The 57,671-nt window shown below is 60.3% G+C and carries 45 protein-coding genes, 1 tRNA gene and 2 pseudogenes (1 of these 48 running past the window's edge); 10 read left to right on the top strand and 38 right to left on the bottom strand.

Features of this window, described 5'->3' with window-relative positions; all coding sequences use genetic code 11:
- Positions 1–3,905, top strand: partial view of a PKD domain-containing protein gene (locus EI293_RS19895; RefSeq protein ID WP_125440302.1) — the 3' portion only. The gene continues 553 nt to the left of window position 1, outside the view; only the last 3,905 of its 4,458 coding nucleotides appear in the window; the start codon falls outside the window, past its left edge; it ends in the stop codon at positions 3,903–3,905.
- Positions 3,906–4,110: 205 nt separating this feature from the next.
- On the top strand, positions 4,111–5,826 hold the full coding sequence (locus tag EI293_RS19890; protein ID WP_125440301.1) for an alpha/beta fold hydrolase: 1,716 nt from the start codon (positions 4,111–4,113) through the stop codon (positions 5,824–5,826).
- An 82-nt stretch (positions 5,827–5,908) separates the two neighbouring features.
- Here EI293_RS19890 and EI293_RS19885 read toward each other — a convergent pair whose 3' ends face one another.
- The 7 genes from EI293_RS19885 to holA all read right to left on the bottom strand — a co-directional run bounded on the left by EI293_RS19885 (position 5,909) and on the right by holA (position 13,405).
- Entirely contained in the window at positions 5,909–6,646 is a 738-nt protein-coding gene (locus tag EI293_RS19885) for an ATP-grasp domain-containing protein (RefSeq protein ID WP_125440300.1), read from the bottom strand.
- 136 nt (positions 6,647–6,782) lie between these two features.
- Positions 6,783–7,070 (bottom strand): hypothetical protein, encoded by a 288-nt coding sequence (locus EI293_RS19880; RefSeq protein WP_125440299.1) that lies wholly within the window; start codon positions 7,068–7,070, stop codon positions 6,783–6,785.
- Positions 7,071–7,245: 175 nt separating this feature from the next.
- Complete coding sequence (locus EI293_RS19875) at positions 7,246–10,590, bottom strand: DEAD/DEAH box helicase (RefSeq protein WP_125440298.1); 3,345 nt, start codon at positions 10,588–10,590, stop codon at positions 7,246–7,248.
- 156 nt (positions 10,591–10,746) lie between these two features.
- Complete coding sequence (locus tag EI293_RS19870; RefSeq protein ID WP_125440297.1) at positions 10,747–11,208, bottom strand: RES family NAD+ phosphorylase; 462 nt, start codon at positions 11,206–11,208, stop codon at positions 10,747–10,749.
- 10 nt (positions 11,209–11,218) lie between these two features.
- On the bottom strand, positions 11,219–11,680 hold the full coding sequence (parS, locus tag EI293_RS19865) for a type II RES/Xre toxin-antitoxin system antitoxin (RefSeq protein ID WP_246010749.1): 462 nt from the start codon (positions 11,678–11,680) through the stop codon (positions 11,219–11,221).
- Between the two features lie 93 nt (positions 11,681–11,773).
- A complete protein-coding gene (locus tag EI293_RS19860) occupies positions 11,774–12,283 on the bottom strand; it encodes a GyrI-like domain-containing protein (RefSeq protein WP_125440296.1) in 510 nt (169 codons plus the stop codon).
- A gap of 24 nt (positions 12,284–12,307) precedes the next feature.
- Positions 12,308–13,405: a DNA polymerase III subunit delta gene (gene holA / locus EI293_RS19855; protein WP_246010747.1), complete on the bottom strand. Its 1,098-nt coding sequence runs from the start codon at positions 13,403–13,405 to the stop codon at positions 12,308–12,310.
- A 200-nt stretch (positions 13,406–13,605) separates the two neighbouring features.
- Between holA and tyrS the strand changes: the two genes are divergently transcribed.
- The gene (gene tyrS / locus EI293_RS19850; RefSeq protein ID WP_125440295.1) at positions 13,606–14,904 is read left to right on the top strand and encodes a tyrosine--tRNA ligase; all 1,299 of its coding nucleotides are present in this window, start codon (positions 13,606–13,608) and stop codon (positions 14,902–14,904) included.
- 182 nt (positions 14,905–15,086) lie between these two features.
- On the opposite strand, the pseudogene EI293_RS22600 reads toward tyrS, so the two are convergent.
- Positions 15,087–15,260: pseudogene (locus tag EI293_RS22600) on the bottom strand (histone H1); the annotation flags it as partial.
- 243 nt (positions 15,261–15,503) lie between these two features.
- The gene (locus tag EI293_RS19840; protein WP_125440294.1) at positions 15,504–16,754 is read right to left on the bottom strand and encodes an aminotransferase class I/II-fold pyridoxal phosphate-dependent enzyme; all 1,251 of its coding nucleotides are present in this window, start codon (positions 16,752–16,754) and stop codon (positions 15,504–15,506) included.
- 340 nt (positions 16,755–17,094) lie between these two features.
- Here EI293_RS19840 and accC point away from each other — a divergent pair, with 340 nt between their 5' ends.
- Positions 17,095–18,603 (top strand): acetyl-CoA carboxylase biotin carboxylase subunit, encoded by a 1,509-nt coding sequence (accC, locus tag EI293_RS19835; RefSeq protein WP_125440293.1) that lies wholly within the window; start codon positions 17,095–17,097, stop codon positions 18,601–18,603.
- Positions 18,604–18,677: 74 nt separating this feature from the next.
- Here the strand turns inward: accC and EI293_RS19830 are convergent, their stop codons facing one another.
- Complete coding sequence (locus EI293_RS19830; protein WP_125440292.1) at positions 18,678–19,151, bottom strand: hypothetical protein; 474 nt, start codon at positions 19,149–19,151, stop codon at positions 18,678–18,680.
- A gap of 339 nt (positions 19,152–19,490) precedes the next feature.
- Between EI293_RS19830 and EI293_RS19825 the strand changes: the two genes are divergently transcribed.
- Both EI293_RS19825 and EI293_RS19820 read left to right on the top strand, forming a co-directional pair.
- On the top strand, positions 19,491–20,135 hold the full coding sequence (locus tag EI293_RS19825; RefSeq protein WP_125440291.1) for a hypothetical protein: 645 nt from the start codon (positions 19,491–19,493) through the stop codon (positions 20,133–20,135).
- Positions 20,136–20,499: 364 nt separating this feature from the next.
- A complete protein-coding gene (locus EI293_RS19820; RefSeq protein ID WP_125440290.1) occupies positions 20,500–20,910 on the top strand; it encodes a hypothetical protein in 411 nt (136 codons plus the stop codon).
- Positions 20,911–21,109: 199 nt separating this feature from the next.
- Here EI293_RS19820 and EI293_RS19815 read toward each other — a convergent pair whose 3' ends face one another.
- The 16 genes from EI293_RS19815 to EI293_RS19740 all read right to left on the bottom strand — a co-directional run bounded on the left by EI293_RS19815 (position 21,110) and on the right by EI293_RS19740 (position 37,755).
- The gene (locus EI293_RS19815; protein ID WP_211339624.1) at positions 21,110–22,360 is read right to left on the bottom strand and encodes a 5-(carboxyamino)imidazole ribonucleotide synthase; all 1,251 of its coding nucleotides are present in this window, start codon (positions 22,358–22,360) and stop codon (positions 21,110–21,112) included.
- Entirely contained in the window at positions 22,357–22,869 is a 513-nt protein-coding gene (gene purE / locus EI293_RS19810) for a 5-(carboxyamino)imidazole ribonucleotide mutase (protein ID WP_125440288.1), read from the bottom strand. The genes EI293_RS19815 and purE overlap by 4 nt, the downstream gene beginning before the upstream one ends.
- Before the next feature lie 59 nt (positions 22,870–22,928).
- Positions 22,929–23,396 carry a hypothetical protein gene (locus EI293_RS19805; protein WP_125440287.1) on the bottom strand — a complete coding sequence of 156 codons (468 nt, stop codon included), beginning with the start codon at positions 23,394–23,396 and terminating at the stop codon, positions 22,929–22,931.
- 111 nt (positions 23,397–23,507) lie between these two features.
- Positions 23,508–24,806: a dihydroorotase gene (locus EI293_RS19800; protein WP_125440286.1), complete on the bottom strand. Its 1,299-nt coding sequence runs from the start codon at positions 24,804–24,806 to the stop codon at positions 23,508–23,510.
- Between the two features lie 88 nt (positions 24,807–24,894).
- Positions 24,895–25,875, bottom strand: coding sequence for an aspartate carbamoyltransferase catalytic subunit (locus EI293_RS19795; protein WP_125440285.1), 981 nt, complete (start codon positions 25,873–25,875; stop codon positions 24,895–24,897).
- A gap of 487 nt (positions 25,876–26,362) precedes the next feature.
- Complete coding sequence (locus tag EI293_RS19790; protein WP_125440284.1) at positions 26,363–26,860, bottom strand: hypothetical protein; 498 nt, start codon at positions 26,858–26,860, stop codon at positions 26,363–26,365.
- Positions 26,861–27,062: 202 nt separating this feature from the next.
- Positions 27,063–27,515: a hypothetical protein gene (locus tag EI293_RS19785; protein WP_125440283.1), complete on the bottom strand. Its 453-nt coding sequence runs from the start codon at positions 27,513–27,515 to the stop codon at positions 27,063–27,065.
- Positions 27,516–27,550: 35 nt separating this feature from the next.
- A complete protein-coding gene (locus EI293_RS19780; protein WP_211339623.1) occupies positions 27,551–28,210 on the bottom strand; it encodes a membrane-associated protein in 660 nt (219 codons plus the stop codon).
- A 524-nt stretch (positions 28,211–28,734) separates the two neighbouring features.
- Complete coding sequence (bshB1, locus tag EI293_RS19775; RefSeq protein ID WP_125440281.1) at positions 28,735–29,454, bottom strand: bacillithiol biosynthesis deacetylase BshB1; 720 nt, start codon at positions 29,452–29,454, stop codon at positions 28,735–28,737.
- A 96-nt stretch (positions 29,455–29,550) separates the two neighbouring features.
- Positions 29,551–30,681, bottom strand: coding sequence for a M23 family metallopeptidase (locus EI293_RS19770; protein ID WP_246010745.1), 1,131 nt, complete (start codon positions 30,679–30,681; stop codon positions 29,551–29,553).
- A gap of 135 nt (positions 30,682–30,816) precedes the next feature.
- Positions 30,817–31,764 (bottom strand): thioredoxin-disulfide reductase, encoded by a 948-nt coding sequence (gene trxB / locus EI293_RS19765; RefSeq protein WP_125440280.1) that lies wholly within the window; start codon positions 31,762–31,764, stop codon positions 30,817–30,819.
- A 242-nt stretch (positions 31,765–32,006) separates the two neighbouring features.
- Positions 32,007–32,870: a sigma-70 family RNA polymerase sigma factor gene (locus EI293_RS19760; RefSeq protein ID WP_022823752.1), complete on the bottom strand. Its 864-nt coding sequence runs from the start codon at positions 32,868–32,870 to the stop codon at positions 32,007–32,009.
- Positions 32,871–33,003: 133 nt separating this feature from the next.
- Positions 33,004–35,163 (bottom strand): polyribonucleotide nucleotidyltransferase, encoded by a 2,160-nt coding sequence (pnp, locus tag EI293_RS19755; RefSeq protein ID WP_125440279.1) that lies wholly within the window; start codon positions 35,161–35,163, stop codon positions 33,004–33,006.
- A gap of 198 nt (positions 35,164–35,361) precedes the next feature.
- Positions 35,362–35,637 (bottom strand): 30S ribosomal protein S15, encoded by a 276-nt coding sequence (rpsO, locus tag EI293_RS19750; RefSeq protein WP_044002073.1) that lies wholly within the window; start codon positions 35,635–35,637, stop codon positions 35,362–35,364.
- A gap of 158 nt (positions 35,638–35,795) precedes the next feature.
- Positions 35,796–37,229: an LptF/LptG family permease gene (locus EI293_RS19745; RefSeq protein ID WP_125440278.1), complete on the bottom strand. Its 1,434-nt coding sequence runs from the start codon at positions 37,227–37,229 to the stop codon at positions 35,796–35,798.
- Between the two features lie 112 nt (positions 37,230–37,341).
- On the bottom strand, positions 37,342–37,755 hold the full coding sequence (locus tag EI293_RS19740; RefSeq protein ID WP_044002071.1) for an START-like domain-containing protein: 414 nt from the start codon (positions 37,753–37,755) through the stop codon (positions 37,342–37,344).
- 136 nt (positions 37,756–37,891) lie between these two features.
- Here EI293_RS19740 and EI293_RS19735 point away from each other — a divergent pair.
- The 3 genes from EI293_RS19735 to EI293_RS19725 all read left to right on the top strand — a co-directional run bounded on the left by EI293_RS19735 (position 37,892) and on the right by EI293_RS19725 (position 39,778).
- Positions 37,892–37,965, top strand: a tRNA-Met gene (locus tag EI293_RS19735).
- Positions 37,966–38,810: 845 nt separating this feature from the next.
- The gene (locus EI293_RS22155) at positions 38,811–38,975 is read left to right on the top strand and encodes a hypothetical protein (protein ID WP_170170458.1); all 165 of its coding nucleotides are present in this window, start codon (positions 38,811–38,813) and stop codon (positions 38,973–38,975) included.
- A gap of 383 nt (positions 38,976–39,358) precedes the next feature.
- Positions 39,359–39,778, top strand: coding sequence for a hypothetical protein (locus tag EI293_RS19725; RefSeq protein ID WP_125440276.1), 420 nt, complete (start codon positions 39,359–39,361; stop codon positions 39,776–39,778).
- 172 nt (positions 39,779–39,950) lie between these two features.
- Here the strand turns inward: EI293_RS19725 and rplT are convergent, their stop codons facing one another.
- From rplT to EI293_RS19665, 12 genes and pseudogenes are all read right to left on the bottom strand, one after another.
- Complete coding sequence (gene rplT, locus EI293_RS19720) at positions 39,951–40,295, bottom strand: 50S ribosomal protein L20 (protein ID WP_044002059.1); 345 nt, start codon at positions 40,293–40,295, stop codon at positions 39,951–39,953.
- Between the two features lie 171 nt (positions 40,296–40,466).
- Positions 40,467–40,661: a 50S ribosomal protein L35 gene (gene rpmI / locus EI293_RS19715; RefSeq protein WP_044002057.1), complete on the bottom strand. Its 195-nt coding sequence runs from the start codon at positions 40,659–40,661 to the stop codon at positions 40,467–40,469.
- 185 nt (positions 40,662–40,846) lie between these two features.
- Positions 40,847–41,407: pseudogene (gene infC / locus EI293_RS19710) on the bottom strand (translation initiation factor IF-3); the annotation flags it as partial.
- A 243-nt stretch (positions 41,408–41,650) separates the two neighbouring features.
- Positions 41,651–43,603, bottom strand: coding sequence for a threonine--tRNA ligase (gene thrS / locus EI293_RS19705; protein WP_125440274.1), 1,953 nt, complete (start codon positions 43,601–43,603; stop codon positions 41,651–41,653).
- A gap of 157 nt (positions 43,604–43,760) precedes the next feature.
- Complete coding sequence (locus EI293_RS19700; RefSeq protein ID WP_125440273.1) at positions 43,761–44,849, bottom strand: tetratricopeptide repeat protein; 1,089 nt, start codon at positions 44,847–44,849, stop codon at positions 43,761–43,763.
- Positions 44,850–44,933: 84 nt separating this feature from the next.
- The gene (locus EI293_RS19695) at positions 44,934–45,803 is read right to left on the bottom strand and encodes a tetratricopeptide repeat protein (protein ID WP_125440272.1); all 870 of its coding nucleotides are present in this window, start codon (positions 45,801–45,803) and stop codon (positions 44,934–44,936) included.
- A gap of 146 nt (positions 45,804–45,949) precedes the next feature.
- Entirely contained in the window at positions 45,950–48,727 is a 2,778-nt protein-coding gene (locus EI293_RS19690) for a DNA gyrase/topoisomerase IV subunit A (RefSeq protein ID WP_262706538.1), read from the bottom strand.
- A 640-nt stretch (positions 48,728–49,367) separates the two neighbouring features.
- Positions 49,368–50,540, bottom strand: a complete 1,173-nt coding sequence (locus EI293_RS22280; protein ID WP_211339622.1) for a DUF4357 domain-containing protein — start codon at positions 50,538–50,540, stop codon at positions 49,368–49,370.
- A gap of 99 nt (positions 50,541–50,639) precedes the next feature.
- Positions 50,640–51,053 carry a response regulator gene (locus EI293_RS19680; RefSeq protein ID WP_125440271.1) on the bottom strand — a complete coding sequence of 138 codons (414 nt, stop codon included), beginning with the start codon at positions 51,051–51,053 and terminating at the stop codon, positions 50,640–50,642.
- A gap of 173 nt (positions 51,054–51,226) precedes the next feature.
- Entirely contained in the window at positions 51,227–51,874 is a 648-nt protein-coding gene (locus tag EI293_RS19675) for a response regulator (RefSeq protein WP_125440270.1), read from the bottom strand.
- 74 nt (positions 51,875–51,948) lie between these two features.
- Positions 51,949–53,937: a tetratricopeptide repeat-containing sensor histidine kinase gene (locus EI293_RS19670; RefSeq protein ID WP_125440269.1), complete on the bottom strand. Its 1,989-nt coding sequence runs from the start codon at positions 53,935–53,937 to the stop codon at positions 51,949–51,951.
- A gap of 236 nt (positions 53,938–54,173) precedes the next feature.
- Positions 54,174–56,105, bottom strand: coding sequence for a DNA topoisomerase IV subunit B (locus tag EI293_RS19665; protein ID WP_125440268.1), 1,932 nt, complete (start codon positions 56,103–56,105; stop codon positions 54,174–54,176).
- 194 nt (positions 56,106–56,299) lie between these two features.
- Here EI293_RS19665 and EI293_RS19660 point away from each other — a divergent pair, with 194 nt between their 5' ends.
- Positions 56,300–57,484, top strand: coding sequence for an AI-2E family transporter (locus EI293_RS19660; protein WP_125440267.1), 1,185 nt, complete (start codon positions 56,300–56,302; stop codon positions 57,482–57,484).
- Positions 57,485–57,671 lie beyond the last annotated feature (187 nt).

The raw sequence follows: 57,671 nt of genomic DNA, 5'->3' as shown, positions 1-57,671 counted from the left end.
GGACGCTGCTGGTGGCAACCGGCGACGGAGCCAACGGGGCCGATGCTGACTTTGGCAGTAACCCCGGCACCTACTATACCCAGGCTCTGGCCGATGGCATCATCACCAGCAAGGAAAACGTGGGGGCGTTCCGGGCGCAGATGGTAGACTGCCTCAACGGTAAGATTCTGCGCCTCGACCCCGAAACCGGCGCGGGCGTGCCCAGCAACCCCTTCTACAACGCCGCCGACCCGCAGGCCCCGCGCTCCAAAGTGTGGGCCCTGGGCTTCCGGAACCCTTTCCGAATGACGCTGCGCCCCGGTACCGGCAGTACCTCGGCGGCGGCCGGCAACCCCGGCACGCTCTACATCGGCGACGTGGGCTTTTTCACCTGGGAGGAAGTGGACGTGGTGAGCCGATCGGGCCAGAACCTGGGCTGGCCGCTGTTTGAGGGTCTGGAAGCTAACAGCTCGTTTGTGGCTCAGAAGCGCTACAATTACTACCTACCCAATCCGCAGTACGGCGTGAACGGCTGCACCCAGCAGTATTATTATTTCCAGGATTTGCTAACCCAAGCCACGCCCACCGGCACGGCCTCCTTCCTGAACCCCTGCGGCGGGCAGGCCATTGCGGCCTCGGTGCCCACCTTCGTGCATACCCGCCCGCTTATCGACTGGAAGCACGGCACCGGGCCTGCACGCACGGGCACCTTCAGCGGCAGTACGGCCGCGGTGGCCAACCTTGGGGCGGCCGGCTCGCCGGTGGCGGGGCCGCAGTTTGGGGGCAGCGCCAGCGTGGGCGGCGTATTCTACCCCTACTCCGATTTCCCGGCCCAGTACCGCAACACGTATTTCTTCGGCGACTACTCGGGGGGCTGGCTACGGAACCTGACCGTGGATGCCGGCAACGGGCCTTCAGTGGTACGCGACTTTGTACCGAGCGGAGCCATTGCCGTGGGGCTGGCGGTGCACCCCACTGAGCCGGGATTGTACTACGTGAACTTCCCCGATGAAATCCGCAAAATCACCTACAACACGGCCAATCAGCCGCCCCTGGCGGTAGCGTCGTCGGATAAGAAGTTCGGGCCCAGCCCGCTGGTGGTGCAGTTTACGGGCAGCGCGTCAACCGACCCCGAGGGCCAGCCGCTCAGCTACCAGTGGGATTTCGGCGACGGCACCAGCAGCACGACGGCTAACCCAGCCCACACCTTCACGGCCCCCAGCGCGGCACCGGTGGCGTATGCAGTCAAGCTGACGGTAACCGACAGTCAGGGACTCACCAGCCTGGCATCCCTGCTGATTTCGGCTAACAACACGCCGCCCCAGGTCACCATCACCAGTCCCCTCAACAACGCGCTCTACTCCATCAGCAGCCAGACGACGTTTACCCTGACAGCTACCGTAACGGACCAGGAGCAAGCCGCCGGCCAGCTCAGCTACGTGTGGCAAAGCTACTTACACCACGCCGACCACGAGCACCCCGAGCCCGCCCAGACCACCCCCACCGGCAGCCTCACTACTTCGCCGCTCGGCTGCGGGGCTGAACCCTACTACTACCGGGTAGTGCTGACTGTTACGGATGCCGCCGGCCTGTCTACCAGTCAGGAAATCCGTCTGAATCCGGACTGCAGCACCGCCCCGGCCTACACCTTTTACCGGGCTCTGAACCTGAACGGGCCAGCCCTCACCCTTGATGGCAACGCCTGGAGCGGCACGCCGGCCGCCAACTTCACCACCAACGGCCTGTTCTTCGCCAACAACAACGTGGCCCTGCTGCCCGCCACGGACGCCGCCCGCACGGGCATGATCCGCAGCTCGGCTTACAGTCTGACGAGTTTATCCGCTACCCTAAGCAACGTGCCGGCCGGCAATTACCGCGTGTGGGCCTACGTGTGGGAAGACAACAAGGCCGAAACCTTCTCGCTGGCCCTCAACGGACAAACCGTGCTGACCAACTACAACAGCGGCCCGGCCGGCACTTGGCAAAAGGTCGGGCCCTTCGACGTGAGCGTGTCCACCGGCTCGCTGCAGCTCACCTCCTCCGGCGGCACCTGCAACCTCTCCGGAATCGAAGTCTGGCAGGCCACCGGCACGCCGCCGCCGCCCACCAACCAGCTGCCCACTGCCAACGCCGGTGCCGATGTGGTACTGACCCTGCCGGTCAATTCTACCGCCCTGGCCGGCGCCGGCGCCGACCCCGACGGCACCATCAGCAGCTACGCCTGGAGCCAGCTCAGTGGCCCCAACACGGCCGCATTTTCCTCCCTGAGTACGGCAGCGCCCACCGTGAGCGGGCTGGTAGCCGGCTCCTACGTGTTCAGTTTGGTAGTCAAGGATAACGCCGGGGCCAGCAGCCCCGCCGATCAGGTCACCGTAACCGTGAATCCGCAGACGCCCCCGCCGCCCACCGGCACCTACACCTTCTACCGGGCCCTAAACCTGAACGGGCCGGCCCTAACCCTTGATGGCAATGCCTGGAGCGGCACGCCGGCCGCCAACTTCACCACCAACGGCCTGTTCTTCTCGAATGGAAACGTGCCCTTGCTGCCGGCCACCGACGCCGCCCGCACGGGCATAATCCGCAGCTCGGCTTACAGCTTAACCAGCTTGTCCGCTACCCTAAGTAACATTCCGACCGGTGCTTACCGCGTGTGGGCCTACGTGTGGGAGGACAATAACGCGGAAGTGTTCTCGCTGGCTCTCAACGGGCAGACCGTGCAGGCCAACTACAACAGCGGCCCGGCCGGCACCTGGCGCAAACTCGGGCCCTTCGACATGAGCGTGTCCACCGGCTCGCTGCAGCTCACCTCCTCCGGCGGCACCTGCAACCTCTCCGGCCTGGAAGTCTGGCAGGCAACCGGTACGCCCCCACCGCCTACTAACCAACTGCCCACCGCTACCGCCGGCCCGGATGTGGTGCTGACTTTACCCACCAGTTCCACTACGCTAGCCGGCTCCGGCACTGACCCCGACGGCACCATCAGCAGCTACGCCTGGAGCCAGCTCAGTGGCCCCAACACGGCCGCATTCAGCTCCACCACCGTCGCCGCTCCCACTATTAATGGGCTGGTAGCGGGCTCCTACACGTTTAGCCTGGTGGTGAAAGACAATGCCGGGGCCAGCAGCCCGGCCGACCAGGTGACCGTGACGGTGAATCCAGCCGGTGGCCCGACCTACGCGTTCTACCGGGCCGTGAACCTGAACGGTGGGGGCATGACGCTGGACGGCAACACCTGGAGCGGCACGCCGGCCGCCAACTTCACCACCAACGGCCTGTTCTTCGCCAACAACAACGTGGCCCTGCTGCCCGCCACCGACGCCCCCCGCACAGGCATGATCCGCAACTCGGCTTACAGCCTGACCGGGCTTTCGGCCACGATGAGCAACATTCCGGCCGGTGCTTACCGCGTGTGGGCCTACGTGTGGGAGGACAATAACGCGGAATTGTTCAGCCTTGCCCTCAACGGCCAAACTGTGCTGACCAACTACAACAGCGGCCCGGCCGGCACCTGGCGCAAACTCGGGCCCTTCGACGTGAGCGTGTCCACCGGCTCGCTGCAACTGACCACCTCCGGCGGCACCTGCAACCTCTCCGGAATCGAAGTCTGGCAGGCAACCGGCACGCCGGCGGCCAGGCCGCTGGCAGCGGCCAGTGGCCGGGTACTGGCCCCGGCTTCGGCTATTTATCCCAACCCCTCACCCGATGGGCGCTATACGCTTACGTTCCCTCCCACCATTGGCGGCCTGCTCACCTACACACTGCTCTCGCCGGTGGGCCGGGTGCTGACTCACGGGCAGCTGCGTGTAGCCGTGGGCAGCACCCGGACGGCACTGGATATGGCGGGCCTACCGCTCAGTACCGGCTTCTACTACGTGCAGCTTACCGGTGCCCACGCCTCGCCCATTCAGTACAAGCTGCTGCGCTAGGCTCTGTGGCCGGCAGAAGTTTTAGCAGAATCAGGCTGTCAGTAGCTGTCACCGCGCACCGGGCTGCGGCCGGCTGACTAACTGAAAGTTGCGCTCAATTTTCACCAGCTGACAGTCGGCGCGCCATCAAAAAAAGCCGGAACGTGCGCGGCACACGCAACGATTTGGGTTGGGGGCTACTCCCGGTAGAACACTCTTCCCTCGCATGCGCCCGGTTATTCCCCTGCTATTATTGGTAGTATTCAGCTTTTTTCAGTCCACCACTTTCGCCCAGACCCGCCAGCTGCGCGGTACTGTCCAGGATGCTGTTACCCAAACGCCGGTGCCGTTTGCCTCGGTGGGCGTGGCGGGCAAGCCCTTCGGGACGGTGGCCGACAGCGCCGGCCGGTTCCGGTTTACCCTGCCCGATTCAGTGGCCGGGTCCGTGCTGGTTTCCTGCGTGGGCTACGCTACGCAGCGGGTGCCGGTGGCGGCGTTGCATGCCGGGGGTGCTATCCGTTTGAAGCCGCTGGGTCAGCAGCTTGGCGCCGTAACGGTGAGGCCCGGCAAGGTGCGCACCCGCACGTTCGGGCGCACGGCCGCGTCCTCGTTCATGACGGCCCGCCTCTACACCGAGCCCGGCTTGGTGAGCGACGAACTGGGCAAAGAGCAGGGCACCATCCTTCCGCTGACCGCGGATTGCCACCTGCGCGACGTGAACCTGTTTGTGGCCTTCAACCGGTTCCGGGCCGTTACGTTCCGGCTGCTGCTGTACCGGGTGCGCCAGGGCCAGCCCGCCGAGCCTTTGCCCCAGCCCGATATCCGCTTCACCGTGACCCAGCCCCGGGGCTGGGTAAAAGTGGATTTACTGCCCTATAACCTGTATCTGCAGGGTCTGAAGGAAGTGGCCGTAACCGTACAGTGGCTGCAGAGCGAAGCGCAGGAAGGCAGTCCCAAAGCCTTTGGTATTGCCGCCGTGCCGCTGCCGGGCCACAGCGTGTTCACCCGCGACAAAAGCCAGGCCCGCTGGCAGCAAACTACGCCCGGCTACCTCAGCCTCTACCTTACCGCCGATACCTACCAGGCGGCCGGCAGGCGCGCCGAGCCCGGAGCGGCATCAGCAGTAGAGGATACTCTCGAAAATTACGTGGTGGCCGACAGTCTGAAGCCGTTGTTTTTTAGTGGCCCAACAACTGCCCTGCTTACCAACCCGCACCACTACGGCAGCAACCCGGCCGCCGGCCACTCCCTGCAGGCCCGGGGCGGCAAGCTCTACTATGAGCAATACGGCCAGGGCCCGCCCCTGCTGCTGCTGCATGGCAACGGGCAGTCCATAGCCGATTTTCAGTTGCAGATTCCCGAGCTGGCCCGGCAGTTCACCGTTATTGCCCTCGACACCCGGGGCCAGGGCCGCAGCCAGGATTTTACCACCCAGGACTACAGCTACGAGTTGTTTGCCGACGACGTGCGCCAGCTACTGGACACCCTGCGTCTGCGCCAGGTGAATATCCTGGGCTGGAGCGACGGGGGCAACACCGCCTTGAGCCTAGCCCTGCACCATCCCGAGTACGTGGGCCGGATGGCCATCATGGGTGCCAACCTCTTCCCCACTCCCGAGGCCATTGAGCCGGCCGTGCTGGCCCGGTTTCAGCGGCAGCTCCGACAGGCCCAGGCCCGCAGCAGCACCTCCACCGAAACCCGCCTGCTACGGCTGCTGGTGCAGGAGCCGCATTTCACCCTGCCGCAAATCAGCACGATTCAGGCGCCGGTGCTGGTATTGGCCGGGCAGCACGACGTGATTCGGGAGGCGCACACGCGGGCTATGGCCCGGGCCCTGCCGCATAGCCGGCTGCGGCTGCTGCAAGACGCCACGCATTACGCCCCCCAGGAAGTGCCGGAGGTGTTTAATAAAACCGTCTTGGAATTCCTGCGCCAGCCCTGAGTTAGGACGCGGGGGCCATTACTTGCCGGACTCACGCGTCCCGCAGCCCGCAGCCCGCAGCCCGCAGCCCGCATGATGAAGTTCAGAAATTACAGTAGTCCGGTGAGCCGGTCATCTGGGCCCACCGCGCCGACAGCAGCTTGGCGTAGCTCACCGGGGTGAGGCCGTAAGCGCCCAGGGAATAGCCGTCGTTTACTTCCACCAGCAGCGTGCGGCCGTCGGCCGTCAGGCCCACATCGAGGGAGTAGGCGGCCGGGGCGTTCTGGTAGGCAGCAATAGCCTGCTCGGCTACCCGGGCGTCGAAGTGCACCCGCCAGTCGCCGCGGTAGTGGCGCGCATCCAGCACCTGCCCGTAGCGGACGAAGCAGCGCCACTCGGCCACGAAGTTCACCGGTTCGGCGCACCACACGGGGGTGTCCTCGGCCTGGTCGCCGCAACCGCGCAGGTCCCGCACGTTACGCACGAGGACGCCGGTGAATTTCTTGGCCGAGTACATCGGCTTCACAAATACGGGCCATTGCGCCGGGTCGGCGGCTACGGCGTTGATGGTGCTTTCCCACAGCTGCCGGCCCAGAAAAGGCCGGAGCGGCTCGGGGTAGCCCAACTCGGCGGGTACCGGGCAGCCCAAGTCGTGCAACGCCCGGCGCACCCGGTCAATGTGGCTGACGACCACCTCATCGGGTGCGTGCGCCGGTAGCGGCGCGTCGTCGCCCACAAACGGCACGATTTCCCAGCCCATCTGCCGGAAGCCCTCCAGGGCCGTAAACCCATTCACGTTCAGCCATTCACCGTCGGCTCCCTTCTGAATATAGACTCGCATATCACTCGTTCGGTGTGGATAGCTGGATAGCTGGATAGCTTACTTACGCGTTAAGGCAGATACTACACCTGCGCGTTGCTGCATTGCTTTAGCATCTTGTTGCCCAGGTCGTGAATCGGGCAAGCCGCGCCGGAACTCAAGCCTCCAGCCGGGCCAGCGTCACTTCGTCCCGGGTGAAATCGAACTGCTTTTTATCTACCTGACCCCGGCAGCTGATGACGCGGGGCGGGGCCAGCTTGCCCTTGCGGCCGGCCTCCACCTCTACTTCGCCCGCTACCTCCAGCACAAGCACTGGTTCATCGTTGCGGCGCAGCTCCCAGGAGCCGGCAGTTATGGCCCCGGTCAGGTAGCCCACAATGAACACCTCCTGGGGCGACATCTGAATAATATCAACGACTTGCAGATGGGGCGAGGTCTGGAACATGACGGGCAGGATTTAGCGACGCTGCAAAACTGCGGATTTTATCGGGAAGCGGCTGGACTATCCTTCCAAGCGGGGCGAGGAATCCGGGCTGAATTCCTGGGAAAGTGAATTCTATTTCCTCGCTCTACCTACAGGCGGCTTTACTTTTTCACTGCCTTACTCCCTCCCTTCCCTGTTATTCCACTAGGTCCAGCAATTCCTGGGGCGTGAGGGATTTGAGCAGAGCGGTATCAGTGCGGATGAGGCCCTGAGCCAGCTCCCGCTTGCCGCGTTGCAGGTGCTGGATCTTCTCCTCCACAGTATCGGGGCAGATGAGGCGCACCGCTACCACGGGCTTGGTCTGGCCGATGCGGTAGGCCCGGTCGATGGCCTGATTTTCCACGGCGGGGTTCCACCAGGGGTCCAGCAGGTACACGTAGTCGGCCGCGGTGAGGTTGAGGCCGGTGCCGCCAGCTTTCAGGCTGATGAGGAACACCCGCACCTCGGGGCGCTGCTCAAACGCCTGTACGACGGCCCCGCGCTGCCGGGTCTGGCCGGTGAGGTACTCGTAGGGAATATCGTGGGCGTCCAGCATGGGCCGCACCAGGTTGAGCATGCCCACAAACTGCGAAAACACCAGGATTTTGTGCTCCGGGGCGTGGTTCTGAATTTCCTCCAGCAGCACGGCCAGCTTGGCCGAAGTGGAACCATAGTCCTCCAGATCGGGCAGCAAAGCGGGCGAGTCGCATATCTGGCGCAGGCGCGTGAGGCCCCGCAGCACCGAGGCGTGGCTGCGGGCCGATACATCTTCGCGGCGGCCCAGCAGCAGGTTGCGGAAATCCTGGCGGCAGGCCTCGTACACGCGGCGCTGCTCGGGCGGCATCTCGCAGTAGAGCACCATCTCCGTTTTCTCGGGCAGCTCAGTAGCTACCTGGGCCTTGGTGCGCCGCAGCACGAACGGCCGGATGCGCTGCTGCAACTCCCGGGCCTTCTGCTCATCCCCGAACTTATCAATGCGCGTAGCAAACTGCGCCCGAAACTGCCGCAACGTACCCAGCAGCCCCGGGCAGGCAAACGAGAGCAGGGCAAAAATGTCGTAGGTGTTATTTTCCAGCGGGGTACCCGTGAGTACTACCCGGCCCCGGCTCCGCAACTGGCAGGCGGCCCGGTAGCGCAAGGAAGCCGGGTTCTTGATGGCTTGGGCCTCATCCAGAAACACGTACTCGAACTCCGCCCCTTTCAGCCGGCGCACATCCGACACCAGCGTGCCGTAGGTGGTCAGCACCAGATCATACTTGGCAAAATCCGGCTGGGTGCGCTGGCGGCCCGCGCCGTGCCAGGTCAGCACCCGCAGGCCGGGGGCAAAGCGGGCGGCTTCGCCCTGCCAGTTGAATACCAGGGAGGTGGGCACCACCACCAGGCAGGGGCCAAGGCGGCCGGTGGCGCGCAGGTGCAGCACGAAGGCCAGCACCTGCAGCGTCTTGCCCAGGCCCATATCATCGGCCAGACAGCCGCCAAACCCGAAGGTATCCAGGAAATTCTGCCAGTTGAGGCCCTCCTGCTGGTAGTCGCGCAGGGTGGCGCGCAGGCCGTCGGGAACCGGGACGGGCGTAATGCCGGTGAAATCGGCCACGGCGGCGCGGGTGGCGGCCAGCCGCTGCCGGGCCGAGGGTAGCAGCTCCTCGGCGGCGTACAGCTCCTCCACCGCCGCAAACCGGCTGTGCGGGGTGCGGAGCTGGTCGTCCACCACCTCGGCGGCGGCGAAGTAGCGGGCAAACTTCTCCAGCCACTCCCGGGGCAGCACGCCGTGGCTGCCGTCATCCAGCACCACGTAGCGGCGGCGGTTGCGCAGCGCCTGACTGATTTGCGGCAGGGTGGCGTGCTGCCGGCCAAAGCGCACGGCCAGCCGGGTATCAAACCAGTTGGTTTCGCTGCTCACCTGCACCGCCACCCGGGCGGGGTGCGGGTTGAGGCGGTTGTCCTTGAGCTGCCGGAACCCGAGCACCCGAATGCCCGCCTCCCGCCAGTCGGCCAAAGCCGGCAGCACCCGATCAGCGTCCAGAAACCCGCTGCGGGCCAGGTAAAAGGAATCGGGAGTTTGCTGCCCGATCAGCTCGGGCCAGGGCCGGAGCAGCGCCGCCACCAGCCGGTCTTCGGCCAGGGCGTTGCGGGCGACGGTGAAGGCCCGGCCCCGGGCATCGGTGGCCTGGAGCTGCTGCTTGCTCAGCACCGACACTTCCCGCTCCCCGTAGCGCATCACCGGCAGCAGCTCCACGTGCGGGCCGGCATCGGAAAGGTAGAGCACCGGCTCGGGCGCTTCATCGAAGCCCTCAGCCTGCAACTGCTGGCGGGTGGCGGGGCGCAGGTAGGCGTAGTGAATCTGCAGGCGGTTTTCCAGGTTGACGAGCACCTCCGTCCGGAACTCCGCAAACTGCGACTGGTGAATCAGCAGCGCGTTATTGCGCTGTTTGAAAAACTCCACCACCCGCCACACGTCCAGGTCGTCGAGCAGGTACAAATCGTCGTGCAGGGCCACAAAGTAGTCGTAATGCACGGTGAGCTGGTCCAAAGGCAGGGCATCATCGTGGAGCAGGAGCTGGCCGGTTATCTGGTAGAATTCGTCTTCCTGCGTCACCTCCAGGCGTAGCTGCAGGCGGGCGCTGTGCAGGCGCACCGGCACCAAAGCCGCCGCCGTGAGCTTATCCGACTGCGGGCCGCGGTGGGCATACACCGGCAGCCGGAACGGATTCTGCACCACTGCCCGCAGGGCTTCCACGGCCGCTGGCGTGCGGTCTTCCTCGTAATTGTGCTGGAAGCGGGCCAGGCCGGTGTAGAACTTCAGCTCCGTCGGATTGGTCAGCTGCCAGATACCATCCAACGGGTTCAGCAGCGTGAGCGGGTTCCGGGGCTTGCCCGCTGCCGTATGGCTGGCCTCGGCCAGATGCAGCGTGAGGTGGCCGTAGTAGCGGTGCCGGGCCAGCACCAGTAGCCGCGGCCCGCCCGCCCCCGGCACCACCGGCTCCGGCCTGGCGGGCAACAGCTGCCGCAGCAGCGCCTGCTTGGAAGCCGGCGTCACGGGCAGCAAATCCGCCCGGCGCGGGGTTACGGCCGCGGTGCCATTGGCAAACGTCAGTTGGAAGTGCGCGTCCAGGTCAGGTGCCTGCTCCAACCCGTATTCCCGGGCCGCAGCGCGCAGTTTCTGTTCGCGCAGCTCCGCATCAAAAAACGCCCGCAGCTCCGGCCGGTGCAGCAGGGCTAGCAGCGTCAGGGCCTGGTTTTCGCACAGCTCATCGTCCGTGCCGGCCGTGCAGGTGCAGGTCAGCGTCAGGCCGGTTGCTGTTTGTTTTACGCTCACTTCCGGACCGGTCGTTCCTCCCACTTCCAGCCCCGTTGCAAACTGACCGGCATCCACGGCCAGTTCCATCGGCACCACAGCCCGGTATTGGCGTGTATCCGGCACAAAGCTGCGCGGAGCTTGCTGGAGCATCTGCGGCAGCGTCAGGGCCGGCAGCGACTGGGGTAGATGAGTGGTGTGCGGCACAATGAACTATACTGGAGCAGGTTGGTAATTCAGGCAGGATCTATCGATTGGCGGCCCAGGCGCAGCATCACGCGGCTTGTTACGGCTGATTATACGCAGGTTGTTCCGGCAATCAGACGTGAGGTGTCGCGTCTCTACATTCCATGAATGCACTTACTACGCCACTTCATCAGCCTTGATGCGCGAGTCGAACCGAAATTCTTCCCGACTCACAATCCGGATGCGCTTGAAATCGGGGTGGCGGCTGTGCAGGATGTAGTTGAACTCCTGGGGCACGATGGACGAGGGCACGCGCAGCACGGCCGAGCTGCGGCGGCGGTACCAGGCGTCGCCCAGGGGCTGACAGACGGCGTAACGGCTGGCCCGCTCCCAGTCGGCGGGCAGCTGGTTAGGGCTGATTTCCTCGATGAGCACATCGTCGGGCACCTCAATCACCAGCACCCGAAACTGGTCGGTGAGTCCCTCACCGCTGCGGTGCACCACGTTTTCGAGGCAGGCCAGGGCCCGGGTGGCGGCCGTGTAAATCACGAACTGGTCTTTGAAATTCCAGCGCGCCCGGTAGCCCGAGGCAAACAGGTCGTCGGCGTACTTGGCCAGGCAGATGCGGTATACCAGCATGCGCCTTCGGTTACGACAGGTCGCCGTAGGCGATGCGCGTGAGCTCCTCGGCCACCAGATCAATGCCGCCGCTGGTTTCCAGCAGCCGCAGCGGAATCTCCTGGTCCAAGCCGTGGGCAGGCTTGTCCAGCCAGCGCAGATACGCCGCCGCCTCCCCGAATACTTCCACCCCCAGGTTGTAGAGGCTGATGATTTTGAGCGTTTTCTCGCTACTGGCCGCGCTCAGGTTTTTCTTTTCCTGAGAATACGTGCGCAGGGTTTTGGTGGATAGCTCGTAGATGGCCTCCAACTCCTGGGCCTGCAGCTGGTAGGCCTCCGCCACCTCAAATACCGTGGCCGCGGGCACGCCCTTGCGGGCCTCCATCACCAAGGCGTAGGCATCCTGCCCGGCCCGGCCCCAGGCGGCCCATTTTTTGCGCAAAGCCGCCGGCATGGGGGCCGTAATCTTGGGTTGATGAGCAGGTGTGGCCATGACGAAGTTCCGGTTAACAAATCGAACTTATAGAAATTTTTCTAATAAACGCGGAAATTTTTCCTTTGGTTTTCCTTTCAGCCCGTTTTGCGCTTAATGGCCCGGAGCTTGCCGGGGCCGAACGGGTATCCAGATTTCTTCTTCGGACGTAGGATCGGCATTACGGTAGCCAGCGCCCAGTATTTCCAGGTGCGGGCGGTCATCAAGAGCAAACCCGGAAGCAGGCAGCCACTCGGACAGGATATATTGAAACACCCGGGCATCTAAGCTCGACCCACGATAGTCGAATACAGCGTATAAGCCCGCCGGTATCATCAGCAAAGCCATATTCAAGGGCACCGGCGCGGCGCCAACTGCTGCTACAGCGGCCCACTTGCGAAATTCGGCGTGGCCATCATACACCGCAAAATAGTCGGGCGGATACTCCGTCACCGAAAAAAGGTCGGGGCTGGCAGGAGGCGGTATTTCCCGCCGAAGCGGCATGAACGTGCGCCAAAGCAGTGCCGTTTGGTCTGCCGCCCGCGACATAACCAGGCTGCAACCCAGCAACTGACGGGCCGGAGCTTCCACTAATCGGGGCAGCAAAACGGAAAAAGAACTCATTAGCAACTCCGGAAAATCGGTGCTCTATGCCCCCACCACCGCGTGCAACGGCACCGGGTGGATAATCAGCCAGATCAGTTCCCGCAGGATTTCGCCGTCGGTCATGGAGCCTGAGTCGATGCCTTTGCTTTGGGCGTCGGCGCGGCGAATCAGGTGCACGATGTCGCGGGTACGGTGGAAGTCGAATACCTTCAGGCCGGTCTGATAGTCTTTGCGCTGGATGGGGAAGCGCAAACCCATCTTCAGCCAGTCGGTTTCCGAGGGGTTGGGGTTCTGGTGCAGGGCCAGCAACCGGGAGAAGTAGTTGAACAGCAGCGTCAGGTTCGGGATGAGCGGGTTGTTCTTGGGGTTGGCCTCGAAGTAGAGCAAGATGCGGTTGGCCTTGAGCACGTCGCGGCGCACCAGGGCGCTCTGTAGCTCGAAGATGTTGTACTCCTTGCTGATGCCCACCATGCGCTGCACCAGGTCCTCGTCGATGCTGTGGCCGGGCAGCAGGTTGATGAGCATCTTGTCCACCTCGTTGGTGAGGCGGCCCAGCTCGCCGCCGATGTACTCGGCCAGCATCACGGTGGCCTGGGGCGTGATTTGCTGGTTTTTCGAGCGCACGTAGTTGCTCAGCCAGGGCGCCACCTGGTTGTCGTAGAGCTTCTTGCTGGTCATGAGCACGGTGCCGGCGGGCGCGGGCTCCTTTTTGTCGCCGGAGAGCAGCTTGCCCAGCTTTTTGCGCGCATCCAGGGTTTTGTGCTTGTAGCAGAATACCAGCACGGTGCTTTGCAGCGGGTTGCGCAGATACGCCTCCAGAAACGGCCACGACTTCTCGGCCTCCAGATCGGCAACGGCCTGGGCTTCCTTTACAATCACCACCGAGCGTTCGGCCATCATCGGGAAGCGCTTGGCCTGGCCCAGGATGCCGGCCACGTCGGTATCCTTGCCGTACAGCACCACTTGGTTGAAGCCCTTTTCGTGCTCGGGCAGCACGTGCTTTTCCAGCAAATCGGCCAGCAAGTCGATATAGTACGGCTCCTCCCCCTGCAGAAAGTACACGGGCGCAAACTGCCGCTGCTGGAGCTGCTTCAGGATTTCGTCGGGCGAGAGAGTCAACGTGTAATTAGTAATGAGCAATTAGTAATTAAGAATTGATGCGGGCGCACTGGTGGGCACCTTCCCAATTCTTCCTACCCAAAGGTACGGGCTGCCTCTTACCTTTGCCGAACAGCCTTGGAAGAATTGGGCGGCTGGTACCGGCTGAGGAAAGCACGTCTGCCTCTCTGGATTTCGCCAACTCGATTCTTAATTCCTAATTCTTAATTACTACTTCCACTTTGAACCTCATAGACGAACTGCGCTGGCGGGGCATGTTTCACGACATGATGCCCGGCACCGAGGAGCACCTGCTGAAGAACGCGCCCATCACCGGCTACATCGGCTTCGACCCCACCGCGCCTTCCCTGCACATCGGCAACCTGGCCACCATCATGCTGCTGGTGCACCTGCAGCGCGCCGGCCACCGGCCGCTAGCCCTGGTAGGCGGCGCCACCGGCATGATTGGCGACCCGTCGGGCAAGTCGGCGGAGCGCAACCTGCTCGATGAAGATGCCCTGCGCCGCAACCAGGCCGGCATTCAGGCCCAGCTGGAGAAGTTCCTGGTGTTCGACGACTCGCCCACCGGCGCCCGCGTGGTCAACAACTACGACTGGTTCAAGGACTTCAACTTCCTGCAATTCCTGCGCGAAGTAGGCAAGCACCTCACCGTCAACTACATGATGGCCAAGGACTCGGTGAAGCGCCGCATCGGCGGCAACGAAGAGTCCGGCGCCGACGGCATCAGCTACACCGAGTTCAGCTACCAGCTGCTGCAGGGCTACGACTTCTTCCACCTCTATAAAGAGCTGGGCACCACCCTGCAGATGGGCGCCAGTGACCAGTGGGGCAACATCACCACCGGCACCGAGCTGATCCGGCGCATGTCGGGCGGTGAGGGCAAAGCCTACGCCCTCACCGGTCAGCTCATCACCAAGGCCGACGGCACCAAGTACGGCAAGAGCGAAACCGGCACCGTATGGCTCGATGGCTCCATGACGAGCCCGTACCAGTTCTACCAGTTCTTCCTCAACGCCGCCGACGCCGACGTACCGCGCCTCATCCGGGTGTTCACGCTGCTGCCGCAGGCGGAAATCGAAGCCCTGGAAGCCGAGCACGCCCAGGCCCCCCACCTGCGTACCCTGCAGAAAGCCCTGGCCCAGGACGTGACCACCCGCGTACACGGCCCGGCCGCCTACGAAGCGGCCGTAGCGGCCTCGCAGGTGCTGTTTGGCGGCGGCGAGCTCAGCAGCCTCGATGAGGCCACGCTGCTCGACGTGTTTGCCGGCGTGCCCCACGTAGAAGTGCCCCGCGCCAGCCTCACCGAGCACAACGTCATCAGCCTGCTCAGCGACGCCACCAACGCCGTCATCTTCCCCTCCAAAGGCGAGGCCAAGAAGATGATTCAGGCCGGCGGCGTGAGTTTGAACCGCGCCAAGGCCACGCTGGAGCAGCAGGCCGCCGAGCTGCCGCTATTGCACGACAAGTACGTGGTGGCCCAGAAAGGCAAGAAGACCTACTACCTCATCAAGGTAGTGTAAGTACTCACCCTCCGCAACACAAAGAGGCCCTGTCGATAGTCGACAGGGCCTCTTTTCGTAAGTACCTTGGTCACGCGGGGCGTGACCGGGCATTACTTCTTTTTTGCCGGAGCAGCCTTTTTGGCAGCAGCGGGAGCGGCTTTCTTAGCAGCCGGAGCAGCTTTGGCCGGAGCGGCTTCGCCAGCGGTGTTCTTGGCGTTCTGCACCTCGGTGCGGATGGTCTGGGCCATATTTTTCAGCTCCTGCATGCCCTTGCGCACGCGGGTGCCAGCGGCCGAGTTGCCCTTGTCGTAGAACTTCTCGAAGTCAGCTTCCAGCGACATCACGAGGTCTTTCAGTTGGCTAAAGTTGCTCATTTTGGGAGGGGTTATTTGGTGTGGAAAAAAGTGTTTAACCGGCCCTAATATACAGGGATTTCAAATACAAGCAAGTCGGCGAGTTTTTTTCTCAATCCCCTTTTTCAGCCACATAGGGCCCTTTTTACCCTCAAACCGACTCAACCCACCCCTCCTCATGACCGGACAATACCCGGAATAGTACTAAAGCAAAAAGCCAGCCCCCGGGATGGAAGCTGACTTTTGCACTTAGCAAAGCCGTAGTTAGTCCTGGAGGCCGGCAGGCACTTCAGCTTTGGAATATAGTCCTTTCGAGAGCTTCTCCTGCACCGCCTCGAAGGCTTTGATGGTCACGGCCACATCATCGAGCGAGTGGCTGGCCGTGGGGATAAGGCGCAGCATGATAACGCCCTTCGGCACCACCGGGTACACCACGATGGAACAGAAAATGCCGTGATTCTCACGTAGATCGAAGGTAATCTGGGCCGCGTCGGTGATTTGACCGGTCAGCAGCACCGGCGTTACGCAGGAGGTGGTAGTGCCCAGATTGAAGCCTTTTTCGCGCAAACCGCTTTGCAGCGCCCGTACGATGGTCCAGAGGTTTTCTTTCAGCTCAGGCTGGGTGCGTAGCAGCTCCAAACGCTTCAAAGCGCCCACCACAAGCGGCATGGGCAGGCTTTTGGCGAAAATCTGGCTACGCATGTTGTAGCGCAAATATTCAATTACGTTCTCGGGACCAGCTACGAAGGCACCGATGCTGGCCATCGACTTGGCAAACGTCGAAAAATAAAGGTCGATACCGTCCTGTACGCCCTGTTCTTCGCCCGTGCCGGCACCCGTAGCCCCCTGCGTACCGAAGCCGTGGGCATCATCTACGAACAGGCGGAACTGGTATTTCTCCTTCAGCGCAATCACGCCCCGCAGGTTGCCCTGGTTGCCCGACATGCCGAACACGCCCTCGGTGATAACCAGAATAGCACCGCCGGTTTCGGCAATGATGCGCTCGGCGCGCTGCAGCTGCTTCTCCAGGCTGGCCATGTCGTTGTGCACGTACACGAAGCGCTTGCCAGCGTGCAGGCGTACGCCATCAATAATGCAGGCGTGCGACTCGGCGTCGTACACAATCACGTCGTGGCGGTTCACCATGGCGTCGATGATGCTTACTACGCCCTGGTAGCCGAAGTTGAGCAGCATGCAGTCCGGCTTCATCACGAATTCGGCCAGCTCGCTTTCCAGCTGCTCGTGCAGGTTGGAGTTGCCCGACATCATGCGGGCGCCCATGGGTAGGGCCATGCCGTACTCGGCCGCGCCATCGGCATCGGCCTTGCGCACCTCGGGGTGGTTGGCCAGGCCCAGGTAGTTATTGAGGCTCCAGGTAAGCACTTCCTTGCCGCGGAAAATCATGCGGGGCTTGATTTCGCCTTCCAGCTTAGGGAAAGCAAAGTAGCCGTGCGCGTAGTGTGAGTGGACACCCAGCGGGCCGCGGTTGGCGGCAATCTTCTCAAATAGATCCACGAGGGGACGGGTTAATGTGAAAGGAAACGGGCGGTAACGCCTAAGCGCTGAACCACCGGGGAATGTACAAAGTTATGGCAATCCGCAAAGGTAAGCTCCCCCGGGCCGCTATCCAACCTTCCGGGAATTGGGCGGCACTGTTTTATGGTCCGGCCGGAATGGCGTTTCTTTGGGTATTGAATGGCATTGCTCTCGTACTCCGGCACCCCAGGGCTGAAGCCCTGGGCTAGTCAGCGGACTCCTGGTTTTTTCGCTGCGTAGCCCCGGGCTTCAGCCCTGGGGTGCCGGGGCCGCCCGCTCTTCCTGTTCCTTCTCTCCCACCCGCTCCACCTCTCTCCCGATGAAGAAAATCACCAAGCTGCTCGTGGCCAACCGCGGCGAAATTGCGCTGCGCGTGCTGCGCTCGGCCAAGGAAATGGGCCTCCAGACCGTGGCCATCTACTCCGAGGCCGACCGCAACGCTTTGCACGTACGCTACGCCGACGAGGCTGTGTGCGTAGGCCCGCCCGCCAGCAAAGACAGCTACCTGCGCGGCGACAAAATCCTGGAAGTCTGCCGCCAGCTGGGCGTCGATGCCATTCACCCCGGCTACGGCTTCCTGAGCGAAAACGCCGAGTTTGCCCGCATGGTCACGGAGGCCGGGCTGATTTTCGTGGGCCCTTCGCCGGAGGCCATGAACCTGATGGGCGACAAGCTCTCGGCCAAACAGGCCGTGAAAGCCTACAACATCCCGCTGGTGCCCGGCACCGACGAGGCCATTTCGGACGTGGAAGAGGCCAAGCGCATTGCCGCCACGGTGGGCTTCCCCATCCTGATCAAGGCCTCGGCCGGCGGCGGCGGCAAGGGCATGCGCATCGTGAATTCGGCCGAGGATTTCGAGGAGCAGATGCAGCTGGCCATCAATGAGGCCACCTCGGCTTTCGGCGACGGCTCGGTGTTCATCGAGAAGTTCGTGACCGGCCCGCGCCACATCGAAATCCAGGTGCTCGGTGATGAGCACGGCAATATCGTGCATTTGTTTGAGCGGGAATGCTCGATTCAGCGCCGCCACCAGAAGGTGATTGAGGAAGCGCCTTCCTCGGTACTCACGCCCGAGCTGCGCGCCGAAATGGGCCGTTGCGCCGTGGACGTGGCCCGCGCCTGCAACTACACTGGGGCTGGCACCGTGGAGTTTCTGCTCGATGACCAGCACAACTTCTACTTCCTGGAGATGAACACCCGCCTGCAGGTGGAGCACCCCGTGACGGAGCAAATCACCGGCCTGGACTTAGTGAAGGAGCAGATTAAAGTGGCCCAGGGTCTGCCGCTGGCCTTCGCGCAGGAAGACCTGAGCATCACCGGCCACGCCCTGGAATTACGAGTCTATGCGGAAGACCCGCAGAACAACTTCCTGCCCGACATCGGGACGCTGACCACCTACGTGCGCCCCCAGGGCCCCGGCGTGCGGGTGGACGATGGCTTCGAGCAGGGCATGGAAATTCCGATTTACTACGACCCGATGATTGCCAAGCTCGTCACCTTCGGGGCCACCCGCGAGGAGGCCATTGCCCGGATGCTGCGCGCCATCGACGAGTATCAGATTACCGGCATCGAAACCACGCTGGGCTTCGGCCGCTACGTGCTGCAGCACCCAGCCTTCGTGAGCGGCAACTTCGACACCAACTTCATTCGCGACCATTTCCCGGCCGACGCCCTGAAACCCGCCGCCCCCGATGAAGCTACCGCCAGGCTCGCCGCCGTCCTCACCGCCATGCTCCTGACGGAGAAGAAACCCGCCACTCCCGCCGCCGCCGATGCGCCCGCCGCCACCGGCTCGGCCTGGAAGCGCAACCGGCTGGGGGCGCGGTAGAGGAAATCTGCATATAAAAAAGGCCGCCCGGTTACGTAACCGGGCGGCCTTTTTTATATGTGTGAATCCGACGACTAGTCACCCATTGTGTATTCGGCAAAATTGGTTGGAAAGTCTGGGTTCTGCGATGGAGTATTGCGGTCTAACTCAGCCGAGGCTTTAAGCTGGTCGTTCACCCAGATTTCACCACGCAGCTTACTAGTGGTGCGTGGAACAATGCCCGAGCCGGTTATGGCTTTACTGAATCCCAAACCAACGCTAACTCTTTCGCCTGTTTTCAAATTGGTGACCGTACCTGTTTCCTTCACCCCATTATCCGGTAGGCTAGCATCCAACAATGATACCTCTGGGATATTTAGTCGCTTAATGTATACTTCACCACCTGCACCTAACCCACCGGCATCTATGCTAATCATCTTGACTTTGACTACATACTGAGGGGTGGGTTCTGGTTTGTCATCGTCCTTGGAGCCGCAGGATGCAAAAACAATGAGTAGCGGCAACAGCCAGGCGCTAACGGTGTGCTTATTGAGAAATGAGGTAATCATGGGTAGCTATTTTCAAGGAAGTAGGGTTGACTTTCAGGTGCCAAAAGTACTCAGGCGGGGGCATCCAGACACTACCTGCAACGGGAATTCCTCACTGGCGCGAGTTTAGCGAAGCGTAACCCGTGACCAGCCTTAACGTGGAGGCTGCACCTCCACTGCCGCGCCAGCGGCAAACCCATAGCCGCGCCGCCTGAGAGTAATCCGGGCGGTGTTGGTCGTTTCGGGGGTAGGAACTCCTGCCACGAAGCAGCATATTGTAGGGTTGTGAATAAAAATACGGGCAACCCTACGAACCTTGTAGGGTTGCCCGTATTTTTATTCACAACCCTACACACATTTATGGCGCGACCTTCCCTCCCTTCCGATAGTCTTTCAGCCGCCGTGCGGGCGCATTTTGGGTTGACCCAACCGGAACTAGGTAAGTTTATCGGGGTGAGCGGGACCGTAATCGGGCACGTGGAGGCCGGGCGGCGAGTGTTGCCAGCCGAAGCGCAGCGGCGGCTGCGACCCCTGGCCCTGCTGCTGCCCCCGCCCGAGGGGCTCGGCCCGCCCCTGCCCGCGCCGCCGGCCGGGGCTTCTGCCCCTGAACCCGCTGCCCCCGCCGTGCCGCTGGAGGCTGAGCCGCTGCGCAAGCGCCTGCGCCGGGTGTGCTACTTGCTCGATAAAGCCCGCTTCGCGCTGGAAAACCATGTGCGGGCCTCCCAGGCTCAGGCCCGCCGCCGCTGGGGGCGGGCGGTGCTGGCCGCCCTGCTGGCCCCCGCCCCCGGCACGCCCGCCGCCCCCGCCGCCGTGGCCCAGGACCCCGCCCTCGATGCCGCCGCCTGCCGCCGCTGGCTGGAGCGCCTGCCCGACCTGGCCCCCGGCGCGGCCTGGCCTTTGTCGGCCACCGAGGCTGCCCTGCTGGCCCTGCGCCTGCGGCTGCTGGAAGAGGAAGCCCGGGCCCTGGCGGCCCTGCTGGCAGCGGCCGAAGCGCCTGGCAACTAAAACCATCCCTTGACGGCGTTACCGCCGGTCCGGCGGCTGGAAGCCGTCGGGCCGGTCGTCGTAGGCGCATCCGGCCCGGCTTTTCGGGCACGGCCACTCGTTCACGCAGGCCCCGGCCCGACGGCTTCCAGCCGCCGGACCGGGGCCTGCTCCGCAACCGGGACCAGGTAGATAGTCGGAAACGTAGTCATTCTGAGCGGAGCGAAGGACCTTCTCACGGCTGAACGAAATCGTGGCTGCATGATAAGGTCCTTCGCTCCGCTCAGGATGACCACCGCGTGAAAAAAACACTTCCTGTACAGCTTTTATATTCAAAAAAACTTATACTCGAACGTTCTTATTTCTCACCTTTTTTACCCGTTTCATGGCTTACTCTATTGATCAATTAACCACGGCGGCCGAGTGCGACCAGGTACTGGCCTACATCACCGACGAGCTGCGCGTGCTCAACCAGCGCCGCAGCGAGTTTACCTATCAGGTGGATACGGCCGCCAGCACCTCGGCCGAGCAGACCGCCGAGCTGGAATCCCTCACGGCCGAAATCAGCTTTCTCACCCCGCTCATCCCCACCCTACCCGCCAGCAAGAAGCGCACGGAGCGCGAAAACGAGCTGCGCCGCAGCACCGACCGCCGCGACGAACTCCTGTCCCGCCAGGGCACGCGCGGACCGGTATCGTTGCTGATCCGGGAGCTGGAACTGGCCCAGATTGAGGCCCAGCTAACCGAAACCACGGCTTTGCAAACCAGCGTAACCGCCCGCCGCGCGGCCCTCTAACCCGACCAGCCCGCCGCCCCCACCTGGCTCCGCCTGAAAGTGGAACTGGCTGGAGGCAGACGAGCCCCCCCATTACCGCAAACGCCCGGCTTACAAGCCGGGCGTTTTGCATTACGTGGGTTCGGCAGGCTGGCTCGGGCAGCTGACAGCCGGCCCGGGAGCGGCAGCATTGCGTTTGGCCCAGGGCCGGCCGGAACCTCTACATGGCATCCAGCCCCGGCAACCCAAGCACCTGCGCCGCGCGGCGCGCCACCTTCGTGACACTGGCGACATCGGGGCCGGTGATGGTCAGGTGGCCCATTTTGCGGCCGGCGCGGGCTTCCGCCTTGCCGTACAGGTGCAGGTGCGTACCCGGCAGGCGCAGCACGGATTGCCAGTCGGGCTCCCGCGGTTGCCCGTCGGCAGCAAACCACACGTCACCCAACAGGTTGAGCATGATGGCCGGGGAGTGCTGGCGCGGCTGCGGCAACGGCAGGCCCGCCATTGCGTGTACCTGCAGGTCGAACTGCGAGGCGTCGCAGGCGTCGAGGGTGTAGTGGCCGCTGTTGTGCGGGCGCGGGGCCATTTCGTTGACCACCAGGCCGCCGTACGCGCTGCCGTCGTCCACCACAAAAAACTCCACGCACAGCACCCCTACGTAGCCTAAGTGCCGGGCAATGGCCACGGCCGCCTCCCGGGCCCGGTCGGCCAGAGCGGGCGGCATATTTCCTTCGTAGGCGTACGTTACGGCCAGAATGCCCTCGATGTGTACGTTGCGCTGCGGGGCGAAGCTCACCACCTGTCCGTCCCAGCCGCGCGCCACCAGCACTGAGCACTCGGCGGTGAGCGGCAGCATCTTTTCCAGCACGCAGGCGGTGTGGCCCAGCTCGGCCCAGGCGGCGGCCAGCTCCCCAGCGGTCTGCACGCGCACCTGGCCCTTGCCATCGTAGCCCATACGGGCGGTTTTCAGGATACCGGGCAGCAGATCCGTCCGCTCAGCCAGCACGGTTTGCAGCTGGGTCGGCGTTTCCAGCACCGCGTAGGGCGCGCAGGTCACCCCCGACACGTCGGCGCAGGCTGTGAAGTGCGCTTTTTCCTCGATGCGGTTTTGGGCAATGCCCACCACGGCCGCGCCGGGCGCTACGGGGCGGGTTTGGGCCAACGTGTGCAGGGCCTGGGCCGGCACGTTCTCAAACTCGGTGGTGATGGCCTGGCAGAGCTGGGCCAGCTGCGCCAGCCCGGCCGGGTCGTCGTAATTGGTCTGGATGTGGTGGTGGCTGACCAGCCCGGCGGGGCTTTGCGCGTCGGGCTCCAGCACGGCGGTGAAGTAGCCCAGCCGTTGGGCGGCGTGCACAAACATGCGGCCCAGCTGGCCGCCGCCCAGCACGCCCAGCGTGGCCCGCTGGCCGGCGGCGTCCGTGCTGCCCGGGAAAATAGGCGTCATGGTGGTCAAGTCAGTTCCCTGGCTCATAGCGGCAGCGTCATGGCGCGGGCGGCTTCGGTTTGGGCGGCGCGGAAAGCTTGCAGCTTTTCCGCCAGAGCAGCATCGTGCAAAGCCAACTGGCTGACGGCAAACAGCGCGGCGTTGGCTGCGCCGGCGTTGCCGATGGCAAACGTGGCTACGGGTATTCCTTTGGGCATCTGCACGATGCTGTGCAGCGAATCAACACCCTGCAAATGGCGACTGGCTACCGGCACGCCCAGCACGGGCACGGTGGTTTTGGCGGCCAGCATCCCCGGCAGGTGGGCGGCCCCGCCCGCGCCGGCAATAATGGCCTGCAAACCGCGCGGTCCGGCCTGTTCGGCGTAGGCAAATAAGTCGTCGGGCATGCGGTGGGCCGACACCACGCGGGCTTCGTGGGCCACGCCAAATTCCGTGAGAATTTGTACGGCGTGCTGCATGGTGTCCCAGTCGCTGCTGGAACCCATGACTACGCCGATCAGGGGTTTGAAGGTATTGGGGGAAGAAGTAGTACTCATCGAAATTAGTTGGTCGTCATGCTGAGCGAAGCCGAAATGTTTCTACCGCTTCGTTGGGATCAGGCCCCATGTAAACCTAGCTTGGACATCAATTCCTCACTAGTATTTAGAAACAGCTTGTTGAATGAGCAAGTGCAGTCGCCGATTGGTTTACCATCAGAATTTCTGAACTGAATAGTCCAAGAAATGTCTTCGATTTCAACCTCACCTATTAATCTTACTTTCAGTTGATTCTGAAATTCAATTATCAAGGTGCCTTCGTGCTCTTCCTCTACATTTTGAATTCGGGCCTGTGTTAATAGTCCCATCAGAAAAACCCTGGAGGGCTCTTCTGGGCCATTGTTATTCTCAATATTGAACGGAAATGAATGCACCCATCTATGCCATTCAGACTTGTCAGCTAATTCAATGTCGCTAAGAATGAGGTAGGCGCTAATACCAAGACTATCATTGAACAGTTCGCATTCAAAAGCGGTGATGTAATACTTAAATCCAGTGTAGTAGGAGTCCGAAAGGGCCGTCTTCAAGACGTCAAGTATCTTGCTTTTGTCCGTTATCATAGCGGCTGAAAGACTATTTGTATGTAGCTACTTCGGCAGCGCGGAAGCCGGATGAACTGTGACGTTCTATTATTGCGACTAGCCGACAGTTACCGCTGCTTCCCGTTCCAGCAGGATTTCGGTGCCTAAAATCACCATATCTACACTCCCTTTCAGCGTCTGGTTGATGAAGGGCGTGTTCTGGGACTTGGATTTCATGAACTCCTTGGTGAAGGCAGTTTCGGCCTCGGTATCGAACAACACGCAGTTGGCTTCCTGGCCGACTTCGATGGCGGCGACCGGCAGGCCCATCAGGCGGCGAGGCTCGGCCGAATAGCGCTTCACCACCAGGTCCCACCCGAATTTGCCGGGCTCCACGAAGAAGTGGTAGAGCGACACCAGGGCCGTATCCAGGCCGGTAATGCCGTTGGGCGCGCTGATGAAATCCTGGGCTTTTTCGAAGGGCGTGTGCGGGGCGTGGTCGGTGGCAATGATGTCGAATACGCCTTCCTTGAGCCCTTCCAGCAGCGCGTCGCAGTCGGCCTGGGTGCGCAGCGGCGGGTTCATCTTGTAGTTGGTGTCGTAGTCGCCGATGTGCTCGTCGGTGAACAGCAGGTGATGCGGCATCACTTCGGCCGTCACCTTCACGTCGCCGCGCGACTTCCACCAGCGGATGGTTTCCATGCCCATCTTGCTGGATACGTGCTGGATGTGGACGTGCGCGCCCGCCGCCCGGGCCAGGCGGATGTCCCGGTCGATGATGATTTCCTCGGCGCAGGCCGGCGAGCCTTTGATGCCGAGTCGGTAGCTCATCACGCCTTCGTTGAGGGCGCGCGGCCCGGCCAGTTCCGGCACCTCGCAGTGGCTGGCGAAAAACATCCCGAACTCGGTGGCATACTGCATGGCCCGCAGCAGCACGGCCGGGTCGGCGGTGGTGTCGCCGTCGTCGGTGAGCATAATTACGCCGAGCCGGTGCATGCCCTCGATTTCGGCCAGCTCCTTGCCCTCGCGGTTTTTGGTAACGCAGCCGGAGGTGTACACCGGAATGCGGGCGCGGTGCCGGGCATTGTCCAGCACGGTGGCAATGGCCGTTGCCGAGTCGAGCGCCGGGCGGGTGTTGGGCATCATCACTACGCCGGTAATGCCGCCGTTGATGGCCGCTTCGCTGCCCGTGGTGATGGTTTCCTTGTTCTCGAAGCCAGGCGCGCGGAAATGGACGTGGGCATCAAACATACCCGGCAGCAGCACCCGGCCCCGCGCATCAATCACGCGGGCACCCTCAGGAATGGGCAGGCTTTTGCCGATTTGCTGAATGATTCCCTCGACAATCAACACGTCACTCTCGACAAGCACGGGGGATTTTTCGGCGGCGATGCGGGCGTTTTGAAGGAGGAGCATGGAGGAAGGAGTGCGGTAAACCGGCAAGGGGTGGGTGGAATATTCGAACTATTGAAGATGAATCTACGCGGGCGGCACCAGCCGCTAACTAGGGCATGAGCAGCGTTGAGCCCGCACCCTGCCGGGCGTCATAGGCTTCCTGCTTCGGGAAATCCCCGCCCGGCGTGAGCCAATCGAGCACGGCCATGCGGATGGAAATGCCGTTTTCGACTTGGTTGGTGATGAGGCTACGCTCGTAGTCCATGACGGCGTCGCACAGTTCCACGCCCCGGTTCACGGGGCCGGGGTGCATGATGTAGAGGCCCTTGTCGCGGATTTCCGCCAGCCGGGCGGTGGTGATGCCGTAGACCCGGTGGTACTCGCGGACGTTGGGAAAAAACTGCACGTCCTGACGCTCCATCTGCACGCGCAGCAGGTACACCACATCGGGCGCCCAGGCCATGGCGGCTTCGTAGTTGGTGAAGCGAGGGATGGTGGCCGGGCCGTACTTGGGCACCAGGGAGCCCGGCCCGAGGTACGCCACCTCCACGCCCAGCTTCTGCAGCAGCGTGCTGGTGGAGCGCGCCACGCGGGAATGGAGGATATCCCCGATAATGAGGACTTTCTTACCCCGGGGGTCGGGGAATTTTTCCTTGATAGTGAAGGCGTCCAGCAACGCTTGGGTGGGATGCTCGTGGGCCCCGTCGCCGGCATTGATGACGGAGGCCGTGGTTTGGCGGGCAATCATGGCGGGCAGCCCGGGGTGGCCGTGGCGCACCACGATGTAGTCGGTGCGCATGGCCTGCAGCGTCTCAATCGTTTCGCGCACCGACTCGCCCTTGGTGATGGAGGAATGAGCCACGTCGAAGTTCGTGACCTCTGCCGAGAGGCGTTTGGCGGCTACCTCGAAGGAAGAATGCGTGCGGGTGCTGGCCTCGTAGAACAGCATAAGCACCGACTTGCCCTCCAGAGCGGGGATTTTCTTCACCGAGCGGGTGAACAGTTTTTTGAAGGACGTGGACTGGTCGAGCAAAAACTCGATTTCCTCCCGGTGAAGGGATGCAATGTCAAGGAGGTCTTTACGTGCCATACCGGAGTGGAGGAAAAGTGAGGTTGTCGGACTAAACAAGGCCAATGGGCATTCTTATCGGCTATTCTCTGGGCCGCAGAAACCGGCTACCCGTGGCAGCCGGGGTGCGGGCCACCGTCGCGCGTTGGGCGGGAGGTCAGCGTCCGACGAACCGAATGGGCATAAAAAAACCGTTTCGGAATCCGAAACGGTGGCGGGGCAACAGGCAGAAAAAATAACGGAAACAGCAGCGGCAAAATCGGAAAAACCGATGGCGGTGCAGACCATCTGGTCCACTCGCGGGTCCTTGCCGGGCAGGGTTCCACGCTTCATCAACAGGTTTTGGGGTTGAAGCATGCTGCAAAACTACGGCATTGTTACGCCTGGTAACGCATGGGTACGGGTAATTTTTTTTTCGGCGTGCTTTTTCTGCCGTTCATCTTAGATCTAACGGGTGCCGTACCACACCGTTTTGGGAGCCGGCCGGTGCAGAAAATTCTGGCGGGCATCACTCCTTGCGCGGCTTCGTAATTGCTGCCGAATCTGTTGGCTTGTAGCGCATCAACAAGTACCACAGTATAATTGCTGGCACTACATTTACGCCAAAAAACCACTCTTCCTGATTGGCTATAGCAAAGCTAAATTTGACCTCAAAGATGGCATCCAAGGTCAGTCCTATGTTACTGGAGGCATCAAGGCCAAAGATGGCCAGCACCCCGTTGCTGAGCACGTACTTCAGCCCTCCATACCGAATGACCGGTAATTGCAGAATGGCCATAACGCCCATCAATGTGGGATCCTGCCGTTTCTGATATGTAACAAAGGAGAGAATGGAGAGCCCGAAGGACAATGCCGCGTATAGCCCGCCACCAACCTTTAGGGCTGATTCGCTCAGCTCAGGTAGATGAAATGCCAGGATAAACAGACCAGCAATGCCACCTATCAAATTGTAATAGCTCAGCAATTGTAAGCCTTTGTTTTGTAGGACAGCGTTATCGGCGGACATTGAGGAGTAACGTCGTTAAATATACAGGGTAAACAAAACTCCGCCTCGAAAGCCAATTGGCTTGAGTGCTTGTGTTAAGACACGAATATACCGTAAGAGCAGCGAGGCGTTATGCCATACTGCGCTTGCAATTTTAAGTCTGTTGTATAGAGTGTTAGTTCAAAGAACACGTAGGCTTCTCCATACAAAGGCCTGCACCTCCTTACGCTAGCAACCGCGCCTGATTGGCTACGTTCACCAGGGCCGGCGCATTCTTGAGGGTGGCCAGCACAACTTCTTTGGCGGCTTGCTGCAACTCGTCGCGGCTGATGTCGCGGGCTTCTTCTCGTACCAGCTCGGTGAGGGCGTGGAGGGCGAACTGCAGGGCCTGCCGCCGGGGCCGCTCCGCCCGCATTTCCTGGCGCACCTCCGCGAAGTGGGCCTGAATTTTCAGCCGCCGCAGGTGAAACACCGAGTCGCTGCACACCTGGGGCTGGATGGTATCGAGCAGCTTGAGCAACGGCAGCAGCTGGGTGGCGGTAGTAGCCGCCGCCCCGGCCAGGCGCTGGCGGCGGCCGGGAGCGGGCTGGGCGGTGGCGTCCGGGAGTTGCTCAGGACCGAGGATAGACATCAGAAATAGCCGGGTAAAGGAAGCAGTAAGGCGCGTGATTTTCATAACAAGATAGTGTACCGAAGAGAAATCATCGAAGCTTAGGCCTGCTTCAGCGCCAACCTAACCGGGTACTCTGCCGTTGCCTGCCCCGGTGCCGACTTCGGGGCCAGCCAGCGGCGCAGCGCCCAGTGCGTGGGCAGGTAGATAACGAGCAGCAGCGTCAGCATCCAGCCCAGGAGGTAGAGTGGGGCAGGCAGCCAGGTCTGGGGGTGGGCATCGTCGAAGCCGAACACGTAGTTGATGTTTACCGGAATCTTGGGGTCGGGCACGGCGGCCCCGGCCGGCGGCAGCCAGAAGTAGGCCACTAGGCACAGGCCCCAGGCCAGCAGCGTCCAGGCCGGCAGGGCGCGCCGGTCGTAGCCCAGGCGCTTCACCAGGAACAGGATGAGGAAGGGCAGCCAGCCGTGGAAGAATGAGAGGCCGCGCAGGAACAACGAGCGGTTTTCATCGAACATATAGGACGTCATGCCCAGCAAATGGTGGCCGCACAGCTCCCCCACAAAATCGGCGCACCACAGCACCTGGGGCAGCAGGATGCCCACGGCGGCCATGGAGGCCGGCAAACGGCGCTCCGTCCAGACGCTGACTAGGCACAGCAGCAACGACACGTCGCAGAAGTACAGGAAGTTGGTGGGACCATAATTCACCCAGTACACCGGCACCATCACCAGCAGGAAGGCGGTAAAGGCCAGTTTCAACCAAAGCGGCAAGCGAGCAGGCACACGATTCATGGGGTCCGAGAAAATGAGATGAGGCAACTCCCCTCCTGCCGACCCTGAAGAGTAACCGATGCAGAAGGGATGCCCGAAGTAGCAGATTGGCAGCGGAAGAGCCATTGCAAATCATTTGCTTATCAGACTTTTTATTTTTTCCCAAAACACCATTCAAGTCTGGCAGAGATGGTTTATGCTTTCCATCATCAGACTTTTAACTTATCTCATACGCTCCACCAATTATCGTATTTCGACTGGATTTCATACAAAGAGCCCGGCCTTGGAGGACCGGGCTCTTGCAGTGCCGAGGCAGTACCTGCGGAGTAGTTATGAGAGAATCGTTTGGGGGGGGTAACTGTCAAGCCGCCCGTTATTCTGTGCTTGCGGAGGAATGACGAGCGAAGGGTGCCGTAGCACTGCTGACGTCAGCCCGCGAGATTCCTCGCAGGCCCGGAATGACGTTCTTTCCCATTTCTGAAGAAGTTTTAGCTTTCCGAAAGCTGCCCCTACTATAGCAACTCCGTAATATCGCGCACACCTACGGGCCGCTGCCGCGTAAAACCTTCCCCGAACTCCACCCCGATCAGGTGGCCGAATTCGCGGGCGCGGGCTTCCATAAACTTACCAAACTCCTGGCTGGACAGGTAGGTTTGGGGCTGGTCGAGGTCGGGGTTGAAGAACTGGGTTTGATACGCCTGAATAGACTCCCACTTCTTCGTCCAGTGTGGCGTAATGTCCACCACAAAATCCGACGGCAGCTGGCGGTCCTGGATGTAGTGATACACCACGCGGGGGCGCCAGGGCAGTTGCGGCTGGCCGTCCTCGCCAAGGGTTTCAATCATGCGCAGGCCACTCAGGAAACAGGCATCCGAAGCCAGCTGTGCGCCCCGGCCGTGGTCGGGGTGGCGGTCCGTAATGGCGTTGCAGAGTACCACATCGGGCTGGTAGCGCCGCAGGGCCGCAATCAGGGGCAGCTGGTGCTCCCGGTCGTTGCGGAAGAAGCCATCGGGCAACCCCAGATTTTCGCGGGCGTGCAGGCCCAGAATCCGACTGGCCACCTCGGCCTCCTGGGCGCGGGTAACGGGCGTGCCGCGCGTGCCCAGCTCGCCCCGGGTAAAATCAACAATGCCGATTTTCTTACCCGCCGCCGCCGCCGCCAGCAGCGTACCGGCCGCCGACATTTCTACATCATCGGGGTGCGCCCCCAGGGCCAGAATATCTAGTTTCATCTGCTTGGATGGTTACATAGCTGAATGGTTAACCCGTTGGCTGTTCCGACGATGCGTTGAACGACCAACCAGTTAACCATCCCGCTATTACGCTATTTACTTGATGCGCAGCGTCCGGCCCACGCGCAGCACGGCGGTGCCGCCGTTCAGGCGCCGGATTTGGGCCTGCGACACGCCGTATTTATCGGCAATTTCCGACAGCGTATCACCGCTGCGGATTTTGTGGCTAACGATACGCCGGGCCTGTGTGGGCTTGGCGCTGCTGCTGCTAGCACTGCGCGTAGCGGCGCCCGGCACGCTCCCGCCCCGGTACTTCAGCGACTTGCTGTAGTAGGCAAACAGGCCGGAGGTAATCTGGAAGTTGTCCTTGATGAGCCGGTAATCCGGGAAGTCGTACATCTGCTCCGGGTCGATGGGGTTGCCCTCATAGCGCACCTCAAAGTGCAGATGCGAGCCGCTGCTGCGGCCCGTACTGCCGCCCCGGCCAATTAACTGCCCGGCCTTCACGAACGTACCCGGCGTTACCAGGGACTTCTGCATGTGTCCGTAGAGCGTTTCGATGCCGTTGTAGTGGCGGATGAGCACGTAATTACCGTAGCCAGAGCCGTCCCACTTCACAATGCGTACCACGCCGTCGAAGGCGGCCTTTACCGAGTCACCGGTTTCCAGGTCGAGGTCTACGCCGTAGTGCCAGCGGTAGCCCCGAAAGCCGAAGTCCGATGTCATGGGAGTTTTCACCAGCGGCATTTTAGCGTAGCGCTGCCGATCCGGTTCCGTCAGTTTCAGGTTTAGCGTATCCTTGATGCGGCGGCCATCCACCCGGTATGGGTTGATGTTGTGCGTATCCCAGATGGCGTAGTAGCCGGCCACCTGAATCCAGGAGGAATCAATCTGCACTTCCTCCTTCATCTCCACAATATGCTGCTCCCCCTCATTGAGCGTGGACGTATCCTCGCTCACGATAGAGAGCTTTTTAGCGGGGTTGAAGAAGATGGATTTGGCCGCGTCGGAGCCCTCATCGGGCAGTTCCTCCGTTTCAATGAGAATGGTGGTATCGGGCCGCACGTAGCGGATAGTGGGCGACTTAATCCGAAAAAAGTCGCTCCGCTTGCCGGCCGAACCGGCTTTCGCCTTCGGTTCCGGCACTTTGCGGCGCTGGGCCAACAGCTGGCCGGGCAAGCCTACAAACAGCCCGATCAGTAGCAGCGGCAGCAGCCATGTTTTCAAAAAATGCAGCAAGGGCAAAACAGTGAAATGGTGAAATAGTGAGGTAGTGAGGTAGTGATTTAGCGGGTTGAACGCACAGCCACCTTGAATAGTGTTTGGCGTCGAACTCACTAAATCACTAACTCACCATTTCACCTAATGGTCGCCCAAAGCAGCCAGATACCGCTCGGCATCGAGGGCGGCCATGCAGCCGGAGCCGGCGGCCGTTACGGCCTGGCGGTAGGTGAAGTCCTGCACGTCGCCGCAGGCGAATACGCCGTCCACGTTGGTTTTGGCCGTGCCGGGAATGGTTTTCAGGTAGCCCTGCTCGTCGTGGTGCAGGTAGGGCTGGAAGATTTTCGAGTTTGGGTCGTGGCCGATGGCCACGAAGAAGCCCTCAATGGCCAAGTCGCGGGTGGTGCCGTCGAGCACGTTTTTCACACGGGCGCCATCCACGGCGTGCTCACCCAGTATTTCGTCGGTTACCGTGTTCCAGAGCACTTCAATCTTGGGGTTGTCGGTCACGCGCTTCTGCATGATTTTTGAGGCGCGCATCTCCCCTTTCCGCACAATCATGTACACTTTGTTGCACAGGTTGGCGAGGTAGGTAGCCTCCTCGGCCGCCGTGTCGCCGGCACCCACAATAGCCACGTCCTTACCGCGGTAAAAGAACCCGTCGCACACGGCACAGGCCGATACGCCCGAGCCGTTCAGGCGCTGCTCCGAGGGCAGCCCCAGCCACTTGGCCGAGGCACCCGTGGCAATGATGATGGTATCAGCCGTCAGCTCCACCTTCTCATCCACTATCACGCGGTGCGGGTGGCCCGAGAAGTCCACCGAGGTGGCAATGCCATAGCGGATATCGGTACCGAAACGAGCGGCCTGCTTTTTCAGGTCCTCCATCATTTCGGGGCCCATGATACCGTCGGGGTAGCCCGGAAAATTCTCGACGTCGTTGGTAATCGTGAGTTGGCCGCCGGGCTGCAGGCCCTGGTACATCACGGGGTTGAGGTTGGCGCGGGCCGCGTAAATAGCCGCCGTGTAGCCGGCTGGGCCGGAGCCAATAATCAGACACTTAATGTGTTCCGGAGTGGTAGTCGCCATACAGGAGAAGGTGGCGGAAGCTTCCGCTAGCGCCATGAAGGGTTAATGTTGGGATGCAAAAGTACACGCGTCCCGGGTTTTCATCCGGGACGACTCCGTATTGCCGAAAATTGCGCCAACTCTGCACGTCGGTCACTTTGTCCGAAACGCTGGGAAAGCAGGATAATACAGAGGCCGTCAACGTGTAGTCAACAAAAAACCCCAACCAAAGGCCAGGGTTTTCTGCGACGGGGTAGAAAAACTTACCCCAGATACGGCTTCAGGGCCTTGCTGCGCGAGGTGTGGCGCAGGCGGCGGATGGCCTTCTCTTTGATCTGGCGCACCCGCTCGCGGGTCAGGTTGAACTTCTCCCCGATTTCTTCCAGCGTGAGCGAATGTTCCCCGTTCAGACCGAAGTAGAGCGTAATCACGTCAGCTTCGCGCTTGGTGAGCGTGCTCAGGGCGCGCTGCACTTCCTTGCGGAGCGAGTCGTTCATCAGGCCGGTGTCGGGCGATTCTTCGTCCTCGTTTTCGAGCACGTCGAGCAGGCGGTTTTCTTCACCCTGCACAAACGGCGCATCCACCGATACGTGACGACCCGAAATCTTGAGCGTGTCCACCACTTCCGAGGTGGTCAGCTCCAGTACTTCGGCAATTTCCTCAGGCGAGGGCTCACGCTCAAACTTCTGCTCCAGCTCCGAGAAAGACTTGCTGATTTTGTTCAGCGAGCCAACCCGGTTTAGGGGCAGACGCACGATGCGGCTCTGCTCGGCCAAGGCCTGCAGAATCGACTGGCGAATCCACCAAACGGCGTAAGAAATGAATTTAAAGCCCCGGGTTTCGTCGAAGCGCTTGGCGGCTTTGATCAGACCGAGGTTACCCTCGTTGATCAGGTCACCCAAGCTCAAACCCTGGTTCTGGTACTGCTTGGCTACCGACACCACGAAGCGCAGGTTGGCCTTGGTGAGTTTTTCCAGCGCTTGCTGGTCACCTTCTTTGATGCGTTGCGCCAGCGTTACCTCCTCGTCGGGGGTTAGCAGATCCACCTTGCCAATCTCCTGGAGGTATTTATCCAGCGACTGGCTTTCGCGGTTGGTGATCTGCTTGCTGATTTTTAGCTGTCTCATTGCGGGCGCGAGAGAGTTGAGTTGTTGATGCTAGTAAGGTCGTGTTGGTCCGGTATACGAGGGATACCCAAACGCGGGTACCGGGTCAGTTGAAAGCAACACCCCGGTACCCGCGAAAGTTCGGCGGCAGCGGTTAGGCGGCGCCGTTGGAATCAGCAGCGCGCTCCGGTTTCGGCAGCAGCACCTTGCGCGACAAGCGGTATTTGCCCGTTTTCTTGTCGATGTCGAGCAGTTTCACGTCAATCTCCTGCCCTACTTCCAGCACGCCTTCCAGCGCGGCCAGCCGCTCGTGCGAAACCTCCGAGATGTGCAGCAGCCCATCTTTGCCCGGCATGATTTCCACGAACGCGCCGTACGGCTGAATGCTGCGCACTTTGCCTTTGTAGGTTTCGCCGATTTCCGGCGTGGCCGCAATGGCCCGGATCCGGTCGATGGCCGCCTGCATGTCTTCCTGGTTGGAAGCGTAGATGCTCACGTGGCCTTTCTCGTCCTTCTCCTCGATGATAACCGTGGCGTTGGTATCCTTCTGGATCTGCTGAATGACTTTACCGCCGGGTCCGATAACGGCACCGATGTACTCCTTGTCGATCAGCATCTTGTGCGAGCGAGGCGTGTGAGGCTTCAGCTCAGCAGCCGGCGCGGCAATGGTCTTGGCCATCTCGCGCAGGATGTGCAGACGGCCTTCGCGGGCCTGGTGCAGCGCAGCCGTCATGATTTCAGCGCTCAAACCCTGGATTTTGATGTCCATCTGGCAAGCAACGATACCTTTCTCGGTGCCGGTTACTTTGAAGTCCATGTCGCCGAGGTGGTCCTCATCGCCCAGGATGTCCGAAAGCACGGCGTATTCGCCGGTTTCCTTGTCCTGCACGAGACCCATGGCAATGCCCGAAACAGCCGAGCGGATTGGAATACCAGCATCCATCAAGGCCATCGAACCAGCGCATACCGTGGCCATCGAGCTGGAGCCGTTTGACTCCAGGATGTCCGACACGATGCGCACGGTGTAGGGGTTCTCGTCATCGGAAGGCATTACCTTCTTCAGCGAGCGTTGGGCTAGGTTGCCGTGGCCGATTTCGCGGCGGCCGGGGCCGCGGTTCGGCTTAACCTCACCGGTCGAGAAGGCCGGGAAGTTGTAGTGCAGCATGAACTTGCTGTAGCCCGAGGTCATGGCCGTGTCGATGATCTGCTCATCGAGCTTGGTGCCGAGGGCTACGGTGGTCAAGGACTGGGTTTCGCCGCGGGTGAACAGGGCCGAGCCGTGGGCACCGGGCAGGTAGTTCACCTCGCTCCAGATAGGGCGGATTTCCGTGAGTTGACGACCATCGAGGCGGGTGCGCTCCTTGATCATCATGTCGCGGATGGCTTTCTTCTCCGCCGAAGAGTAGTAGCGGCCGAACATCTTCATGTCCAACTCAGGCTGCTCTTCCAGCAACTGCGCGGTCAGAGTCTTCTTGATAGCGCCAAAATCTTCCTTACGGCCGGCTTTGCTGGGGTTGCCCGAGTGCGCCACTTTGTAGGCCTGCTCGTAAACACCTTCCTGAATGCGCTTCTTGAGGTCGTCGTTTTCCTCGTACTTAGGGTACTCACGCTTGGTGTGGGATTTCTCCACTTCGGCGGCCAGTTCCAACTGCACACGCACCTGCTCCTTGATGGCTTCGTGAGCGTAGGCAATGGCTTCCACCATTTCCTCTTCGCTCACTTCGTCCATTTCGCCTTCCACCATGGCCACTGAGTCGGCCGTGGCACCTACAATCAGGTCGATGTCGGCGCGGGCAATGTCGGCGGTGAGGGGGTTGATCTGCAGCTTGCCGTCGATGCGAGCCACGCGAACCTCCGAGATGGGGCCGGCGAAAGGAATATCCGAAATCGAGAGGGCAGCCGAGGCGGCCAGCGCGGCCAGGGCGTCGGGCTGCACGGTTTTATCGGCCGAAATCAGGGTAATCATCACCTGCACCTCGTAGTGATAGTCCTTGGGGAACATCGGGCGCAGGATGCGGTCTACGATGCGGCACACCAGGATTTCGGCATCCGAGAGGCGGCCTTCGCGGCGCTGGAACGAGCCGGGAATGTTGCCGGCACCGCCGAATTTCTCCTGGTAATCAACCGACAAGGGCAGGAAATCCACGTCGCCGCGCGAGCTGGGCTGCGACACGACCGTAGCCAGCAGCATGGCGTCGCCGAGGCGCACCACTACGGCGCCGTCGGCGAATTTGGCCAGCTTGCCGGTTTCGATGGAAATCTGCCGCCCGTCGGGCAGCGTAATGTGTTTGGTAACCGCGGTGTAATTGGGCATCTGAGAGGGTTGCTTGTGGAAAGCGTGCAGCGGGCGAGCAGCCGAAAAAACGGGGCCGACGGAGGTCCTGTTTTGCTCTAAAAAAAGGATGATCAGGAAAAGCAACGCCCGAACCCGGCAAATGGTGCGCTCGGGGTCGGACAAAAAAAGAGCAGGGAACCTTCCGGGGTGGAAGGCTCCCTGCTCCAGGCGTAGGGCTTACTTACGAATGCCCAGCTCCTTGATGATGGCGCGGTAGCGGTTGATTTCGCGGTGCTGGAGGTAGTCCAGCATGCGACGACGCTTACCAACAAGCTTCAGCAGACCCAAACGGGTCGAGAAGTCTTTCTTGTTCACTTTCAAGTGCTCGGTGAGGTGCGAAATACGATGCGTGAACAGCGCAATCTGAGCCTCGGCCGAACCCGTGTCGGTGGCTACTTTTTGCAGGCTGTTTTTCTCGAAAATGGCCTGTTTTGCTTCGGTAGTAAGTTTCATCGGCAGATAGGTTTCCCCGTCTTGGATTTAAAAATGAAAAAAAGAAAGCCACCCCGCATTTCGGGGTGGCCGCAAAGGTAAGGAGTTAATGTGATAAATGTGTTGCCGTACTTCATTTTCGCATTCTTCTCATTCCAACACATTCTCCACATTATAAATTACACGGCTTTTTTATAGCCCCGCAGCGGCCAGCGCAGCCACTGGGGCACGAACCGGCTCCAGTTGACATCCATAATACCGGAGTCGTGGCGGGCCTGATAGAGGAAGAACAGACCGATAGGAAGCAGCACTGCCGCCGACATCCACATGCCAATACCCACGGGCATCACCATTTCTCGGCCGTACTTCTCCCCCATAATGGACAGCACGTAGTAAACGATGAAGAAGACGATGGAAACCAGAATAGGAATACCAATACCGCCCTTTTTGATAATAGCTCCCAGTGGTGCTCCAATCAGAAACATGAGCAGAATAGCTGCCGACTGCGTGTATTTGCGGTAGGTTTCGATGCGGTAATTGGCGGTTTCCTTGTTCAGGTTGGTCAGCCGCTCCGCCGAAGTGCCCAGGAACGAGTGCACGTTGCGGGCCCGGTTGGCCGCCTGCTGCGTGACATTCAGGCTCACCGGCTTCAGTTTAGCGGCCGGCACCTGCCAGTTCTCCACGCGCTGTATGGCCATATGGCCGGTCGTATCAAGGCGCAGATAGGTGTAATACGGATTGAGCTGCGGAATCAGCAGCCGACGCTCCAGAAACAGACGGTTGTGCAATGAGTCCGTAAAATGCGTCAGCTGAGAGAGGTCCAGCATCATTTTGTTGGTGTTGAACAGCTCCTTTTTGGTGCGGTCCAGCCCGAAGGAGGCCAGGGAGAACGTAATCAGGTTGCGGTCGAAATTCTGTCGGATAAAGCTGGCCCCGGAGCGGTTCTCGGCCGAGGGCTGCTCCACGTACGTACGGCCCCGGAACAACTCCAGGCCTAAGTACTGGCCTCCAAAACGCGTAAACATACGGCCCGAATCGGCCAGGATAATGGTGCTGCCGCCCCGGCTTTGGGTGTGGTCATAAATCATGACGCCCTTCAGCAGGTCGCCGTTTTCTCCCATCTTCTGGTTGACCTTGATGGTGAAGCCCGGAATGCCGTTGTAAAACACACCTTCCCGGATATCGAGTGCCAGTTTCTGCTGCCTCACATCCCAGAGTAGGCTGAAGGCTTCCAGGTTGGCTTTGGGCACTACCACGTTGTTGTACCAGAAGGCTCCGCCTGCCAGCATTGCACTCACCAGCATCACGGGCCGCAGGATGCGCGTGAGAGAAATACCCGCCGTTTTGATGGCGGTCAGCTCGTGGTGCTCCCCCAGCGTCCCGTAAGTCATCAGCGACGAAAGCAACACGGCCAGCGGCAGGGCAATGGGCACCAGCATCACGGCGAAATAGAACAGCAGCTGGCCGATAACGCCCAGGCCGAGGTCTTTGCCTACCAGGTCGTCCATGTACTTGAGCATGTACTGCGTCAGGAAGATGAACTCCACCACGGCGAAGGTGAGCAGGAAAGGCCCGGCAAAGGCCCGTAGAATCAGTTTATCGAGTTTTTTCATATGCTTCGCCAGCCACTGAAGGATACTCTGGCGCAAAAAGAAAGGGAGCAAACAGGAAACGAAGATACGCCTCGTTTCGTGCCTGCTCCCCGCCTGTCGGAGTAAACAAGTGTTACCCGCCTACCTGCTCCCGAAGTTTCAGAATCAGACTATCCCACATTTCCTGTAGTTCAATGGTGTCCGTTTCCTCCGAGTAGTCCACCACCCGCAGGTATACTTCCTGAGTCAGCTGTGATTCTTCAATCAGAAAATCCAGGAAGTTGGCGTCAGCAGCATGGCGTTTGTTCTCGTCCAGAAAAACAAACCGAGCCGAACGGTTGGTCCGATGAGAGGCCATTTCGGCATAATGTGGCTGATTGTCCCAGATGAAATTGTAGAGGTGCCCACCTTCAATTTTCACGTCCTGACAGAACCAGTGCGACAGGCCGGAAGCCGAGGCCAAGTACGGATACAGGATTTTAGGGGAAGCGTTAATGGGATATTCGACCGTAAACCGGTGTTTGAGGCGAGTGGCAGAAAGGGGCATAAGCAGAACAAAGTGAAGAATTTAGTGGCCATTCTCCGATGGAAAAAGCGGCCCGGCAGCCAATATACGCGGGTTTTTTTTTGCACAACACTTGCACAACATTAAATCTTGTTGCTACATTTGCACCACCAAACAGGGCGGGGTAGCTCAGTTGGTTAGAGCACAGGATTCATAACCCTGAGGTCACGAGTTCAACTCTCGTCCCCGCTACTTGCAAAAACGGCCTTTCCATTATGGAAAGGCCGTTTTTATTTCACACTTGTTAGTTTTTTATCACAGTTTTATCACAACTTGATATACTCCCCTGAGTAAGAGCCCGAATTAGTTGGTACGGATAGCGACATGTCCAAGCGGTGGTATACCTACGGTTCTTTTAGGAAGAGTCCTGCTTACGTTTACACTGCTTCAGATACTGGCCCTGCAGGAGCAGTAATACCCTATCACTACTTGAGCGTGCTTTGTGTCGGTCACCATCCATGCTAATGACCACAAAGCAGTTGGGCTGTTTCTTATCAGCCTGTTTATACCCTTCCTGAATCCCTTGCTCTTGCCTGAGCCCCAACATCCGTTGCGGTTTGTACAGGAGCCTGCTGGAGCACTTGTTGTGGTATCACTGTTGGGTTTCATGTGCTGGAACGTTTGGCGTGGGCGCTTGTGGGCCAAACTTTTGCTGATAGCCGCGTTACTATGTGGCCTTATCATCTCTATGCGTTCCTTCTTCTCACCTCACGGCCCAGAGGCTACATTCTGAAGCGCCATGATTTGTGTGGCCGCCGTAGCTCGACTCGTGGCACTGTTCATTCTCGCTCGCGACCTGCTGCGCCGGCCCGTGCCAGCGGTGACCGGTAATAATCAGGACACCTGACCAGTATACTCTTATCAAACGAATCCTCTCCTTCCTGCTCGGCGTTGCGCTGCTCACTTCGGCCGTTGTCCCGGCGGCATTGGCCCAGTCCCCCAGTGCTCTGCCCGTTGCTCCTGCTCCCGCACAATATAGCGTTGCTTACGCCTATATCCTGATGAGCGGCGCGTGTAAGTTGGCATTGCTGGATGGCGTGACCCCTAATCCCCGATACAAGCGCTACCAAGAAAACGTCAATGACAAGGAGTTTGCTGATGAGGCAGCTGTGTTCAGCTTTCTGGCGGCGCAGGGCTGGGAGGTATTGCCCTACGGCAATGAGGACCGCAACCGCTACTTCCTCAAGCGTCGTGCTCAGTAGCACATGCTGCTGAATACGTCTGGTTTCGGTTTAGGTGGATAGCCAGCCCAGATGCTGACATTACTCCCTGGCAGTTCCGAAAAGCGGTTGTGAGAGCGTCACAAGTCTATGAACCACATGCCTGAATCGCACCAGTCGCAAAAATGGCCTCTATTGCTTGTGAATGCACTTCTATGGGTGTAGCAACCCATTCAACTTTCGCCTCCGCTACATACAAGAATGGCATTTCCATTGCGGGAAGGCCATTTTTATTTGCGCATTTTCGGTTGGCGGTGCGATGGTCTTAACAGGACCAACCCTCAGCAGGTAGCTACTCACCGGGTACTACTGTTCGTTAGTCTAAAAAGATTGCCTGCTTAATACCGGTTAGGCATCTTGACCAAATGCGTCGTGATTTTCAGAACTCCTTCGGTAAGACGTTCCTCGTTACTGAATTTGATAAGCGTAATAACTGGATCTACAACGACTGGCAGGGGCTTTTGTCCTTGGATGGAGTAATACATGGCTCCATAGGGGTCTTAGAGATTCTTCAGCACACACAATGCCCGTACATACTCAATGACAACCGGGGCGTCCTGGGCTCCTGGAAGCAGGCCAACGAGTGGATTGAAGCCCAGTGGATGCCGCAGGCTCTGGCTGCCGGCCTTCGCTACCATGCCCACATAGTAGCCCCGGGAGTCTTTGGGCAGGCCTCAGCGGAAGATCTGCACCTACGCGTTGGCAACAGCTTCCAAATGCGCCTGTTCGAAGACATAGAGGAGGCCCAAGCCTGGCTGCGGCACATGCAGGAGCCAACGGCCTGAATAGGCAACACACTCATCCATAACCGCACATCAGCCGGCCACTGTTTCTCAGGAACAGTGGCCGGCTGATGTGCGGTGCATCCGGTTTCGTTTTGATGGCAAACGATTGGGAACAAAAAAAGCGTCCGATCCGGTCGGATCAGACGCTTTTTTAATAGGCCTATCGGGTAGCCTACTTGATTTTTTCCACAATGCCTTTAAAGGCGGCAGGGTGGTTCAGGGCCAAATCAGCCAGAACCTTGCGGTTCAGCTCAATACCGGCCTTTTTCAGGCCGCCCATCAACTGCGAGTACGACATACCATGCTCACGGGCACCAGCGTTGATACGCTGAATCCAGAGGGCACGGAACTCACGCTTCTTAACCTTACGGTCACGGTAAGCATAGAGCAAGCCTTTCTCAACGGCGTTCTTGGCAACGGTCCATACGTTTTTGCGACGGCCATAATAGCCTTTCGCCAAACGCATTACTTTCTTCCGACGGTGGCGCGAGGCCGCGTGGTTTACACTTCTTGGCATAACCAGAGTTGTTTTTGGCGGCCGGCGGCGGGTTTAGTACCGCAGCTTAGAATTTCTACCGGACGCCTGGTGAATGAATTGAAAATTAAAAATTATGAATTAACAAATTGACAAATAGCTCGGCTACAAAATAACCGGCAAATTTTTCAATTTCTAATTCTTCATTTTTAATTAAATGGCAAGCATGTCTTTTACGCGGTTCATATCGGCCGAGCTAACCAGACCAACGTGCGTGAGAGCACGCTTCTGCTTGGTGGTTTTCTTGGTCAGGATGTGGCTCTTGTAGGCGTGCTTACGCTTGATTTTGCCCGTGCCGGTCAGCGAGAAACGCTTTTTGGCGCCGGACTTGGTCTTCATTTTCGGCATTGTGGTGGTGATAAAAGGTGAAAAACTGCGGCGGTCGGCTGCCTAAGGCCGGTGCGCCAGCATACAGGTGGAATCCGAAGATTCCGGCAAAACTATTCGGCGGCCTTTTCGGCGGGCGCAGCAGCAGGTTTTGCCTCTTTCGGGGCATCCTTGCTGCTGTCCTTGGCGGGAGCCGGTGCTGGTTTCTTCACGGGAACCACGGCGGCTTTGGGAGCCAAGTACAGGAACATCCGCTTGCCTTCGAGCTTGGGCAGCTGCTCTACTTTACCTAGGTCCTCAAGGGCTTGGGCAAACTTGAGCAGCAGGATTTCACCCCGCTCTTTGAACACGATGCTCCGACCTACGAAGTGCACATATGCCTTAATCTTGGCACCTTCCCGCAGGAACTCTTGGGCATGCTTGAGCTTAAAGGCAAAGTCGTGGTCATCAGTATTGGGTCCGAAGCGGATTTCCTTGATGACAACCTTGGTTTGCTTGGCTTTCAGCTCGCGGGTCTTCTTCTTCTGCTCGTACTTGAATTTCGAGTAGTCGATGACGCGGCACACGGGCGGCACTGCGGTGGGCGAAATTTCTACAAGGTCCAGGTTTTGCTCCTGAGCCATGCGCCGGGCCTGGTCGGTGGGGTAGATGCCTTGTTCCACGTTGTCGCCAACGAGGCGGACTTCACGAGCCGTAATCTTCTGGTTGATTTTGAACGGCTCCTCGACCTGGGCACGAGGGATATAGCGGCGGTTGGGGGTAGCTATGGCGGTTTTCCTTTAGGTGGAAGTCAGATTCTGCGAAATTAAACCGCTAATCGGGCAAGCCCAATGGGTTTGATCAGCGGGCAAATATCCGGCATTTTTTTCGAACGCTCAAGAAAAGCTATATAAAATTGCCGGATTCGGTAATGAAAGACGGTTTTTCGGAATCGCACGAAAAACCCGCCGGACTATACTCAAGCCTTTTTTCGGGGCTTTCGTTTCATCCGGCGGGTTGTGCGAAGAATATTATCCGACCGATTTACCGTCCATCAGGTCACTTACCTGTTGCTGGAAGTCGGCAATGAAGGCCCCGATGGGCATAGCACCTACGTCGCCCTGGCCGTGGCGGCGGATGGAGACGATGCCCTCGGCCTGCTCCTTCTCGCCCACGATGAGCATGTAGGGCACTTTCGACACTTCCGCGTCGCGGATTTTGCGGCCGATTTTCTCGTCGCGGTGGTCCACAGTGCCGCGCATATCGGCCTGTACCAGCTGGTCGTACACCTGCTGGGCGTAGTCATGGTACTTCTCCGAGATGGGGAGCACGGCAAACTGCTCGGGCGAGAGCCAGAGCGGGAAGTTGCCGCCGCAGTGCTCGATGAGCACGGCTACAAAACGTTCCAGCGAGCCAAACGGGGCCCGGTGAATCATAACGGGGCGCTGGCGCGAGTTGTCGGGGGCCACGTACTCCAGCTCGAACCGCTCGGGCAGGTTGTAGTCCACCTGGATGGTGCCTAGCTGCCATTTGCGGCCGATGGCGTCACGTACCATGAAGTCGAGCTTAGGGCCGTAGAAAGCAGCCTCGCCCAGCTCGGTTACTGTGCTCAAACCCTTCTCGGCGGCGGCTTCGATGATAGCGCGCTCGGCTTTCTCCCAGTTCTCGTCGGAGCCGATGTATTTAGCTTTGTTTTCGGGGTCGCGCAGCGAAATCTGGGCTGTGAATTCGGGGAAATCGAGGGCCTTGAGCACGTAGAGCACGATGTCAATTACCTTCAGGAATTCCTCCTTCACCTGGTCGGGGCGGCAGAAGATATGGGCGTCATCCTGGGTAAAGCCGCGCACGCGGGTCAGGCCGTGCAGCTCGCCGCTCTGCTCGTAGCGGTACACCGTGCCAAATTCGGCGAGGCGCACCGGCAGGTCGCGGTATGAGCGGGGCTTGCTCTTGTAGATTTCGCAGTGGTGGGGGCAGTTCATCGGCTTAAGGAAGAATTCCTCGCCGGGGTTGGGCGTTTTGATGGGCTGGAACGAGTCGGCACCGTACTTCTCGTAGTGGCCGCTGGTCACGTACAGCTCCTTGGAACCGATGTGGGGCGTCACGACGGGCTGGTAGCCGGCGCGGAGCTGGGCGCGGCGCAGAAACTGCTCCAGCTTCTCGCGCAGGGCCGTGCCTTTGGGCAGCCACAGGGGCAGCCCCGCTCCTACTTTCTCCGAAAACGTGAACAGCTCCAGCTCCTTGCCCAGCTTGCGGTGGTCGCGGCGCTTGGCTTCCTCCAGGCGCTCCAGGTACTCGGTGAGCTCCTTGGCTTTGGGGAAGGTGATGCCGTAGATGCGGGTTAGCTGCTTGTTCTTCTCGTCGCCGCGCCAGTAGGCGCCGGCCACGTTGAGCAGCTTCACGGCCTTGATGGGCGAGGTATCGGGAATGTGCGGGCCGCGGCAGAGGTCGGTAAAGTCGCCCTGGGTGTAGAACGTGATGGAGCCGTCGTCGAGGCGCTCCAGCAAATCCAGCTTGTAGGGGTCCTGCTTCTCGGTGAAGTAAGCAATGGCGTCGGCCTTGCTGATTTCCTTGCGCTCAAACTGGCTTTTCTTCTTGGCCAGCTCCAGCATCTTCTTTTCGACTTCCGGCAGGTCGTCGGTGGAAATCGTGCGGCCTTCGCCCAGGTCGATGTCGTAATAGAAGCCGTTTTCGATGCTGGGGCCAATGCCCAGCTTCACACCAGGGTACAGGGACTCCAAGGCTTCGGCCAACAAGTGGGCCGAGGAGTGCCAGAAGGTAGACTTGCCATCCTGGTCATTCCAGGTTAGGATAGCCACTTCGGCATCCTTTTCGATGGGGCGGTGCAGGTCGCGCACTTCGCCGTTGACGCGCACGCCGAGGGCGTTGCGGGCGAGGCCTTCGCTGATGCCGGCGGCAACGTCGTAGCCCGTGGCGCCATCTACAAACTGGCGCACCGAGCCGTCGGGGAGGGTGATGTTAAGCATAAAAAAAGATGGGGATTGTGGCTATACAAACAGCCGTGAGCCCGCAAGTTACGGAAAGGGTGATGTTGTGAAAGGTGAAATGGTGAAGTTGATGTTCTGCTGACGCTGCATGCGCGTTTTGAACATCACTCCTCACCATTGCAAAATTCGCCACCTGCTACAGTCCCGGGCGCTGAAACTGAATGGGCTCAATGGCCTCCACGGGCGCGGGACGCGGGGCATCCTCCACGATGATACCCCGGGCGCGGTTGCCCGTTTTCCAGGCTTTGTAGGTCCAGTGGCGGTTACCGGGGTTTTCCTGCACCAGCAGCCGGTACTGGTCGGCGGCTTCGGGCCAGCGGGCCAGGCTCTCAAGACTCTCCGCCAGCATCTGGCGGGCGTTTTCGAGGCGGGGTGAGCGACGCAACGCCCGTTGCAGATGCGGCACAGCGGCGGCGTAGCGGCGGTTTTTGTAAGCCACGAGGCCCAGGCGGTAATCGGCGCGGTAGAAGGTGGTATCCAGCTGCACGGCGCGGGCGTAGATGCGCACGGCACTGTCGGGCTGGTTCTGCAGCTCAAACTGGCGGCCGTAATCATACCAGAGCGGACCGTACGTGGGCGCTAATTTCAGCCCGCGCGCCGCGTACTGCGCCGCCTGGGCCGGCTGGCGGTAGGCGTTGGATAAAAAGGCCAACTGGTGCAGGGTTTCGGGTTGGCGCGGGTCGCGGGCGAGGCTGGCGCGCAAGTAGTCCAGGGCCTGCACGGTATCCTGCAGCCCGATGTACGCCACACCCTTGTAGAAAAGGGGCGCGGGCTGATCCGGCTCCTGCTGCAACGCCCGGTCGAGCTGGTCGAGGGCATCTTGGTAGCGGCGGGTGGCCAGGTGCATCTCCCCTACCAGCAGATTCAGCTCGGGCGAGGCAAAACCCCGACGGGCGGCTTCATCGGTGGCAGCAAGCGCCGCTTTAATGCGTCCTTCAGCCCGCAGGGCGCGGGCTTTAATGAAGTAGAATTCGCCGGGGGCATCATCCAGGTCCAAGGCCTCGTTGATGTCGCGCAGGGCTGCTTGTACCTGCCCGGCCTCCAGCCGGAACGCGGCCCGACGAGCGTAAAGCGAAGCATTGCGGGGCTGCCTACTAATCGCCCCATCCAGTTCCTGGGCCTGAATGGCGGGCCCGCTCTGCACCGTTTTCAGGTTGACCATGCGCTCGGACCGCTCCTCCGGATCAGGGGTGCAGCCCGATAACAGGACCGCGGCAAGCAGCAAATAGAAACAGGAAAAGCGAAAAGCAAGCACGGCAACGACTCAATGAGATGGGGCAAAGATAGGGGGCGTTCAGGGCCGGGCCGCTCACAGCCTCTTCAGCCGCCGGTGTACCTGGCGGTGCAGGCGGCGGTTGAGCTGTTCCAGCAGGCGGCGGCAGCGGCGGCTGATTTCCAGCTCGTCGGCCGTGACGGGCGTGAGGGCCACGGCCTCCTGGAGTACGGCAGTGGCCCGGGTTTCCTGGCTGCGGTTGAGGTGGACACGGGCCAAGTCATAGGCAAACTGAATCCGTTTGGGCTCCAGCTCGTGGGCCTTGCGCAGCGCGTCGATGGCCATGAAGGTGCTGGCGCTGGCCGGCATCCCACCCAGAAATAACCGGCTGAACACGCGCTCCAACGGGCTGTAGTGGTCGACGCGGTAGTGCCAGCGGCCCAGCAGCTGCCAGGCATCGGCCCAGTCGGGGCGCAGCTCGGTGGCCCGGAATACGTGGCTGCGCATCTCGCGGTAGGCCAGCAGGCGGCCCCGGGCAGTGAGCAGGTTGGCTTGGTTGGCCAGGGTCAGGGCTTCGGCGTAATGGCCCTCGGCCCCGTCGGGCTGCACCACCAAGGCCCGGTTGGCGTAGAGGCGGGCCGCCGCGAAATAGGCCGATTTGCGGGTTTCGTCGGTGTAGCGGCTCCCGATGCGCACGCTCAGCACGGCCGCCTGCCAGAGGGCTTCGTAGGTAGCCGGCGCTTTGCTGAGGGCCTGCTCGTACTTGCCCAACGCCTCCGATTCGTGATACTCGGCCTGGAGCTTGCGAGCCTGGACCAATAGCTCGGCCACGGCCGGCTCGGGCGCGGGGACGACGACGGGGGATTTGACGGTTTTTGGGGACGGCTGCGCACCAGCTTCCGGCAGCCCCGCCAGCCACAGGCTCAGCAGCAGCGCGCTGGCAACGGCTCGGAACGGATGTAACATACCGGGTGAAAGGGAAAGCGGAGAGGGAAACAACGACTCATCATTGACACAACAGCCGGTGCAAAGTTGTTCAATTAGCCGCAAAACGGCCGCCCTACTCGCGTAAGGCGGCCGTGGAACTACTGCGCCAGATTTGAGGTGGCCGCTTAAAAGAGCTTCAGCTGCGACTTTGGCGTTTTGAGTACCGCCTGGGCCTGAGCCACATCGGCGGCCGAGATGTCTACGTCGCCGGTGTGCTCCGGCTGAGGCTCGGCTTCCAGGGCGACCGGGGCGTTGGGGTCCGGGGTGGCAGGCAGGGCTTTTTTGCGGGCGGCCTTGCGCTCGGGCTCGGGGCCTTCGTCAGTAAGCAGCGTGAGGGCGTGAATTTTGTAGTAATTGAGCTTGTTGCCCATCGCCTTCCAGCCTTTCACATCGATAAACTCGTGGAGCAGCACGTTTTCGGTTTCCTTGTCGGCCTTCTTGTCGCGCTGGAGCTTAATTTCCACCTGCGGCTCGGCAAAGGCCGTAACGGCCAGCAATTTGGAGCCAGGGGTCTCACTGATGAACGTAAAGCGCTTCTTGAGCGTCGCCGTTTCAATGTTGAAACGTTTCACGTAGTGCGTCTTCGATTCGCCTTCGTAATACACGGCGCTAATCACCGTATCGGGCTCCAGCTTGCGCAGCAGCACCATATTGGTCATGTCGAACTGCAGAGATAGTTCGGGCGGCACTACTTCGTAGCTTCCATCTTTATACACCCGCAACAGCGTATCCTCGGTATCGAAGGCGCCCAGATAACGGCCGTGGCCCGCGTGGTTGAGGCGGCCCACCACGCTGTCGAAGAATACTTCCCGCCCGCCCAGCGTCGAGTCGCCCCGGCTTTTCTGGGTGATTTTCTTGATGGGCTGCTTGGTGACGATGTTGCCCATCGAGCCCTTGCCTTTGATGGCCAGCTCGGCAAAGTCAAAATCGAACTGCTTCACGCGGGCCGGAGCCTTGTCGGAGAGCTGAATGCTGACCACCTCCGACTCGGAGTTGGGGTTGGCCGTGAGATAGAGGGTTTTAGTGCCCTTGGTGCCTTTGGTGAGGTCGTATACCTTGTCGCGGGTGATGCCCGTGACGAGGAAGCGCTTGGCGAAGCTGATGCCCGAGGCCCCGTCGAGGTACACCATGTTGTACACCAGCCGGTCGTCGTTCTTGTTGTAGACGCCCACATGCAGGATATCCTTGCCCACGAAGGTTTTCTCGGCAATTTTGCTCACCGTGAACGTGCCGTCGCGGCGGATGGCAATGATGTCGTCGAGGTCGGAGCAGCTGGTGACTTCCACCGCTTTTTCGTCCTTTTTCAGGCCGTAGCCCACGAAACCGTCGGCGTAGTTCACGTAGAGTTTCTGGTTGGCCACGGCCACTTTCTGGGCCGTTACCACATCAAAAGTGCGCAGCTGGGTTTTTCGCTCCCGGCTGGCCCCATACTTTTTCAGCAGGCCCTCGAAGTAGTTGATGGCGTAGCGGGTGAGGTTGGCCAGGTGGTCGGCCACTTCGGCCAGTTCGGTCTCCAGCCGCTGGATGTACTCCTCGGCCTTGAAGCCGTCGAACTTGCTGATGCGCTTGATGCGGATTTCGGTCAGGCGCGTGAGGTCGTCCTCGGTGAGGGCGCGACGCAGCACCAAGCGCAGGTCGTTGGCCTTGGGCTTCTCGCCCTCGATGCGCACAAACTTGCGCAAACCGGCGTCAATGGTCTGCAGAATATCCTCCCAGGTTTCGCACTCCTCAATTTTGCGGTAAATGCGGTTCTCGATAAAAATCTTCTCCAGCGAAGCCGAATGCCACTTTTCCTGCAGCTCATCCTGGCGGATTTCCAGCTCCCGCTCCAGCAGCCGCACCGTTTTCTGAGTGCTGAGCTTGAGCATATCCTCCACCCCCACGAAGCGCGGCTTATCCTCGATAATCACGCAGGTGTTGGGCGAAATGCTGATTTCGCAGTCGGTGAAGGCGTAGAGCGCGTCCATCGTCAGGTCGGGGCTCACGCCGGTGGGCAGATGCACCTGAATCTCCACCGTGGCGGCCGTGTTATCGACCACCTTCTTGATCTTGATTTTGTTGGCTTCCGAGGCCTTCACGATGCTTTCCATCAGCGCCGTGGTGGTGGTGCCGTAGGGAATGTCGCGGATGACCAGCATGGTCTTGTCGGCCTTCTCGATGGTGGCGCGCAGGCGGATTTTGGCCCCGCGCAGACCGCCATTGTAGTTGGTTACGTCGCAGAGGCCGCCGGTCGGGAAGTCCGGAAACAGCTGAATCTCCCGGCCCCGCAGCACGTCGATGCTGGCTTTGCACAGCTCGCGGAAGTTGTGGGGCATGATCTTGGTGCTCAGGCCCACGGCAATGCCTTCCACGCCCTGGGCCAGCAGCAGCGGGAATTTCACGGGCAGCGTGGTAGGCTCGCGCTTGCGGCCGTCGTAGCTCATCTGCCACTCCGTGACATCAGGGTTGAACACCACGTCAAGCGCAAACTTGCTCAGGCGGGCCTCAATGTAACGCGGCGCGGCCGCGCCGTCGCCGGTCCGGATGTCGCCCCAGTTGCCCTGAGTTTCGATGAGCAGGTCCTTCTGGCCCAGGTTCACCATGGCGTCGCCGATGCTGGCGTCGCCGTGGGGGTGGTACTGCATGGTTTGCCCGATGACGTTGGCCACTTTGTTAAAGCGGCCGTCGTCCATTTCCTTCATGGCGTGCAGAATGCGGCGCTGCACGGGCTTGAGGCCGTCCTCAATGGCGGGCACGGCGCGCTCCAGAATCACGTAGCTGGCATAGTCCAGAAACCAGTTCTGGTACATGCCGTTCACGGTGGCCACGTCGTGGATCATTTCGCCGGGCGCGAATTTGGGCTCCTCCTCGGGCGTGGCTTCTTCTTCGGCGGGCTCAGCGGCCGTGGTTTCCGCAGCGGCCATTTCCAGCAGCAGCTCGCCGGCTTCGCTGACGCTCAACTGGGTGGCATCCTCGTCGTGCACCGCCGAGGCGGCGGCGGCACTGAATTCGATGGAGTCACCGGCCCCAAACAGGTTGGGCTGCTCTTGAGAATTCGGATCCTGGGGGGTATTTTCTTCTGACACGGTGGAGTGTGGCGTTTGCCACGGTTATTGTTCTTGTACCTCTCTTCCGGCCACACAGGCGGAAGGCTTTATTATCCTGCGTGTTTGGCTTGAAAGGTCAAAATCCAACGCAGCAGCGCAAATACTCAGGGGAAAAGCTACGAAGAAAATCGGCGGCATTCTGCCGGACTACTGCGCAGCTCCGGGCCAGCAAAAGTACCGCTGGCGGCGCAGAACACAATTTTTTCAACGCCTGAACCCTGACTCAAAGTTCCTAATTTCATTAGCCAAATACAAGTACCCACCCTCGACAAGGCCGATCCTGCATCATACCAGCCCCTCACCCAGGTTAAACCGTGCCGTTTTTCAGCCAATCAATTTAGCATTCGTTTGCTCCCTGCCGTTTCAGATGCCATGCTTCCGGCCGCGTAACCCTACTCAGGAGGACGTCAGAACGCAGCCCTGGCTCCTACCTGCTATCTGTCAGAAAATCCCGTACCTACCGGCCAGTAGCGTGTTTCCAGGCCAGTTGGGCATTTACGGCGCGGGCTACAATAACTGCGGCGGCGGCATTGGCAGAGACAAAAACGTAGTTTTCCTTGAATTCCAGGTAGTCGCCGGTTGGGCGCAGGACGCCGGCGGTGAGCAGGGTTTCACGCAGGGCTTTCTGTTTGGGCGGAATGCTGCCCGCCGCCTGAGCGGCAGCCAGGGAGCCGGCCGCCACCAGCAACCGGCCATCGGGCTGCAGATAAGCGGTGGCGTGAGCCGTCGCCTGCTTCAGCGTAAACTGCTCTCCCATTGGCTGCATTGGAGCCGGTTCAGCAACTACCGGTGCGGATGCGGCGGGCGGTTTTGGGAGCGGAGCGGCCCGGCGTTTAGGGGCCTTTTGGGCAGGAGCGGCTTTGGCGGGTACTTCTTCGGGCGGCGCAGGTGTAGCGGGGGCGGTTTTGCTGGCAACCCCGGCAGGCCGGAGCAGGCGGCCGTCGTGGCCTTCCAGAAAGACTTCCGCCTCCTGCCGTGAAACAGCGGTGTGCTGTTCGGCTACCACCTGCATCAGCGCGTCGGGCAGGCTGGGAAACGGGTACTGGGTGATGCGCCGCTCGGCCTCGGGACGGGCATCCTGCATTTTCTGCTGCTTGCGGGTGAGGTTGAGGTAGCTTTCGGCGGCGGCCCGGGCGCTCCGGTCGGCCACGGCAGCTTTGCTCAGGAACAGGGTAAAGAACTCAACTACCGTTTCTAGGTCGTCTTCGGAGAGGTTGAGGGTTTTGAAGTGCTTACTGGCAAACTCCCCGCTGGTGTAGCAGTAGTAAAATCGCCAGATGCGGCCATTGGTGATGATGGCGAGCTGGGCAGTATTATCCTTGTTGTAGTCGCGCAGCTGCCGTTCCACTTTGGCCAGGTCTTCGGGCAGGCCTTTGGCCAGATTGCCGGCGCCCTTGCACTCGATAAAAATAGCGTCCTCCGACAGGTTATCAGCAAACAGGGCCAGATCTACCCGCTTGACATCTTCGTTCGGAGTGGCTTTGAACTCGGCATACACTTCGCCGGGATTCCAGATGTTCCAGCCCAGCGCTTGCACAATGCGTGCTACCAGGGACAGGTGGACGTGTTCTTCGTTTTTATAGTCGCCGGTTTTCAGGCGCTGACGGATATCCGTAAGGATGGCAAGCATAGTGACTGTGGTGATAGGCGGCCAAAATAGCGAAAAGCTATGCTACCACCGCCCCCGGGAGCCGCCTGCCGGCATAGTGCCGGGCGGCCCGACGCCGTTTCAGAAAGCATATACCGACGGCACGGGCACAACGACGGGCAGAGCCGACACGCTGAACAGTACTTCCAGCAAGCCTTCCTTGATGGTCGGCAAGGGGGTATTTTTCAACAGATACCCATTAGCTCCGCCCGCCCGGCCCGACAAGCCGGCCGACTCCTCCACCATAAGCACCACGGCGGCCAGGGCGGCGAATTCCCGGAGCAAGGCAATATCTGCCAAGGCCGCTGCCCTGGGCAGGCGGGCATCCAGCAGAATCAGGTGCGGCTTGCGGGCTCCGGCCAGCAGCGTGGCCACCAGCTCTTCCACCGACTCAGCCACCACCACACTTTCAAACTCCGGCTGGGCTCCGAGATAAGCCTGCCAAACCTCCCGTACTGCGGGTTCTGCTTCGATGATAGCCACTATGCTTTTCATCGGGGCAAGGTAGCAGCCAGAACCACGCGGCGGTATCACATGAACATGCGAAAATGGCTACCGGATTTTCCCGCGCCACGCCCCTGCCGGGTTGCACAATGGAACTGCTGCCAGTAGTTCGCAGTAGCGCGGTACATCAGGCAGCCACCCCGGCAGATGAGCACGCAGGCCGTTCAGCGGCGGTAGTTGCGGGCCAGCAGCTCGGCCTTGGAGTTCACCTCCAGCTTACGGTACACCTGCCGGATGTGGCTGCGCACGGTATCAATGCTCAGGAAGAGCCGGTCGGCAATGCGCTGGTAACTCAGGCCGTCCTCAATGCCACGCACAATATCCTGCTCACGAGCCGTGAGAGGCTCCAGAGCCGGGCGCGGGGCCGGCTGGAAGTGGCGGATGACGTGGCGGGCAATGCTGGGCGACATGGGCGAGCCACCGGCGGCCACCTGCAGCAGATGCTCTCTGAGCAGCGGCAGCGGGGTGTCTTTTTCGAGGTAGCCTACTGCCCCGGCGCGCAAGGCCTCAAATACCTGCCCGGCATCAGTATACACGCTCAGCATCACTACTTCCACCGCTGGCAACAGGCGGCGCAGGTGCGGCAGTCCTTCAATGCCCGACATACCGGGCAGCCCGATATCTGACAGCACCAGCGTGGGCGCGGCGGCCAGCGTGGGCAGGGCCGCCAGAAATTCCTCTACCGAGCCCGCACTCAGCACGCAGCTGAACTCCGGCTGCGCGCACAGATAGCCGGTGAGGGCTTCCCGGATAGTTGGCTGGTCTTCAATGATGCCCAAAGTAATCACCTGACAAAGGTCGCCGGTAGACATTGCTGGCAGTATAGCATGAATATGTGAAATTTGCGCTCCTGGCAGCCCGAAACTAACTACGTGCAGAACCGGCTTCAGCCCAGCGGCAGCCGGGCTACCAGCCGAAAACCGGGGCCGGCCGTGTCGTAGGTAACGGTGCCGGCCACACCAGCAGCCCGGGCCTGCATATTGCGCAGCCCCTGCCCGGCCGGCTGGGCAGGTACCGGGCCACCACAGCCATCATCGGCCACCTGCAGCTCCAGCTGGCGCCCGCGCAGGCGCAGGCGCACCGTTACCAGGGAAGCCCGTGCGTGCTTCACGGCATTGTGCAGGGCTTCCTTGTAAATCAAATATACCGCCTGACGGGTGTTCAACGGCACAGACGCGGTCAGCAATGCGGGGTCGGCGAAGAAATCCAGCTCCAGGCCGGCCGGGGGCAGCACTTGGTGAGCGTGGTCACGCATGCGGTCCAGCACGCTGACAAAGGAGTCGTTGCGGGCATCAATGCCCCACACCACGTCGCTCATCTGGCGGGCGGCCATGCGGCTGGTTTCAGCCATGTGGTCGAGGTGGCCGCGCTGCTGCTCGGGCGGGTACAGGCCTTCCCGCAACATGGTGCTCTGCAGGGAAATCTGGGTGAGCAGGGAGCCCACATCATCGTGCAGGTCGGCGGCCAGGCTGGTACGCAGGGCGGCTTCGCGGGCGGCCTGCCGGCGGCGGTACAACCAGAATACCACTCCGGCCAACAAAGCCACCAGCGCCCCCACTCCCACCAGCAGTGCCACCTGCCATTGCTGCCGCAACCGCACCAGTTGCTGCTGTTGCTGCTGCAGGCGCGTTTGCTGGGTAAGCAGCGTAATTTTGTTCTGCTGCTCACGGAGCTGGTGCCGATACTGCAGGGCGGCCGTACGCCGGCTTACTTCCGCCCCAGTCAGACTGTCCCGCGCAACCATAAACTGCTGCTGGGCCTGGTAAGCGCGGGCAAACTGTCCCAGTCCGGCGTACGCCTGCGCCAGCACTTCGCTGGCATTCTGCAGGCCCGACTGCGAATGGATGAGCTGGCTGGCCTGCAGGCTTTTCTGGGCGTACAGCACGGCACTATCTGCATAGCCCCGGTTCAGGTTGCCCCGCGCCAGCAGCACCAGCACCCGGGGCACTGCCAGAGGCAGTACTTTTTTTGCCTGCCAGAGTACCGGATAAGCACGCTGCATGGCTCCCACATTCCGACCCAGCTGCGCGTCCATTTCCGCTAGATTAATTTCCATCCCCAGAATTTCCGGAGCCAGATGCAGCTTCTCGCTAATGGTCATGCTTTGTGCGTAGTAGCGGCTGGCCTGTGCCCAGCGCCCCTGCTGGCGGCACACTTCCCCCAGTTCACCATAAATCAGGTTGAGCCGGTCGGGGTAGTCGTGGCGCAGAGCCACTTTCAGGGCATGGCGCAGGTACCGCTCCGCTGTTGGCAGTTCGCCCAGTTGCCGGTAGGTACTGCCAATCTGAATCTGCAGGCTGGTGTAGAAGCGGCGCGTATCTCCCGCATCATACGAGGCCGGCACCCGGAAGCAATACGACAGGGCCCGGGCATACTGGCCCTGCTGCGAGGCAATTCTGGCCATGCGCCCCAGATACCGGATGCGCCCCCCGATATTATGGATGCGCCGGAACTCTGCATCTGCCTGATTCAGCCAATGCCTGGCTGCAGCGTACTCCCCTAACAGAATGTGGCAGTCGGCCAGGTCCAGCAGCGCCTCCGCTTCGTAATCCCGGCACCGCAGCTGGTGCGACATCTGTAGTGCTCGCCGGAGTACCGGCAGGCCGGCCCGCACGTCGCGCTGCTGTATTTCCCAGGCGAGGCGGGTCACCTGCATTATTTTGATGGTATCCAGCACCGGGCGGGCATCAATCAGGGCCTGCAGGCTGTCAATACGTCGTTGGCTGGTCCGTTGTACGGCAATGGCTGTTATCCGCTCCGAAGAAGCGACTGGCGCAATTGCAGGAGTATTTCTCTCTCCCTTGACCGGAGCCGCTGCCGTCAGCTGCATGCCCAGCAGGAGCAGTAATGCGCGGCGAAGCAGGAACCGGTTCATGCAAGGAAAAAATATGGTATTCAGAAAAAAGGTGGGACAAGATACACTATTCCCGCGCCCTGTTTTCGACTTTACAAAGCCTTTCCAGCCTTGGTTGGCGGTTGATGATAAGTGCCTTCATTTCCGACTTACCAGATTGGTGAGCTTACGCTTCTTCCCGGCACGCTGGTAATGCCAATGCCCCACCCGGCACAGAGCTGGATGGGGCATTCACTCTAGTTTACGTATGCCAGCAACTACGCCAGATCTTCCTCCGGCACCTCGGCTACCGGCAGCACGTCAGAAGTCACCAGATCCTTTTCCTGGCGCAGGTTGTCGATGATGAATTCCTGACGGGCGGGCGTGTTCTTGCCCATGTAGTAGGTAAGTACCTGCTGAATGGAGCGGTCAGACTGCAGAATCACGGGCTCCAGCTTGATGTTGTCGCCGATGAACTTACCGAACTCGTCGGGGCTGATTTCGCCCAGTCCCTTGAAGCGCGTGACTTCGGGGTTGCGGCCCAGCTGGCGCATGGCGGCCTGCTTTTCCTGCTCGTTGTAGCAGTAAATGGTAGTTTTCTTGTTGCGCACCCGGAACAGCGGCGTTTCCAGGATGAATACGTGGCCGTTGCGGACCAGATCAGGGAAGAACTGCAGGAAGAAAGTGAGCAGCAGCAGCCGGATGTGCATGCCGTCCACGTCGGCGTCGGTGGCTACCACCACGCGGTTGTAGCGCAGGCCCTCAATACCTTCCTCAATGTTGAGCGCGTGCTGGAGCAGGTTCAGCTCCTCGTTCTCGTACACGATTTTCTTTTTCAGCCCGAAGCAGTTCAGGGGCTTGCCGCGCAGACTGAAAACGGCCTCCGTTTCCACGTTGCGGCTTTTGGTGATAGAGCCCGACGCCGAGTCGCCCTCGGTGATGAACAGGGTGGTGAGCAGCTCCTTCTCGGCCTCCTTGGCGTTTTCGCCCAAATGAAACCGACAGTCGCGGAGCTTGCGGTTGTGCAGATTGGCTTTTTTGGCGCGCTGGTTGGCCAGCTTCTTCACCCCGGCCATGTCGGTCCGCTCCCGCTCGCTCTGGTCGATGCGCTTGCGGAGGGCATCGGCTACCAGCGGGTGTTCGTGCAGGTAGTTATCGAGGTGCTCCTTCACGAAATCGAGCATGAACCCGCGCACCGTGGGGCCGTCAGGACCCATGTTGATGCTGCCCAGCTTGGTTTTGGTCTGGCTTTCGAACACGGGCTCCTGCACCCGCACCGAAATGGCGGCAATGATGGAGGCCCGGATGTCGGAGGCTTCGTACTTCTTGTTCTTGTTGGTTTTGGCGAAAAACTCCTGCACGGTTTTCACCACGGCCTCCCGGAAAGCGGCTAGGTGAGTCCCGCCCTGGGTGGTGTACTGCCCGTTCACGAAGCTGTAATACTCCTCGCCGTAGTCGTTGCCGTGGGTGAGGGCCAGCTCAATGTCCTCGGCCTTGAGGTGGATGATGTCATAGCGCAGGCTCTCTCGGTCGGCCTTGCGCTCCAGCAGGTCTTTGAGGCCGTTCTCAGAAAAGTACTTCTGGCCGTTGAAGTTGATGGTGAGGCCCGCGTTGAGGTAGCAGTAGTTCCAGATCTGGTTTTCCAGGTACTCCGGGATGAAGCGGTAGTTGCGGAAAATCGACTCGTCGGGCTGGAACGTCATGAGCGTACCGTTGCGCTGGCTGGTTTTCACCGGCGCGGCGTCGCTGGTCAGAATGCCCTGCGAAAACTCGGCGGCCTTCAACTGGCCCTCGCGCACGCTCTGCACCAGAAAGTAATTGCTGAGCGCATTAACCGCTTTAGTGCCGACGCCGTTTAAGCCCACAGACTTCTGAAATACTTTGCTGTCGTACTTGCCGCCCGTGTTGATTTTACTGACCACTTCTACCACTTTGCCCAGCGGAATACCGCGTCCGTAGTCGCGCACCTGCACCCGCTGGTCGGATATTTTGATGTCGATGGTGCGGCCGTGGCCCATTACGTACTCATCAATGGAGTTGTCAATCACCTCCTTTACCAGCACGTAAATGCCGTCATCGTAGCTGGAACCGTCGCCGAGCTTGCCGATATACATGCCCGGCCGCAGCCGGATATGCTCGCGCCAGTCTAGGGAACGGATGCTGTCTTCGGTGTAGGCGTGTTGGGCGGAGGGTACTTGCGGTTCGGCCATCGGGGAAATCAGAAATCGAATTTGAGGTAAAATAACGCAGAAAATCGTCCGTTTCCGCGTTGCTCTTCCGCTAGTAAAGTTAGTAAAACCTGCGGAAAGCACCTTGCTTTAACCACCACACTGCCGCATAAATTCCGCTTTACATTTCATTTTCCGCACTTTCCCCTCACACCATTTACCAACCAATTTAGCAAATGCACCCTCCCGCTACCCAACACCATCTGCCGCCTTCGGGCCACAAGCCCAACCCGATTGTGAAGCAGACGCCCATCATTCAGTTTGCGTTCTTTATGATGGGGGCCGTACTGCTGGTGTATTCGCTGAAAATTCTCGACGATATTCTGCTGCCGCTGCTGTTTTCGGCGGTGTTTACGCTGCTACTGCTGCCCCTGTCCCGGTGGATGGAGGCCAAGGGCGTACCGCGCGTGCTGGCCATCATCGTGTGCCTGCTGCTGGTGTTGGTGGGCTTTGCCGGCATCATTCTGGGCTTCGGCTCACAGCTGGCGCAGTTTAAAAACGAGATTCCCAAGCTGCAGGTGAAGATGATGGAGTTCTTCAATAACGCGCAGGAGTGGGCCCACAGCAAGTTCGGCTACGAGCCTATGAGCATTGCCGACTTGAAGGAAACGTCCATCAAAGCCCTCAAAAAGTCGGGTGGTTCTTACCTGGGCACTACGCTCAACACTACGTCGGCCGTACTCAGCAACCTGGCCCAGGTGCTGATTTACATCTTCTGCTTTCTGTACTACCGCGACCATCTGCGGCAGTTCATGTTCCGCTTTGTGGCGCCCGATAAGCGCACCACAGTATTGCACACCGTAGATAGCATCCAGACCGTGGTGCAGGCCTATATTTCGGGCCTGTTCAAGGTGATTGTTATCGTGTCAATTCTCAACGGTATCGGGCTGCTGGTGCTGGGGGTAAAATTCGCCATCTTCTTCGCCATTTTCGCCTCGGTGCTGGCCGTTATTCCTTACATCGGTATCATGATTGGGGCTACAATTCCGGCCATCATTACGCTGGTAGAAACCGGCTCGCCGGTGCAGGCGGCCCTGGTGATTGGGGTATTTCTGGTGGTGCAGTTTCTAGAAGGCAACTTCATCACACCCATGATTACGGGTTCCCAGGTGAGCATCAATCCGCTGGCCGCCATTCTGGCCCTGATTCTGGGCGGCGAGCTGTGGGGCACGCCGGGCATGATCCTGAGCATTCCGCTGATTGCGGTGGCCAAGGTGGTGCTGGACGCCAACAAATCAACCGAGCCCTGGGGCTTCCTGCTGGGCGACACGGCCGAGGGCGAAGATTCGGTGAAACCGGAAAACAAGGAGCCGGGTGCGGTGCAGAGGTTCTGGCAGCGCCTGACCGGCAAGGCGGCTTAACGCTTGCTTTCTCCTTTGCTCAACGGCCTCCGGCACACTGCTGCCGGAGGCCGTTTTTGCGACCTAGAGCAGATTTCAGGTTAGTGTACATGGTAGCCACAATGGTCAAACCAGTTTTTTGCGTCCTGTTCGGTTATCCAGTCGATGGCAGTTTGGATGACGCTTTCCAGCGCCTCTCGCGTGCGAG

The organism is Hymenobacter perfusus, from assembly GCF_003944765.1.
Classification (GTDB): domain Bacteria; phylum Bacteroidota; class Bacteroidia; order Cytophagales; family Hymenobacteraceae; genus Hymenobacter; species Hymenobacter perfusus.
Note: the sequence above shows the minus strand (reverse complement) of the source record. Positions and strands in the feature narration are given on the sequence as shown.

Bases quoted from the DNA above. Each gene is read 5' to 3' on its own strand.
- EI293_RS19890 (WP_125440301.1), top strand. From the start codon at position 4,111: ATGCGCCCGGTTATTCCCCTGCTATTATTGGTAGTATTCAGCTTTTTT.
- EI293_RS19885 (WP_125440300.1), bottom strand. From the start codon at position 6,646: ATGCGAGTCTATATTCAGAAGGGAGCCGACGGTGAATGGCTGAACGTG.
- EI293_RS19880 (WP_125440299.1), bottom strand. From the start codon at position 7,070: ATGTTCCAGACCTCGCCCCATCTGCAAGTCGTTGATATTATTCAGATG.
- EI293_RS19870 (WP_125440297.1), bottom strand. From the start codon at position 11,208: ATGCTGGTATACCGCATCTGCCTGGCCAAGTACGCCGACGACCTGTTT.
- parS (WP_246010749.1), bottom strand. From the start codon at position 11,680: ATGGCCACACCTGCTCATCAACCCAAGATTACGGCCCCCATGCCGGCG.
- EI293_RS19860 (WP_125440296.1), bottom strand. From the start codon at position 12,283: ATGAGTTCTTTTTCCGTTTTGCTGCCCCGATTAGTGGAAGCTCCGGCC.
- accC (WP_125440293.1), top strand. From the start codon at position 17,095: ATGAAGAAAATCACCAAGCTGCTCGTGGCCAACCGCGGCGAAATTGCG.
- EI293_RS19830 (WP_125440292.1), bottom strand. From the start codon at position 19,151: ATGATTACCTCATTTCTCAATAAGCACACCGTTAGCGCCTGGCTGTTG.
- EI293_RS19825 (WP_125440291.1), top strand. From the start codon at position 19,491: ATGGCGCGACCTTCCCTCCCTTCCGATAGTCTTTCAGCCGCCGTGCGG.
- EI293_RS19820 (WP_125440290.1), top strand. From the start codon at position 20,500: ATGGCTTACTCTATTGATCAATTAACCACGGCGGCCGAGTGCGACCAG.
- EI293_RS19815 (WP_211339624.1), bottom strand. From the start codon at position 22,360: ATGAGCCAGGGAACTGACTTGACCACCATGACGCCTATTTTCCCGGGC.
- purE (WP_125440288.1), bottom strand. From the start codon at position 22,869: ATGAGTACTACTTCTTCCCCCAATACCTTCAAACCCCTGATCGGCGTA.
- EI293_RS19800 (WP_125440286.1), bottom strand. From the start codon at position 24,806: ATGCTCCTCCTTCAAAACGCCCGCATCGCCGCCGAAAAATCCCCCGTG.
- EI293_RS19795 (WP_125440285.1), bottom strand. From the start codon at position 25,875: ATGGCACGTAAAGACCTCCTTGACATTGCATCCCTTCACCGGGAGGAA.
- EI293_RS19790 (WP_125440284.1), bottom strand. From the start codon at position 26,860: ATGTCCGCCGATAACGCTGTCCTACAAAACAAAGGCTTACAATTGCTG.
- EI293_RS19785 (WP_125440283.1), bottom strand. From the start codon at position 27,515: ATGAAAATCACGCGCCTTACTGCTTCCTTTACCCGGCTATTTCTGATG.
- bshB1 (WP_125440281.1), bottom strand. From the start codon at position 29,454: ATGAAACTAGATATTCTGGCCCTGGGGGCGCACCCCGATGATGTAGAA.
- trxB (WP_125440280.1), bottom strand. From the start codon at position 31,764: ATGGCGACTACCACTCCGGAACACATTAAGTGTCTGATTATTGGCTCC.
- EI293_RS19760 (WP_022823752.1), bottom strand. From the start codon at position 32,870: ATGAGACAGCTAAAAATCAGCAAGCAGATCACCAACCGCGAAAGCCAG.
- pnp (WP_125440279.1), bottom strand. From the start codon at position 35,163: ATGCCCAATTACACCGCGGTTACCAAACACATTACGCTGCCCGACGGG.
- rpsO (WP_044002073.1), bottom strand. From the start codon at position 35,637: ATGAAACTTACTACCGAAGCAAAACAGGCCATTTTCGAGAAAAACAGC.
- EI293_RS19745 (WP_125440278.1), bottom strand. From the start codon at position 37,229: ATGAAAAAACTCGATAAACTGATTCTACGGGCCTTTGCCGGGCCTTTC.
- EI293_RS19740 (WP_044002071.1), bottom strand. From the start codon at position 37,755: ATGCCCCTTTCTGCCACTCGCCTCAAACACCGGTTTACGGTCGAATAT.
- EI293_RS19725 (WP_125440276.1), top strand. From the start codon at position 39,359: ATGCGTCGTGATTTTCAGAACTCCTTCGGTAAGACGTTCCTCGTTACT.
- rplT (WP_044002059.1), bottom strand. From the start codon at position 40,295: ATGCCAAGAAGTGTAAACCACGCGGCCTCGCGCCACCGTCGGAAGAAA.
- rpmI (WP_044002057.1), bottom strand. From the start codon at position 40,661: ATGCCGAAAATGAAGACCAAGTCCGGCGCCAAAAAGCGTTTCTCGCTG.
- thrS (WP_125440274.1), bottom strand. From the start codon at position 43,603: ATGCTTAACATCACCCTCCCCGACGGCTCGGTGCGCCAGTTTGTAGAT.
- EI293_RS19695 (WP_125440272.1), bottom strand. From the start codon at position 45,803: ATGTTACATCCGTTCCGAGCCGTTGCCAGCGCGCTGCTGCTGAGCCTG.
- EI293_RS19690 (WP_262706538.1), bottom strand. From the start codon at position 48,727: ATGGCCGCTGCGGAAACCACGGCCGCTGAGCCCGCCGAAGAAGAAGCC.
- EI293_RS22280 (WP_211339622.1), bottom strand. From the start codon at position 50,540: ATGCTTGCCATCCTTACGGATATCCGTCAGCGCCTGAAAACCGGCGAC.
- EI293_RS19680 (WP_125440271.1), bottom strand. From the start codon at position 51,053: ATGAAAAGCATAGTGGCTATCATCGAAGCAGAACCCGCAGTACGGGAG.
- EI293_RS19675 (WP_125440270.1), bottom strand. From the start codon at position 51,874: ATGTCTACCGGCGACCTTTGTCAGGTGATTACTTTGGGCATCATTGAA.
- EI293_RS19670 (WP_125440269.1), bottom strand. From the start codon at position 53,937: ATGAACCGGTTCCTGCTTCGCCGCGCATTACTGCTCCTGCTGGGCATG.
- EI293_RS19665 (WP_125440268.1), bottom strand. From the start codon at position 56,105: ATGGCCGAACCGCAAGTACCCTCCGCCCAACACGCCTACACCGAAGAC.
- EI293_RS19660 (WP_125440267.1), top strand. From the start codon at position 56,300: ATGCACCCTCCCGCTACCCAACACCATCTGCCGCCTTCGGGCCACAAG.